Here is a 56,633-nt window from a genome sequence, read left to right as displayed (position 1 = left end):
GTCGATGCGCGAAAAACTGCTGTGCGCCAAACCCATCGAAGTGCGTCCTGTGGTGGGTGAAGATCCGTTCAACCCTGCTGTCAGCGATCCGATCAAGTACGTGTGGTTCCGCGCCGATGGCACCTTGCCCGACAACCTGGCCCTGCACAAATACCTGCTGGCCTACGCCTCGGACTTTGGCTTGTTGACCACCTCCCTGCTGCCCCATGGCAAAGGTGTGTGGCAAAAGGATATGCAGGTCGCCAGCCTGGATCACGCGCTGTGGTTCCACGGTGATCTGCGCACCGACGACTGGTTGCTTTACGCCATGGACAGTCCATGGGCCGGCAACTCTCGCGGGTTCTCCCGTGGCAGTGTCTTCAATCGCGCCGGCAAACTGGTCGCTTCGGTGACTCAGGAAGGTTTGATCCGCCATCGCAAGGACTGGGCATGACACTCAAGGACATCACTCATTGGGTATTCGACATGGATGGCACCCTGACCATCGCCGTGCATGACTTTGCCCTGATTCGCCAAGCGCTGCATATTCCGGCTGAAGACGACATTCTGACCCACCTTAACGGTTTGCCCGCTGATGAGGCGGCTGCCAAGCATGCCTGGTTACTGGAGCACGAGCGTGAGTTGGCGATGGCTTCAACGCCGGCGCCCGGTGCTGTCGAGTTGGTACGTGACCTGGCTGCCCGTGGTTATCGCTTGGGCGTATTGACCCGTAATGCCCGGGAGTTGGCCTATATCACGCTCAAGGCCATCGGATTGGATGAATGCTTTGCCCCGCAGGACGTCTTGGGCCGTGACAATGCCGCGCACAAACCAGACCCGGACGGCCTGTTGCAACTGGCACAGGCCTGGAATGTGGCCCCGGCGAACATGGTGATGGTGGGTGATTACTGCTTTGACCTGGAATGTGGCCGGGCAGCGGGCAGCAAAACTGTGCTGGTCAACGTCCCGGATAACCCGTGGCCAGAATTGACCGACTGGCACGCCAAAGATTGCCGCGAACTGCACCAGATGGTGAGCTGACACTGAGCCAACTGCAGGAGCGATCACTTACCGAACAACGCCTGCTGCCCCTCTGGCGAAGTGAACATCTGATCGCCGTTGTGCCCAACCCCAGGCACTTCAACCAAGCGCTGGTTAAGCCCTTGCAGGTGACGTTGGCTCAAGTAGTCAAAGTAGTGATGCCCGCGTATCAAGCGGTACGCGCCTTGAGCTTCGGCTTCGCAGCTTTTGTCCAATGCCGGTTGGTTGGGATCAGTGTCTTGGGCACCGAGTAAATAGGTAATGTCACGGCGCGTGTAGGCCTGCTCAAGTGAGGCGGGCTTTTGCCCTTTCGCGTAGGCAGGCAAGTCCTTAAGCCCGTATTTCCAGGTGTTGAAGCCAGGACACGTCGCCGGGTCAAAACCTGCAACCGGGCGTTGCGTATCGAAATAAGCATAGGACGAGGGGTTGGCAATCACGTAGCGCACGTTGATACCTTCGCCCTCCAGGGTTTTGTCTGCCTCAGTGGTCAAGGCGTAGCGCTGCACCACTTGGGCTCCGCCGGAATGCCCGGCAATCACCACTTCGCGCAAGTCAGGGAAACGTTTGCGCTCGCCCAGACGCTCAAGAATCTGATCCAGCGCGGCATATGAGCTCACCGGCGTCGGGCCCACGGCGGGCTCGCCTGCCATCCAGTCATTGGCGTGCCAGCGCAGCACAGTGTCAGACAGTGCATGGCGGCGGTCATCGCTCTCATTCAGAAACTGCGGCGCGATGATCAGCGTTGTGGATAACTGCCCAGCCTGAGTCGCGGCTTGCTCGGCGCTGTGCAAATAGGTCTGGGCATTGCGCAAGCGCCCGTGAATGACAATGAGCGCCCGCTGCACGTTGGGTTGTGGATGATTCCAGTCTTGGCTCAACCCAACGCTTAATTCGCCGGGGCCGATCTTCAGATGCTCGGGGCTCAGTTCTTTCATCCCGTGTTCTGCTGCCTGTAGCGCGGTGCAGGCCGCTAATAATCCCAACACTGCAATCACGCGTTTCGCCATTAGAGCCTCGTTGCCGAAAACGTGTCGCATTGGTTGATGTTGCCTCTTTCAAACCCGGTCTTGAACCAGCGCACACGTTGTTCAGATGTGCCATGGGTAAACGAGTCCGGCACGACTCGACCCTGGCTTTGCCGCTGCAAGCGGTCATCACCAATGGCGTTAGCCGCATTGAGAGCGGATTCAATGTCACCGGGTTCCAGCCAGTTCAAGCGTTTTTGTGCATTGTTCGCCCACACTCCGGCGTAACAGTCAGCTTGCAACTCTTGGCGTACCAGCAGTCCGCCATCGCCCTCCATGCGCCTGCCTTGTTGGCGTGCCATCTGCATTTTTGACGAAAGGCCCAACAGCGTCTGCACGTGATGCCCCACTTCATGGGCGATCACATAGGCTTGGGCGAACTCACCCGAGGCTCTGAAACGTTGTGCCATTTCCTGGAAAAACGACATATCCAGGTAAACCCTTTGGTCCGCGGGGCAATAGAACGGTCCGCTGGCGGACGTGGCCGTGCCGCAGGCTGAATTGACCTGGCCGCGAAACAACACCAGCGTAGGGTCTTTATAGGTGCGGCCGGACTGCTGAAAGATCTGACGCCATGTGTCTTCGGTATCGCCCAAAATCGCGCGCACAAATTCCGCTTGCTGGTCGGCCGCTGGAGGCGCATGCCCGGTTCGCTGAGTGGTCTGCTGCGCCGGTTGATCCGTGAGCTGGCTCCCGAGTTGCTCGAGGATTTGCATCGGCTCCTGCCCGGTCAACAGACCAAAGCCCACAATCACCACCACAGCCATAAGACTTAAGCCTTTGCCGCCGCCAAAGCGCATTCCACCGCCACCGCTTTGATCGCGTACGTCTTCCACGTTGTCGCTACGTCGGCCTTTTTTCCACAGCATGGAAGAATCCTCTTATAAGTCTTGTTTATAAGTGTTGCTGCTGAGCAGGCGCTGCGCCAGCCCGGCTGTCAGACGCTTATTGAATCGCGAGACAGTGTGGCAGTTAGCAGGGCGGGTTCACAGAGGCGGCCTGCACGCTGCATCGGCGTCCCGTAGGCACAAAGAGTTCAGGTTGGGGGGAGGGGGCCGTGCGTGAGCCCGTTGCTTACCTACACGGAAAGTCGCCTGGAGTCAGAGGTTTTTGCGCGCATAACACGTGGCGCCTGCAGCACTTTTTCGCAGCCTATCGTCATGATCCAAAACGCTCAACGCTGTTGAGACAATGACCGTGACCCTCTCAAGCCCCACGAAAACTTGGCCATTGGTGTTTTACTGTGTGCCATTAAAAATGATGAAGTGGTTGAATACGCGCTCAACCGCTCGTTGTCCCGGGCAAGAAGCTGCTGCTCACCCAGCGGCACGAGTGTTACCTACAAAACGTCTGCGTCGACGATGCATGACTCCCTTATTTGCCTTGGAGCTGTTACCCCCTGTGAATATCGATACCCGCATCAAATATCGCCACTTGGTGTGCTTTTTGGAAATGGCGCGCCAGGGCAGTTTGGCGCGGGCGGCGGATGTGTTGGCGGTCAGCCAGCCGGCTATGTCAAAAACCCTGAAAGAGCTTGAAGCGTTATTGACGGTCAGTCTGTTTGTGCGCAGTAAAAGCGGGGTCAGCCTGACCGAGGCCGGAGTGGCTTTCCTGCGTTATGCAACGCCTTCGGTGCAGGCGTTGCGCGAAGGGGTCAATGCGTTGCGCGGTGGCGAGTATTCAGGCGGCACGGTCCGGCTGGGGGTATTGTCCACCGTAGAAAGTCTGCTGGTGCCTGAGCTGGTGAGCCGCCTGCACGCGCGGCATTCGGCGTTGGTGGTGAGCATCGTCACGGGGCCGAGTGCGTATTTGTTGTCGCAGTTGCGTGTAGGTGACGTCGATCTGGTGGTGGGACGCATGACTGACAGCCCGGAAATTCAGGGTATGAATTTTGAACATATGTACAGCGAATCGATGACGCTGGTCGTGCGTCCGGATCATCCGTTGCTGCAAGGCCCACTCGATCGCAGCCAGCTGGAACGCTATCCGCTGGTGCTGCCGCTGGCCAACACCACCATCCGCACCTTTGCCGACAGTTTATTTGTGCAGTGTGGCATCAGTCAGTCGCGCCAACGTCTGGAAACCCTGTCGGTGACGGTGAGTCGGCGCTATGTGCTACGCAACAATGCCGTCTGGATCGCACCTCTGGATGCGGTGCGCCTTGATCTGGCCAGCGGCGAGCTGCAAGAGATCGACCTCGGCCAGCGCGAACCAGGCGGCTCGATTGGTATTTGCAGCAACGCCCACGTGCCGATGTCAGTGGCAGCCCAAGGCTGCGTTGAAGTGTTGCGTGAGTTGGGGCAAGCCTATGGCGAAGGGGTCTATCCATAACCTTTTGGTTATGTTTTAGGTCGTCCTTTTCAGTAGTGCTTGTCCTTCTGCTGTTTGAAACTGGCGCCTAGCCTTTATAAAAACAACAGGAGATCGACATGTCTGATGCAGACAGCCGGCGCTTTATCATCCGTGATCGCAACTGGCACCCTAAAGCCCTGACCCCTGACTACAAAACCTCGATTGCCCGTTCCCCGCGCCAAGCGCTGGTGAGCATCCCGCAATCGGTCAGCGAAACCAGCGGCCCTGATTTTTCTCACCTCAGATTCGGCAAGTTCGACAACGACCTGTTGCTGAACTTCAACAACGGTGGCTTGCCGGTGGGCGAGCGTATTTTGCTGTCGGGGTGCGTGTGCGATCAGTACGGCAAACCGATCCCGCACACCTTGGTCGAGATCTGGCAAGCCAACGCCGGTGGCCGTTATCGCCACAAGAATGACCGCTACCTGGCGCCGCTGGACCCCAACTTTGGTGGGGTGGGCCGCACGCTCACCGACAGCCAGGGCTATTACAGCTTCCGTACAGTCAAACCGGGCCCTTACCCGTGGCGAAACGGCCCCAATGACTGGCGCCCGGCGCATATTCACGTGTCTATCAGTGGGCCTTCGATTGCCACGCGCCTGATCACTCAGTTGTATTTCGAAGGCGATCCGTTGATTGCGATGTGCCCGATCGTCAAGTCGATTGCCAGTCCTGAGGCCGTGCAAAGCCTGATTGCGCGGTTGGACATGGGCGCTGCCAATCCGATGGATTGCCTGGCGTATCGCTTTGACATCGTGCTGCGCGGTCAGCGCAAGACTCACTTCGAAAACTGCTGAGGAGCCTCGTCATGCCTATCGAACTGCTACCGGAAACCCCATCGCAAACGGCCGGTCCTTACGTGCATATCGGGCTGGCGCTGGCCGCCGCCGGTAACCCGGCGCGCCCAGAAGAAATCTGGAGCGAGATGGCCAAGCCTGGCGCCGAGGGCGAGCACATTCTGTTGCTCGGCAATGTCTATGACGGCAATGGCCATTTGGTGCGCGACTCCTTCCTGGAGTTGTGGCAAGCCAACCATGAAGGCGTCTACGACGAAGACTTTGATAGCGAGAAAGCGTTCAACAGCTTTGGCCGTACGGCCACGACGTTTGATGCGGGCGAGTGGACACTCAACACCATCAAACCTGGCGTGGTGAAAAATGCTGCCGGCGTGCCAATGGCGCCGCACATCAACGTGTCGCTGTTTGCCCGCGGCATTAACATTCACCTGCAAACGCGTCTGTATTTCAGCGACGAGCCTGAAGCCAACGCCAAATGCCCGGTGCTCAACCTGATCGAGCAACCACAACGCCGTGAAACCCTGATCGCCCAGCGCTGCGAAGTGAATGGCAAACCGGCCTACCGGTTTGATATTTACATACAAGGTGGCAACGAAACCGTGTTCTTCGATTTCTAATGCTGCACCTGTGGGAGTCTGGCTGACCAGCTCCCACAGGCGTTTTGGCCGGCTCACTCGTACTGCGTGGCGCCTGCAATGTGCCGCCCGGCGATGTAGCCAAAGGTCAGGGCCGGCCCCAGATTTATTCCGCCTGCGGGGTAGTACCCGCCCATGATGCTGGCCATGTCGGTTCCAGCGGCATACAACCCCTTGATCGCTTGACCGGCCGTGTTCAGCACTTGTGCATGCTCGTTGGTTTTGAGCCCGGCAAAGGTGCCGAAACAGCCAGGTTCGACCTTGACTGCGTAAAACGGGCCTTTGGTGATGGGCGCCACGCAAGGGTTGGGCTGATGCAACGGGTCGCCTTGCTTGCGGTTGTATGGGGTGGAGCCGCGCCCGAATTGCGGGTCTTGGCCTGTTTGAGCATGGTGATTGTAATCGTCGACGGTCCTTCGCAAGGCAACGGCATCAATACCGCAGGCATGCGCCAGCCCTTCGAGGGTGTCTGCACTTTTCAGATAACCTGACCGGATGAACGGGCTCACAGGCATTGGAAACGGCCGTGACATTCCCAGCCCGTATCGGCGCTGGAAGGCGTGACTGCAGATCAGCCATGACGCCACCGGTTCATTGGCAGGCGCTTTTTCAACCATCGCGGTGACGTAGTCGTAATAGCCATTGGCTTCATTGACGAAGCGCTGACCATTGCTCAATACGCCAATGATCCCCGGTTTGCCACGCTCAATGATGTGCGGGAAATGCCCGATACTGCCGTCGCTGTGCGGGACGCGAGACACCGGAGCCCAGGCAACGGGCGACTGCATGTCGCTGTTGACCCAGCCACCCGCACTTTCTCCCAGTCTTAGACCATCACCGCTGGCACCCAGTGGTGGCAGGGCCAGATGCTCATGCCCGGTCGGAGTGCGCGGAAACAGCGCCTTGCGCCGTTCAATGTCATTGGCAAAGCCGCCGGCTGCCAGCACCACGGCCTTGCGCGCGCGGATCTGTATATCGCCCCGCGCAGTCTTGACCACGGCCCCGGTGACGCCCGTTGCATCCTGGGTTAACGCCGTCACCGGCGCCGATTCCCAGAGCAGCACGCCCAAGTCCTCTGCGGACTTGGCCAGTCGCGCGACCAATGCAACGCCGTTTACCAATTGCAGAGCTCGGCCGTGCAAGGCGAGGTCCATGAGGTGGCGAGTGAAACGTTTGGTCACGTGCCAGGCCGCAGGCAGCGAGCGGGTGAGATTGAGAAAGGCTGCCAGGTCAGGGCCGGCCATGATGGGCATGCCCATAAAGGAGGTTTCGCGCATCGTTTTGCGCAGACGCTTGAGCAGCTTGCCCGCCTCGCGTCCGTTGTACGGTGCAGCGATCACTGAGCGTCCCCCGGTTCCGGCTCCTGGCGTATCGCCGTGGATGTCGGCAATCGCGTTGCCATCGGCAAACTGCAAGCGGGTGTGCTGTTCGAAGAACGCCACCATGCGCGGCCCGGCCTCAAGAAAAGCATCAATCATCGCCGGCTCGTAGCGTTCGCCCAACTCATGCTTGAGGTAGGTGCGCGGCAGTTCCACGTCTTCAACAATTGCGGCACGTTTGGCCAGCGGGTTGCAGGGCACCCACGCCCAGCCGCCGGACCAGGCGGTGGCGCCACCGAATACCGGGTCTTTTTCGACCACGATGACCTTTTGCCCATGCCAGGCGGCAGTCACGGCGGCGGCCAGCCCTGCGGCTCCCGAACCGACGATCAGCACATCACAATCGAGAGTGCCGGGGTGAGAGGCAGCAGTCATTTTTGAGGCTCCGCAAGTAAAGTTGTTATTTTGGAATTGGATTCCAAAATATAAAGTCTTAGTGTTTAAACGACAACCCTTACCTTGCTTTTGAGTTCCAGATTTTGCGTTTTGAGGTTTACCTTTTAGAATTACTCACATTTTGTGAGGGCCCTGTATGGCAGGCAGTCAGATCGAACGAGTCTTCAATGTGCTCGAAAGCCTTACCCGTGAGCCCCGTGGCGTGCCGATGCAGGCGTTGGCCGAGCAGTTGAGCATCCCTAAAAGTGCGACGCACCGCTTGCTCACCGAATTGGTTCGCCTTGGCTATGTGCGGCAAAACGCCGAAAACAGTCGCTATCACCTGTCGACCAAACTGGTCGCCATGGGCTTTCAATACTTGGCCAGCAGTGGGGCTGACATCGTGCAACCGATCCTCGACCGGCTTGCTCAGGAGACCGGCGAACTGGTGCGTCTTGGGGTCGTCGATGGGGAGCGGCTGACCTGGATCGCCAAGTCTCAGGGCGCCCGTTCGGGCCTGCGTTATGACCCCGACATGGGCCGCGATGCACCGCTGTACTACACCGCTTCCGGGCATGCCTGGCTGGCGAGCATGAGCGATGCCCTTGCGCTGGCGCAGGTCGAGCGTCAAGGCATTGAAGCCCCCGATGACGTAGGCCCGAATGCCCCTCAATCCAATGCACAACTGCTGGAACTGCTGCACATCGCCCGTGAGCGCGGCTATGCCTGTGTGCAAGAAAGCTCGGCGGTCGGCACTTCGGCCATCGCGGCAGTGGTGCGCAGCCCGCTGGATCAGCACGTGATCGGTGTGCTGAGTGTGGCGGGTCCCAGTGCGCGTCTGCCGCAAGAGCGCTTGCATCAACTGGCATCGCAGTTGCTGCACTATGCGGATGAGTTGTCAGTGGCGTGTCAGGCGTCCGAGTTATTTGCGGTGTGACGAAGATTTTTAACCAGTTAGTTAAATTGTCTTGCAAGAATATGGAACTCGATTCTAAATTGTGTGAATTCTGCGATTCCACAACACTTATAACAGGATCTCTGCATTGTGAGTTCACGTCCCTTATCTCTGGCTGCCTTGACTGTGCTGGAAGTCTCGCCCGTTGAAATGGTCGAAATAGCAGCACGTACCGGCTACAGCCATGTTGGCTTGCGCTTGGAGCCAGCCACGCCTGAAGAGCATCACTTTGCGCTGGTCAGTGATGCTGATTTGCGCAGGCAAACGCAAAAGCGCCTGCGTGACACTGGCATCAAAGTGCTCGATATCGAAATTCTTCGTCTTAAGCCGCAAACCCGCGTGGCAGACTTCGAAACCATCCTGGCCTTGGGGGCTGAATGTGGCGCAACCGAATTGCTGGTCGCAGGTAACGATCCGGATGAGCAGCGCCAGGCCGATAACTTTGCTGCGCTGTGCGATTTGAGCCTGGCGTACGGCATTCATCCGCACCTCGAATTCATGCCCTGGACCGATGCACGGGATCTGTCGCAGGCGCTGCGCATTGTCGAGCGCGCCGGGCGTGAAAATGGCTGCGTGCTGGTGGATGCGTTCCATTTCAATCGTTCGGGGTCGCGTCTCGACGACCTCGCGCGCGTCGCCCCATCGCGGCTGCGGTATATGCAGTTGTGTGATGTCGCCGGGCCAAGGCCTGATGACATGCAGGAAATACTGCGTCAGGCGCGCAATGAACGGCGGTTTCCCGGAGACGGCGACTGTGACTTGCTCGGACTGCTGAAATGTATGCCCGCCGATATACCGCTTAGCCTGGAGGTGCCCTGCGTGCAGTTACAGGCTCAGGGCGTCAGCGCCGAACAGCGGGCACAATTGGCTATTGATAAAACCCGAGCGCTTTTGCGCCAGCTGTAGTGCAGGTTTAGCTCACTATCAGTTCATTGCTGCACAAGAGGTGTTCGATGACATTGCCTACGCCACTCTCGGGAGTTAACCAGCCCCTCAAGGGCATTTTGCTGATAGTGACAGCCACGGCGTTGTTCTCCAGCCACGATGCGTTGTCCAAGTACCTCAGCGGTTTGTACCCGGTAGTGATGGTGGTCTGGGCGCGTTACCTGGTTCACACGTTGCTGATGGCCGGGATTTTTCTGCCGCAATCCGGGCTTAGAGTCTTACGCAGCAAACGCCCTTTGCTCCAAGTCTTTCGGGCGATTTTTCTGTTGGGCTCTGGCCTGTTTTTTACCTTTGGCCTGTTGTTTATTCCGCTGGCTGAAAACACGGCGGTTAACTTTCTGGCGCCCTTGCTGGTCGCAGCCTTGTCCGGGCCGCTGCTGGGTGAAAAGGTCTCGCGCGGGCAGTGGCTCGCCGTGATTTGCGGGTTTATCGGCGTGGTGGTGATCATCCACCCGGGGGGCGAGTTGTTTACTCCGGCCGTGTTGTTGCCGATGGCGGCAGCGCTGTGCTTCAGTTGCTACCAAATCCTGACGCGCAAACTCAGTCTGTACGACACGCCGACCACCAGTAACTTTTTTGCGGGCCTGTTCAATGCGTTGGTAATGAGTGCGCTGGTGCCCTTCTTCTGGCAGACACCGACCCTGGTGCATGGCTTGGAAATGCTTGCGCTTGGCACCTTGGGCATGACCGCCCACCTGCTGCTGACCCAGTCTTTTCGCTTGGCAGCGCCCGCCTTGCTGGCACCTTTCAGCTACTGCCAGATTATCTTCTCCGGGATTCTGGGCTGGCTGCTGTTCCACCACACGCCCGACCCGACGACGCGAATCGGGATCGCGATTATCTGTATCAGCGGGCTGGCGGCGGCTTGGCAACAGCGCAGGCGTTCGGCAACTTAAGGCACAGCCTTTGGCGGGCACAAAAAAGGGCCAGTATTGAGGCCCTTTTTTCATGTCGCGTTTTTTATACCTGCGGGATTTTTCTCGGTGCCATGAAGTACATCCATGTCAGCGCAATGAAGTACATCGCCGGAATCATGGTGAACAGCAAGGTGTAATTGTTGTTGGTGACTGTCAGCACATAACCCACGAACTGAGTCATGAACATCCCGCCGATGGCCGCGCACATGCCGCCAAAACCAAACACCGTACCCATCATGTGTTTAGGCGTGTAGTCCATCACCATGCTCCACACGTTGGCTGTCCAGGCCTGATGCGCTCCAAGGGCCAAAGCGATGGCGCCCACGGCGACCCACAGTTGGCTGGAGCCAGCAGCCATCACCACGCCGATGATGCAGATCGCGCACAACAGCATCGACACCAGGCGCGCCTTGACTGCCGCCATGCCACGGCTGATCAGCACCGAAGACAAGATCCCGCCGCCCACGCTGCCGAAGTCGGCGGTGAGGTAAATGATGATCAGCGGGATGCCCATTTGCGTCACGCTAATGCCCAGGTTGTATTGCTGGTTCAGATAAGGCGGCAGCCAATACAGGTAGAACCAAAACACGGGAGCCGTCATCGAGTAGGACAGCGCAAAGGCCCACGTGCCGCGCATTTTCAGAATGGTGGCGAAGGACACCGGCTTTTGTTCTGGCTCCTGCTCGCTCTGGATGTACTCCAATTCCTCTTTGGTCACAGTCGGATGTTGTTCCGGGTTGTAGTATTTCAGTCCCCAGAAGACCAGCCAGAGACCGCCCAATGCTGACATGCACAAGAACGCGGCCTGCCAACCCCATACGTGCAATACCAATGGCAGCATCATGGGCGTGAACATGGCGCCCACGTTGGTCCCGGCGTTGAAGATACCGCTGGCCACAGCGCGCTCGCTGGCCGGGAACCACAGGCGCGTGGTTTTCACGCAGGCCGGGTAGTTGGCGGCTTCGGTCAGCCCGAGAATAAAACGGCAGATCATGAAGCCGACGGCGGAGGTGGCCAGGCCGTGTGCACCCGTTGCCAGGCTCCACAGTAAGACGGCGCAGAAGAACACGCGCTTGACGCCGATCCGGTCGATCAGGCGGCCTTGCAGGACGAAGCCAATCGCGTAGCCCACCTGAAACCAGAAGTTGATGTTGGCGTAGTCCATCGCCGTCCAGCTCATTTCCTTGGCCAGAATCGGTTGCATCACGCCCAGCGCAGCGCGGTCGATATAGTTCAGCGTGGTCGCGAAAAACACCAGGGCGAGCATGCCCCAGCGGGTTTTACCAATGGCCATGGCGCTGCGCATCCGGTCACCGAGACCGGCGTGCGGGGTGGCTTGGGCAGCGTTGACGCGTGCAGATTGAGAGGGGGTCATGGTTATTTACCCGTCCGTTGAAGGGGCGGGCACCACGCAAGCTGTATGGCAAAGCAGGGCTTCATATCAGTAAGTGCAAGCATGAGCGGTTACCCATTTTTGGAATTGTTATGTGGTGTTGTGCAACGTATGGAACAGATAGTACGTATTGGATGGTGGCGATTGGACAAAAAATCGTCAATTCAACAATGGGCATAGTGTTCGATAATCGCACGAAAAACTAACCGGTTCGTACATGCTGGTTGCTCAATGATAGGGTGCCCTTAATAATCAGGCTATATAAGAAATGCCATCGGTTGCCGGCCCAGGAGTTAAAAATGAAGCGTTCGATCGCCACTGTTTCTTTGAGCGGCACTTTGCCGGAGAAGCTGGATGCCATTGCGGCGGCCGGTTTTGACGGGGTCGAGATCTTTGAAAATGACCTGCTCTATTACGACGGTAGCCCGCGTGAAGTGCGTCAGATCTGTGCAGACCTGGGTTTAGAAATCAGCCTGTTCCAGCCTTTTCGCGACTTTGAAGGCTGCCGCCGTGATCGGCTGGCACGCAACCTGGACCGTGCCGAGCGCAAATTCGACTTGATGCAGGAACTCGGCACCGACCTGGTGCTGGTGTGCAGTAACGCTGCCCCCGACTCCGTGGGCGACCGGCAAATCCTGCTGGACGACTTGAGCCTGCTCGCCGAGCGTGCCGGGGCGCGTAACCTGCGCATCGGTTACGAAGCCCTGGCATGGGGCCGACATGTGAACACCTGGCAACAGGTCTGGGATCTGGTTCGCCACATTGACCATCCAAATCTCGGCGTGTTGCTCGACAGCTTTCACACGTTGTCGCTCAAGGGCGATCCCAGTGCCATTGCGCAGATTCCGGGCGACAAAATCTTTTTTGTGCAAATGGCCGACGCGCCTATTCTGGCCATGGATGTGCTGGAGTGGAGCCGCCACTTCCGCTGCTTCCCGGGGCAGGGCGAGTTCGATTTGCCGGGCTTTTTGGCGCCGATCATTCAGAGCGGCTACACCGGGCCGTTGTCGCTGGAAATATTCAATGACGGTTTCCGCGCTGCACCCACCCGCGCCAATGCCGCCGATGGCTTGCGCTCGTTGCTGTACCTCGAAGAGAAAACCCGCGAGCGCCTGGCCCAACAGGCTGCCCCCGCCGCGACGCTGGAACCGCTGTTTTCGCCGCCTGCAGCCAGCCAATACAACGGTATCGAGTTTCTTGAGTTTGCCGTCGATGACAATCAGGGCGCGCAACTGACGCATTGGCTCGAACGGCTGGGGTTCAGCAAGGCCGGGCAACATCGCTCGAAAAATGTGAGCTTGCTGCGCCAGGGCGACATCACCCTGATTCTCAACGCGGAGCCTTATTCATTCGCGCACAACTTTTTTGAGGCGCATGGCCCTTCGCTGTGCGCCACGGCGATCCGTGTGCAAGACAGCGCCAGCGCGCTGGCCCGCGCCGTGGCCTATAAAGGTCAGCCCTATCGCGGCCTGGTCGGCCCTAACGAGCTGGAACTGGCCGCCGTTCGAGCCCCCGATGGCAGCCTGATTTATCTGGTCGATCAGGATGAAGCAGGCAAGCCGCTGTACGAATCTGACTTTAACCTCGCACCCTCTGCGGCCAGCTTGGGTGGACTTAAGCGCATAGACCACATGGCCATGGCGCTGCCAGCAGACAGCCTCGACAGTTGGGTGCTGTTCTACAAGAGCCTGCTGGACTTTGAAGCAGACGACGAAGTGGTATTGCCGGACCCCTACGGCTTGGTAAAAAGCCGCGCATTACGTAGCCGATGCAGCACGATCCGTTTGCCGCTGAACATTTCTGAAAACAGAAACACTGCGATCTCACATGCGTTGTCGAGTTATCGCGGTTCAGGCGTGCATCACATTGCGTTTGAGTGTGATGACCTGTTTGCTGAGGTCAGCCGTGCCAAAGCCGCAGGCGTACCGTTGCTGGATATTCCGCTGAACTACTACGACGATCTGGCGGCGCGCTTTGATTTTGACGATGAGTTCTTGAGCGAACTGGCCTATTTCAATGTGCTTTACGACCGAGACGCGCAGGGCGGCGAGTTGTTCCATGTGTACACCGAGCCGTTTGCAGGGCGCTTCTTTTTTGAACTGTTACAGCGCAAAAATGGCTACGCCGGTTATGGTGCGGCCAACGTTGCGGTCCGTCTGGCGGCGATGGCCAAGTCACGTTCGGGCGCGGTGCGTCAGGCGAAGCTGTAGGACGGTGGGTCGAATACATTTGTCGACTTCCTTCGTTTAACCGGGCGGGCCATAATCGCGGCCATCCTCAGATGGCCGTGAGCCTTTAATGACCCAGATTCCAGAAGTCGACACCGACGCCGTGGTGCCGGTAGTTGAACCGCGTAAGAGCCGGAAAAATAACCCGGAGAAGACCCGTGAAAACATCCTGCAAGAAGCCCTTGCCGAGTTTGTGGAACAGGGGCTCACGGGGGCACGAGTGGACGCCATCGCGGAGCGCACCCGTACCTCCAAGCGCATGATCTATTACTACTTCACCAGCAAAGAGCAGCTGTATATCGAAGTGCTGGAAAAGCTCTACGGCGAGATCCGCAGCACCGAAAACCTGCTGCACCTGGATGAGCTTGAACCTCGCGAAGCGATTCATCGATTGGTCGAGTTCACCTTTGATCACCATGACCTGAACGCTGATTTCGTGCGCATGGTCAGCGTCGAAAACATTCACAAGGGCGAATACATCAAGCGTTCTGAGGGCATCAAAGCCATGAACAATACGATTGTTCATGCCCTCGAAAACATTCTGCGACGCGGCGTTGAACAGCAGATTTTTCGGCCCGGCTTGAACCCGTTGGACGTGCATCTGCTGGTCAGTTCGTTCTGTTTTTATCGCGTGTCGAATCGCTACACAGTCGGCGAAATTTTCCAGATCGACTTGTCCGACCCGCAGGTCAAACAGCGTCAACGCGAAATGATCTGCGACTCGGTGTTGCGCTACTTGCAGGTGTGAGGGTGCCGCCATCCTGCCAAGGATGGGCGGCACGCTTTCAACCGTTCATTTCCTGAAAATGCGCCAGCATGCGATCTGCGTCAGCGGTCGCACCGCTGATCAATTCAAACGCCTTGACCGCTTGAAACACTGCCATGTTGCCGCCATCAAGCGTGCGGCAACCCAGGGCGCGGGCGTGTCGCAGCAACTCTGTTTGCAGCGGAAAGTACACAATTTCGGCCACCCACAATGCGCCATGCAGCCACTGCGCGGGCACCGGCATGCCAGGCAGCTTGGCCATGCCCATCGGCGTGGTATTGACCAGCCCGTCGGCTCTGGTCAGTGCGCTTTGAAGGTCAGTTCCCGCTTTGGCCCGGGTGCCGGGGAAGTGCTGATTTAGGTTGTTTGCCAGACTGTGCGCCCGTTCGGTGTCGACATCAAAAATCTCTAACTGTTGAATGCCTTCACTGAGCAGCGCGTAGGCCACGGCTGATCCTGCACCTCCCGCGCCCATTTGGACCACCTGTTGCACGGCAACACCGTTCAGGCCGCGTCGAAAGCCTTCTGCAAAGCCCGAGCAGTCAGTGTTGTGCCCGATGCGTTTGCCGTCCTTGAGCACCACAGTGTTCACCGCGCCGATCCCGCGAGCCTGATCAGAGAGTTCGTCGAGCCACGGCATGATTGCCTGCTTGCACGGATAGGTAATGTTCAGCCCGCTCAACCCCATGCGTTCAGCGGCGCTCAGCAAGTCGGGCAGGGCATTGTTATCGAGCCCCAACACTTCTAGATCTATCAGTTGATAAACGTAACGCAGCCCTTGCGCCGCGCCCTCGCGCTCATGCATGGCAGGTGTGCGTGAGGCCTGAATACCCGCGCCGATGAGCCCGGCGACTATCGACTTTGGCGTGTGAATCGACATGTCACCTACCCCTTCAATTGGCGGCTGAGATGTTGCAGTGCCAGGCGGTAGCCGTTGCTGCCAAAGCCGCACAGCACCGCTTGGGCAATGCCCGAGACAAAAGAGTGATGACGGAAGGCTTCACGTGTGTGGACGTTGGACAGATGCACTTCGATCACCGGCAGTTCGCTGGCGACCAAGGCATCGCGAATCGCCACCGAGGTGTGGGTCCAGGCTGCCGGGTTGATCACAATGGCCGCGCAACGCTTGCGTGCTGCGTGAATCCAGTCGAGCAATTCACCTTCGTGGTTGGTCTGGCGAAATTCGACTGTCAGGCCTTCTTCACTGGCCGTACGGCCGCACAAGTCGGCAATGTCTGCCAGCGTTTCATGGCCATAAATGCCGGGTTCTCGGCTGCCAAGCAGATTCAGGTTGGGGCCATTGAGCACCAGAACGATAGGGGACATATAAGGCAACTCTACTTTGTTTTTATGAGGTCGCCTGAGCACTGCTCAGTCGGTTGGATTAAATTGTATCAACCGGTTAATAAGGTCAATTGCGCAGTAAAAGCCGGGCCTGCTTTCTTCCAATAACTGGGCGTTTATCGAACGTTGCTATATGCAAGCCACTATCAATTGAAAGTCGTTGTCGAAAAAAGTGAGATAGCCGCTCGTTTTCCGTCTAGCGCCAGGGAGCCGGTTTGTCGGGTAAGGTTTAATTTTTAGCAGGGCTGGAGAAGCCCTTCACCCCAACCCTCGCCCTCAGGAAGAGGGAAAGGGTGAGGGGCTTTGACGTAGCGCTTACCGACGAACCAGCAAGACGCCCGATTCCATGTGGTGAGTCCACGGGAACTGGTCAAACACGGCGCAACGCTCAATACGATGGGTGTCGTGCAGTTGGGCGATGTTCTCGGCCAATGTCAGCGGGTTACACGAGATATATAAGATGTTGTCAAAGCGACGCGTCAATTCGCAGGTGTCCGGGTCCATGCCCGCACGTGGTGGGTCAACAAAGACGCTGCCGAATTCGTAGCTTTTCAGGTCGATGCCCTGCAAGCGGCGGAACGGGCGGACTTCGTTCAGCGCTTCGGTCAGTTCTTCGGCTGACAAACGCACCAGCGTGACGTTATCCACAGCGTTGTCGCTGAGGTTGTTCAAGGCGGCGTACACCGACGTCTTGCTGATTTCAGTGGCCAGCACTTTGCGCACACGGGTCGCCAGCGGCAGGGTGAAGTTGCCATTGCCGCAGTAGAGCTCCAGCAAATCATCCGAACGCTCGCCCAGCGCCTCGTATGCCCAATTGAGCATCTTCTGGTTGACCGTGCCGTTTGGCTGGGTGAAAGCACCTTCTGGTTGTTGATACGTGAAGGTGCGACCCGCCACCTCAAGTTTTTCCACCACGTAGTCGCGACCAATCACCACGCGCTTGCCCTTGGAACGGCCAATCACGCTGACTTCAAGCTCTTTGGCCAACTGCTCGGCCGCGTTTTGCCAGTGCTCGTCCAGCGGGCGGTGATAGCACAGTGTGACCATTGCATCGCCCGCCAAGGTGGTCTGGAACTCCACCTGGAACAGCTTGTGGCTCAGGGCCGAGCTGGCTTGCCAGGCGGCCTTGAGCAGCGGCATCAGTTGATTGATGCGCTGGCTGGCAATCGGGAACTCTTCGATCAGGATTGGCGTGCGTTTGTCATCTTGGGCAAACATCGCGTAATGACGCTCGCCGCCTTCGCGCCACAGGCGGAATTCGGCGCGCAGACGGAAGTGCTTCAGCGGCGAGTCAAACACCTGAGGTTCAGGCGCGTCGAACGGCGCTAGCAGCTCGCGCAGACGATTGGCCTTGGCCTCAAGCTCAATGGCATAGGTAGCGGAATCAAACGGCAATGCACTCATGCGTTAAACCAACCCAGCTTGACCACAAACAGAACCGACAAAATGATCAGCGGTGCATTCAGTTCGCGAACGCGGCCCGACAGTAACTTGATGACGGTCCAGGAAATAAAGCCAAAGGCGATGCCGCTGGCGATGGAGTAAGTGAACGGCATGGCCAGTGCGGTGATGACCACCGGGGCGGCGACGGTCACGTCGTCCCACTCGATTTCGGCCAGGCCGCTCATCATCAAAACCGCCACGAACATCAGCGCAGGTGCGGTGGCAAATGCCGGAACGCTGGCGGCCAATGGCGAGAAGAACAAGGCCAGCAAGAACATGATGCCGACCACGATGGCGGTCAGACCGGTGCGGCCACCGGCGCTCACGCCAGCTGCTGACTCGATGTAGCTGGTGGTGGTCGAGGTGCCCAGCAGCGAACCGGCCATGGCCGCGGTGCTGTCGGCGATCAGGGCGCGGCCCATTTTCGGCATGTGCCCGTCTTTGCCCATCAGGCCTGCGCGCTTTGCCACGCCGATCAGGGTGCCGGAGTTGTCGAACAGGTCGACGAACAGGAAGGCGAAGATCACGCTGACCAGACCAATGTCCAGTGCGCCTTTAATGTCCAGTTGCAGGAAGGTCGGGGCCAGCGAAGGCGGCATCGACATCACGCCACCGAACTCAGTCACGCCCATTGCGATGGAAGCGATGGTCACGGCCAGAATGCCGATCAATACCGCGCCGCGCACTTTCAGGGCTTCAAGGGCCACAATCAGGGCAAAGCCCAGCGAGGCCAGGATGACTTTTGGCTGAGTCAGGTCGCCCATGCCCACCAGGGTCGCCTTGTTGGCAACCACGATACCGGCGTTACCCAGCGCGATCAGCGCCAGGAACAGGCCAATACCGGCGGCAATAGCCGAGCGCAGCGGCAGCGGGATGCTGTTGATGATCCATTCGCGGATGCGAAAGATCGACAACAGAAAGAACAGCACCGCCGAAATGAAGACCGCCCCCAGCGCCACTTGCCAGGTGTGGCCCATGTGCAGCACCACGGTGTAGGTGAAGAAGGCGTTCAAACCCATGCCCGGCGCCAGCGCGATCGGGTAGTTGGCGATGATGCCCATGATGGCCGAACCGATGGCGGCTGCCAGGCAGGTCGCGACAAATACCGCGCCTTTGTCCATGCCCGTTTCGCCGAGAATGCTCGGGTTCACGAAGAGGATGTAGGCCATCGCCAGGAAGGTGGTGATACCCGCAAGAATCTCGGTTCGCACATTGGTGTTGTGTGCGTTGAGTTGAAACAGCCTTTCCAGCATGCCAGTCCCCGTGGCGCCACTGGCGCCGTGATTAAATCGTTTTCAACAGCAAAGCACAGACTTCTAAGGCCTGAAGATTTTCTGTCTGTTGGAAAAAGCCGCGCATCATACCAGCAGCTCGGACGTCTGGCTGCTTGCAGGGCCATGTTTTGTAACGTCGTGGGGACAGGCATACTGCGTGCCAGTTATCAGGAGGATTTATGAAGCGCACCTTTAATGCTTTCTCGGCCTGTTTGAGCCTGTTTATAAGCATGGGCTTGAACGCAGCTTCGGCGCTGCCGCTGAGCCAGGTCGAAATCCTCAAGGTAGCGTCTACGTCAGGTGCTGTAGAGGATGTGTCAGATGGCCGTGAGCAAACCAAGGCTCATCATCGCGGCCCGAATATCAAGGTTTTTGTGCTGGAGCGCGGCTACGGTGGCCAGCCGACGGTGACGTTTGAGGGGCAGACCGTGGATGGCGTGCGCACGCCGGTCTGCAATAAAGGAGAGGGCCTGGTGACCTGCGACGGTGCGGGGACCACGGTGGGTTACATCTACACCTTTGATGTGGGTAACAGCGAGGGCGGCTGGTTCCAGTTCAGTAACACGTCGCTGGTCGCGCCGTTCAAGCGCCTGCAGACGCAGCTTTATATTCGGTAGCCGAATATAAAGCTGCAGCCGCTGGCGCAGGCTGCGATCGGGTCCGAAGGGGGCGCGCTTACCAGAAACGAAGGCGCTTGGGTCCTTATCGCAGTCTGCGCCAGCGACTGCACCGTTTTAATCCTCCACCAGCCGATCGCGCTTGGCCAACCCCGGGAACAGTTTTATCCACAGCCCGGCGATGAATAGTGTGCCGACCCCGCCCAGCACCACCGCAGGCACGGTGCCCATCCAGTGGGCGGTTACTCCGGACTCAAACTCGCCAAGCTGGTTGGAGGCGCCAATAAACAGGCCGTTGACCGCACTGACCCGGCCGCGCATTTCATCCGGGGTTTCCAGCTGCACAAATGAGGCCCGGATCACCATGCTGATCATGTCGGCCGCGCCCAGCACCACCAGCACCGCCATCGAAAACCAGAACGAAGTGGATAATCCGAACGCGATGGTCGCCACCCCAAACACGCCCACCGCCGTAAACATGGTGCGTCCCACCTTGCGCTCGAACGGGAACCGCGCCAGCCACAGCGACATCAACAACGCGCCCACCGCCGGTGCTGAGCGCAGCATGCCCAGACCCCAAGGCCCGGTCAGCAGAATGTCTTTGGCAAAGACCGGCAGTAACGCTGTCGCGCCGCCCAGCAGCACGGCGAACAGGTCCAGCGAGATGGCGCCGAGGATGTCCGGGCGGCTGCGGATAAAGCGAATGCCGGCCAACAGCGAGTGCAGAGTCGCTTTGCCTTTGTTCAACGCGACCTGACGGGCCGGCAGGCTGCTCATTAACAGTGCAGCAATCAGGTACAGCACCACGCTGGGGCCGTACACCCACACGCTGCCGAACGCATAGAGCAAACCGCCAAACGCCGGGGCAACGATGGTCGCTGACTGCTGGGCCGCCTGGGCCGCCGCCACGGCGCGGGGGAACAACGCCACGGGCACAATCGAGGGTAACAATGCCTGTGTCGTGGGCTGCTCGAATGAACGGGCAGCGCCGAGTAAAAACGCCAGGATAAAGATCATTTCACGGGTGATCTGGCCATTAAGGCTGCTGATCGCCAGGGTCAGGGCAATCATTGCTTGCAGCGTCTGGCAGATTGCAGCCACACGGCGCCGGTCATAGCGGTCCGCCACATGCCCGGTGTGCAGCATAAACAGCACGCGCGGGGCGAATTCGATCAACCCCACCCAGCCCAGGTCCATCACATTGCCGGTGAGCTGGTAGAGGTTCCAGCCAATGGCCACGGTCAGCATTTGAAACGCGCTGGCGGTGAAGATACGCGCAAACCAGAAGGCCACAAAGGGCCGGTGATGACGTAACAGGAGGGGCTGGCTGGTCATTTAAAGGTCGTGGCAGAGGGCAGGAGAGACCGAGACTATCATTTTTCTGTAACAAATAATGACTCGGTTGTGAGCCTTCATAAAAGTGCCGAACGGTTATCGGGAACGCCGCGTTTTTGCATTGCATAGCGTTCCTGCAACGGTCTATTTCAAGCCCTGGGACAACCTGTCACGCGACAACGAACCACATTAGCCACACGGCAAGAATGGACTACTCTCTTAACAATGTTTGATCCAGATCAAAACCCTTGCCGGTTTATCTGGAGTGGCCAGACGGCCAGATCCCCTTGAGTCATGGCTATGAGAGCGAGCGCTGATTCGCGATGGCCATTGCCGCGGGGCTGTTGGACACCGGCGTCCTGCTTGTGTCCTGAACGACCTGCTACCTGATAGAGGAAGACTTATGTTCGGTTTGGAGGCTCTGGATCTCGCCCGAATTCAGTTCGCGTTCACTGTATCGTTTCACATCCTGTTTCCGGCCATCACCATCGGTCTCGCCAGTTATCTCATGGTGCTCGAAGGTATGTGGCTGAAAACCCGTGACGATACCTACCGTGACCTGTACCACTTTTGGTCGAAGATATTTGCAGTCAACTTTGGTATGGGCGTTGTATCGGGCCTGGTCATGTCGTATCAGTTCGGCACGAACTGGTCGAGGTTCTCTGACTTCGCAGGCGCGGTCACCGGCCCCTTGCTGACCTATGAAGTGCTCACCGCATTCTTCCTCGAAGCCGGTTTTCTGGGCGTGATGCTCTTCGGCTGGAACCGTGTCGGTCGCGGCATGCACTTCTTCTCAACCGTGATGGTGGCGCTCGGCACACTGGTCTCGACCTTCTGGATCCTGTCGTCCAACAGTTGGATGCAAACCCCGCAAGGCTACGAAATCATTGATGGCCGCGTGATCCCTGTGGACTGGCTGGCTGTCATCTTCAACCCATCGTTTCCTTACCGTCTGGCGCACATGGCCACGGCAGCCTTTGTGGCTACGGCGTTCTTCGTCGGTGCTTCGGCCGCTTGGCACCTGTTACGCGGGCGTAACACTCCAGCCATTCGCCGGATGTTCTCGATGGCGATGTGGATGGCACTGATAGTCGCCCCCGTTCAAGCGTTTATCGGTGATGCCCACGGTTTGAACACGCTGGAATATCAGCCAGTGAAAATCGCGGCCATTGAAGGACACTGGGAAAACAAACCCGGCGAGCCGACACCGTTGATTCTGTTCGGCATCCCGAACATGAAAACCGAGACTACGGACTACAAAATTGAAGTGCCGTACCTGGGCAGCCTGATCCTGACCCATAGCCTGGATAAACAAATCCCGGCCATGAAGGACTATCCGGCGGCAGATCGTCCTAACTCGACCATTGTGTTCTTCACGTTCCGCATCATGGTCGCCCTGGGCATGCTGATGATCTTTATCGGTCTGTGGAGCCTTTGGCTGCGCAAACGCGGCACCTTGTACGAGAACCGCTGGTTCCTGCGTCTGGTGTTGTGGATGGGGCCGTCTGGTCTGATCGCGATTCTGGCGGGCTGGTTTACCACTGAAATAGGCCGTCAGCCGTGGGTGGTCTACGGGCTGATGCGCACCGCAGATGCTTCGTCCAACCACAGCGTGACGCAGATGAGCATCACCCTGATCCTGTTTGTACTGGTGTACTTCTCACTGTTTGGTGTCGGTCTTGGCTACATGATGCGTCTGGTGCGCAAAGGCCCGATTGCCCACGAGGGTGACGGACACACTACCGGTGGGCCAGGTCAGCAACGCACGCCTGCTCGTCCTTTGTCGGCTGCTGATGAAGGCACTGGCGATGGCCACAGCGACAGCCTGAAGAAGGGGAACTGAGTCATGGGTATTGATCTGCCACTTATCTGGGCAATCATCATCATTTTCGGGGTCATGATGTACGTGGTCATGGATGGCTTCGACCTCGGCATCGGCATCCTCTTTCCCTTTATCAAGGGCGAGAAAGACCGTGACGTGATGATGAACACCGTTGCACCTGTCTGGGACGGCAACGAAACCTGGCTGGTACTGGGCGGCGCGGCACTGTTCGGTGCCTTCCCGCTGGCTTACTCGGTGGTCTTGTCGGCGCTTTACCTGCCGCTGATCTTGATGCTGATCGGTTTGATCTTTCGTGGGGTGGCTTTTGAGTTCCGCTTCAAGGCCACGGCTGACAAACGTCACATCTGGGACAAGGCCTTCATCGGCGGTTCGATTGTCGCGACTTTCTTTCAGGGCGTGGCGCTGGGGGCCTTCATTGATGGCATCCCGGTGGTCAATCGCGAGTACGCCGGTGGCGGACTGGATTGGTTGTCACCGTTTACCGTGTTCTGCGGCGTCGCACTGATCGTGGCCTATGCCTTGCTCGGCTGCACGTGGCTGATCATGAAAACCGAAGGTCACTTGCAAGAGCGCATGCACACCCTGGGTCGGCCATTGGCCCTTGTGCTTTTGGTGGTCATGGGCATCGTCAGCCTATGGACGCCGCTGGCGCACACCGATATAGCCGCGCGCTGGTTCACCTTGCCGAACCTGTTCTGGTTCTTGCCGGTCCCGGTGCTGGTACTGGTCACGATGTACGGCTTGCTCAAAGCGATTGCGCGCAATGCTCACTACACGCCGTTCCTGCTGACCCTGGTGCTGATCTTTCTGGGCTACAGCGGCTTGGGCATCAGCCTGTGGCCGAACATCATCCCGCCGTCGATTTCGATCTGGGAGGCCGCTGCACCGCCACAAAGCCAGGGCTTTATGCTGGTCGGTACCTTGTTCATCCTTCCGTTCATCCTGGGTTATACCTACTGGAGCTACTACGTGTTCCGCGGCAAGGTGACCCACGAAGACGGTTATCACTAGTCGCAAGTGCCGCTGCGCCCTGACGGGCGCAGCCTTTTCCTCAGAGGAGTGCCTGAATATGGCTGGCAAGGATTATCTGAACGACGTGCAAGAGTGCGAGAAAAAGCCATTGTGGCAACGCATTGGCTGGTTGGTACTGATCTGGACCGCCAGCGTAGCGAGCCTCGCTGTGTTTGCCATGCTGATCCGCCTGTTCATGACCGCTGCGGGCATGAAAAACCACTAACGTCTAAACCTGTAGCCGCTGGCGAAGGGCGCGCTAAGGGCCGCAGAACTTCCAAGCGCGGGGTCGCTGCGCAACCCATCGCCGCCTGCTGCAGCGGCTACAAAGGATTTAGGCTTACTTGCGGGCTTTGAGAATGACGAACTTGGGCGTTGCGGCGACCTGTTCCACGCCTCGGAACAGCTTGGCCAGCTTGCTGTGATAGCCCAAGTGGCGATTGCCCACGATGTACAGCGCACCCCCCACCACCAATGCCTCGCGGGCTTGCTGGAACATGCGCCACGCCAGAAAGTCGCCCACCACTTGCTGCTGGTGAAACGGCGGGTTGCACAACACCACGTCCAATGAGTCCGGCGCCTGGCCGGCCAGGCCGTCTCCTGCGCGCACGATCACTTCGCGATCACCCAGCGTCGCCTGCCAGTTTTCACGCGCAGACTGCACCGCCATAAAAGACTCATCGACCAGCGTGTACTGCGCTTGCGGGTTGCTCAGGGCGCTGGCGATAGCCAACACCCCATTGCCGCAACCTACATCCGCGACCCGGGCCGAGCCGAGGTTCTTCGGTAGGTGGGGCAAAAACGCGCGCGTACCGATGTCCAACCCTTCGCGACAGAACACGTTGGCGTGGTTGAGCAGCTCGATAGCAGGCTCATCCAGCGAATAACGCGTTGGGTAGGGAGAAGTAAAAGGTGCTTTGGCTTCGGGGGTGGCGATCAGCAGGCGGGCTTTTTTTACGGCCAGCGAGGCTTGCACCGGGCCGATAAATCGCTCCAGCAAGTCACCTGCTGCGCGAGGCAGGTGCTTGACCATGGCACCTGCAATCACTTGCGCGCCGGGTGCCAACTGGCCTTGCAGACGAATAAGCTGCTCTTCCAGCAGCGCCAGCGTTTTAGGTACGCGTACCAACACGCAATCGAATGGGCCTGCCAGTGGCTGACTGGCCGGAATGATTGCGACGGCATCAAATGAATGGCCATTGCGCACCAAATTTTTTTCCAGCGCTTGGATGGCCAAGAACGAGTCACTGCTGCTGGTGACTTGCATCGTACTCACCAAGCTGATCGCCAAGGCTCCAAAACTGTCGTTGAGTACCAGTACCCGACTGTTGGCGGGTAGCGCCAATTCGGCCAAGTGGTTAAGCAAGTACTCATCCGCAGCATCGAAGGCCTGCAGCGGCTCGTTCTGCTGTTCAGGCTGGCGAATCAGGCGAAGTTGGGCAAAGGGGCTTTCAAGCACAGGCATTTATACAAACTCTGGGGAATCCAACGCTGCTGGAGTTGACGGCTAGGGTCATCTGGCAGCAATGGCGTCCGTTATATTTTCAAGTGGCCGCGATTTTACGTTTATTCGCCACAGATTGCCCGACGGTTTTGTACGCAACACAAAGCTGGCAGGACTCAAGGTCGGTTTTAGAGGAGCCCGCTCTTGGCCGCAATCACAGCCGCAGACGTTTTATTGCTGGCGCCCATTTTGCGGATGGCACTGCTAATGTGAAAATTCACCGTCCGAGGTGTCAGGCTCAGGATCATGCCAATGTCCGAAGCGGTTTTACCCTGGGCTGTCCATCTGAGGACTTCACACTCGCGTAGCGATAAGCGGCCGATGCTCTCGTTAGCCTTCTCGCACACCGCAACAGTGTCGTGCAGAGCACTGTGTAACTCATGGCATAGCCACAGCAAATCAGCAGCTTTTTCGTTGAATTCCTGCGGCGTAATCGGTGAATTGCGCCGTGACAGGCTTAGTATGCTGACCACACCATTGGCGTCGTAGATCGAGAATGACCAGCCATAGTTCACGCCATGCTCCCGCGAAGATTCCCACAGGCGGGGTGTTCGACTGAACAGTGTCTGATCCCAGATAAGAGGGTCTATAGACGTCCTACAGTGATTCTCAACAGGGTTTTCATTCACGAGACTGCTCGCTTCAAAGCTTTTTATATAGGCAGTCGGATAGTTTGTTAGAAGAATACTATCCAAGTGAATGTTCTCGTTGGGGAGAACGATTAGGTACAAAAAGTTATCGAATTCATTCAGCTCTATTCGATTGAGTGTATAGGTCAATAATCTTGATTTAAGCTCGTGTGTAAAGCTTTGTTTTGCATAAAAAGGGTCTGCGCTGCCCATGTTTAAGGTGTCCCAAAGGTGGATCCAATGTTGAATACTAGATTAGTCGGTGAAATAAAGATGTCTAGGGGATTTGTATGCGTTGTGTTTATAAGAGTAATTACTCTAGTGTGCGTGATACAGAATCCAAACGGCGTGTAGTGAAGCGCCCGGTTTTTTTTGACGTCAAATTTTAGAGTGTTGGGATTGCATTAGAAGTTGTTTAATACTTTTGTGTATTAAACGTTGTGTGTTTATAGAAAGGTAGGGTGTTCAATCGTGGGAGCCAGTGTCTGATTTTTTCAAGCCTGCTATGCCATCACAAACCGTCGGTGTTCCTGCCTGCCTATTTGCGCGACACTAGGCTCATTAGCCTAATGGAGCGCACCATGACTGCCAGCGCAGAAAAATTCACCTGCCAGACACTGCTCGATGTCCAGCCACTGACCCCCAGTCTTTTCTCCTTGCGCACCACTCGCGACCAGGGTTTTCGCTTTCGTGCGGGGCAATTCGCCCGGCTCGGCGTAACCAAGGCGGATGGCAATACGGTGTGGCGTGCGTATTCCATGGTGTCGTCTCCCCATGACGACTTTTTGGAGTTTTTCTCAATTGTGGTGCCGGGGGGGGAGTTCACCAGTGAGTTGAGCCGTCTGGAAGTCGGCGACACCTTGATGGTCGAGCGTCAGGCGTATGGATATTTGACCCTTGATCGTTTTATCGATGGTCGCGATCTGTGGCTGTTGGCAACGGGAACCGGAGTCGCCCCGTTTGTTTCGATCTTGCAAGACTTTGAAGTATGGGAAAAGTTTGAGCGTATTGTGCTGGTTTACAGTGCTCGGGAAGCACAGGAACTGGCCTATCAGGATTTAATTGCTGGACTGGAACAGCGCGACTATCTGGCGGACTATGCGCATAAACTTATTTATATTCCGATTGTCACGCGGGAGGTTATACCCGGTGTACTTAGTGGGCGTATTACTACGCTGATCGAGAACGGTGAACTTGAGCGTGTGGCGGGTGTTGCACTAACACCGGAACATTCGCGGGTCATGTTGTGCGGTAATCCGCAAATGATTGATGACACGCGTAAGTTGTTGAAGCAACGAAATCTTCAGCTGAGTTTGACTCGTCGGCCTGGTCAGGTGGCGGTTGAGAACTATTGGTAGTGATTAAACCTATTGTTGAATAAACAACGGCGCCCTTGGGCGCCGTTGTTTAACCCAAGCCTTAGGGCTGGTTATGTTGGGCTTTAAGCAGATCCCGAATCTCACCCAACAGTTCTTCTTCTTTTGATGGCAGTGGCGGAGCGCTGGGTGCCACCGCCTCTTCGCGTTTCAGGCGGTTGATGGCTTTGACACCCATAAAAATGGCAAACGCCACAATCAGGAAGTCGATCACCGTCTGAATGAACTTACCATACGCCAATACGACTGCCGGGGCCCCATCGGCCGCGGCTTTGAGGGTAATCGCCAGATCGCTGAAATCCACACCTCCGATTAATAGACCCAGCGGAGGCATGACAACATCGCCGACGAAGGATGAAACGATCTTGCCGAACGCCGCGCCGATGATGATACCGACGGCCATATCGACCACGTTCCCTTTGACCGCGAAGGCCTTGAACTCACTTATCACGCCCATTGGTTATTCCTTGTTACAGATGAGGTTGGTAGGTGCAGTGTAATTCAGCCTTGCAAATCCCGCCTGCCGGGCCATTTACAAACTAAGTGGTTGACCAGCACACACCGTAGAAGTTTAAACACGCCCGCGCATAACGCGTCTTGCCCTCTCAAGACCAGCCTTTTTTGTTAATCGGCCAATTCAGGCCTTTCAATTTAGAGAACCGCACGTGTGCCTCTAGCCTTGGTGCAACGCATTGATATGCGAACCAAAAAATCAGAGGACATATAAATGAGCATCCCCTTCGCCCTTGGGGCCCGCGCCCAGCGACGCCTGTTTTGCGTGTTGAGTATCAGCTTGCTCTCGGTGTCTGTGCACGCAGCGACCTTGACCCGTGATAACGGCGCCACTGTCGGTGACAATCAAAACTCACAAACGGCAGGGGCAAATGGCCCGGTGTTGTTGCAAGACGTGCAGTTGTTGCAAAAACTTCAGCGTTTTGATCGTGAACGCATTCCTGAGCGCGTGGTGCATGCCCGTGGCACGGGGGCACACGGTACCTTCACCGTCACCAACGACCTGAGTGACCTGACCAAAGCCCGGGTGTTTGCCGCCGGTGAAACCACTCCGGTATTTGTACGCTTCTCGGCCGTGGTGCATGGCACCCACTCGCCAGAAACCCTGCGCGACCCGCGCGGTTTTGCCACTAAGTTCTATACCTCTGAAGGTAACTGGGACCTGGTAGGCAACAACTTTCCGACGTTCTTTATTCGCGATGCCATCAAATTCCCGGACATGGTCCACGCGTTCAAACCTGATCCGCGCACCAACCTTGATGACGACGCGCGTCGCTTTGATTTCTTCTCCCATGTTCCGGAAGCCACCCGCACCCTGACCGAGCTTTACTCCGATTCGGGCACCCCGGCCAGCTACCGCGAAATGGATGGCAATGGTGTACACGCCTACAAACTGGTGAATGCCAAAGGTGAGGTGCGGTATGTGAAATTCCACTGGAAGAGTCTTCAGGGCATTCGCAACCTCGACCCTAAAGAAGTCACGCAGGTTCAGGGCCGTGACTACAGCCACATGACTCATGACTTGGTCACCCACATTGACAAGGGCGACTTCCCCAAGTGGGATTTGTACGTGCAAGTGCTCAAGCCTGAAGACCTGAAATCATTCGACTTTGACCCGCTGGACGCGACTAAAATCTGGCCAAATGTCCCCGAGCGCAAAGTGGGGCAGATGGTGCTGGACCGCAACCCGGCCAACGTCTTCCAGGAAACCGAGCAAGTCGCCATGGCCCCGGCCAACCTGGTGCCGGGCATTGAGCCCTCCGAAGATCGCTTGCTGCAAGGTCGGGTTTTTTCGTACGCCGACACGCAGATGTACCGTTTGGGTGCCAATGCCTTGCAATTGCCCATCAACGCCCCTCGGGTGACGGTCAACAATGGCAACCAGGACGGTGCGATGAACCTTGGACACACCACAACGGGTGTGAACTACCAGCCAAGCCGTCTGAACCCGCGTGAAGAGCCGCAAGCTGCGCGTTACAGTGAAATGCCACTGTCGGGCACTACCCAGCAGGCGAAGATTCAGCGTGAGCAGAACTTTAAACAGGCAGGCGACCTTTACCGTTCATACAGCAAGAAAGAGCGTCAGGACCTGATTGAAAACTTCGGTGGCTCGTTGGCCACCACCGACGACGAAAGCAAGCACATCATCCTGTCGTTCCTCTACAAGGCCGACCCTGAATACGGGGCCGGCGTGACCAAAGTCGCTAAAGGTGACCTGGTTCTGGTCAAGGCACTGGCGGCCAAGTTAATGGATTAACCCAGTAATGGCAGCCCTCAGGCTGCGATCTTTTGATCTTGAGAGTGAAACGATCGCAGCCTGCGGCAGCTCCTACGGCGATGACCATTTGATCAATGTGAGTGATCTCCATGCGTATTTTTCTTTCCCTGGCCCTGCTGTTTATCAGCGACATGGCGCACGCCGAACAACCTGATACCCAAACCCAACTCAAGGATTACTACTTCGAGGCCGCCCGCCGTGGTGAGGTGGCCATGCTCGATACCTTTATCGAGTCGCACTACACCCTCGACGTTCAAGACAGCAAAGGCTACACGGCATTGATTCTCGCGGCCTACAACGGCCAGGGCGAGGCGGTCGAGCACCTACTCAAAGCAGGTGCCAATGCTTGTGTGCAAGACCTGCGCGGCAACACGGCCCTGATGGGCGCTATTTTCAAAGGCGAGCTGAAAATCGCCCGGCGCTTGATGGCCACCGACTGTAACCCCGATCAACGTAACGGCGCCGGGCAGACGGCGGCCATGTATGCAGGGCTCTTCAAACGGGTCGAATTACTTAAGGATTTATCCAGCAAAGGTGCAGACCTGAATGCCGAAGACGCCCAGGGCAACAGCGCCGCTCGGCTGGCCAAGGGCGAAATCCGCATGCCTGTGTCGCACTGACCCTAGGGTCTGTTCCCGTTTCATTGCAGCCGCGACGAAGGCCCACGTGGTGCAGGGCAAGGCGCGAGAAGCGTAGTTTGGTTGTTCCCAATAAGCTTCGAGTAACGCCGCCCTGCGCCACGTGGGCTTTCGTCCCTAGGGGCCTCGTTTCAAATTTAGCCAGGCTGTGTTGCAGAGCTTGAGAAGGGAACAACCATTCCCTTCGCTCTGCGCCTTGCCTGGCTAAATTTGACCCAGCGACGCGACTTGCAGTGAAACGGGAACAGACCCTAGTATCATCGTGGTTTTTGCGTGGAGTTCAGATGGCCAAGCCTAAGCGCATATTCGGCTGCACCGAGTGCGGTGCAACCTTTCCCAAGTGGGCCGGGCAGTGCGCAGAATGCGGCGTCTGGAACACCCTGGTCGAAACCATTGTTGAAAGTGGCTCCGCCGCGCCACCCAGTGGCCGCACCGGCTGGACTGGGCAACAGGCCCAGATCAAAACTCTGGCCGAAGTCAGCATCGAAGAAATTCCGCGATTCTCCACCGCCTCCGGCGAGCTGGACCGGGTACTCGGTGGCGGTCTGGTCGACGGCTCCGTGGTGCTGATCGGCGGCGACCCCGGCATCGGCAAATCCACCATCCTGCTGCAAACCTTGTGTCAGATGGCCACGCGCATGCCCGCGCTGTACGTCACCGGCGAAGAATCCCAACAGCAAGTGGCTATGCGCGCCCGGCGCTTGGGCTTGCCACAAGACCAACTCAAGGTCATGACCGAAACCTGCATCGAAAACATCATTGCCACGGCCAAGCTCGAAAAGCCCAAGGTCATGGTGATCGACTCGATCCAGACCATCTTCACCGAACAACTGCAATCGGCGCCGGGCGGGGTCTCGCAAGTGCGAGAAAGCGCGGCATTGCTGGTGCGCTACGCCAAGTCGAGCGGTACGGCGATCTTCCTGGTCGGCCACGTGACCAAAGAGGGCGCACTCGCCGGCCCGCGGGTACTGGAACACATGGTCGACACCGTGCTGTATTTCGAAGGCGAGTCCGACGGACGTTTGCGCTTGCTGCGCGCGGTCAAAAACCGGTTTGGCGCGGTCAACGAATTGGGCGTGTTTGGCATGACCGACAAAGGCCTCAAAGAAGTCTCCAACCCTTCCGCGATCTTCCTGACCCGTGCCCAGGAAGAAGTCCCGGGCAGCGTCGTCATGGCCACGTGGGAAGGCACACGGCCCATGCTCGTCGAGGTGCAAGCGCTGGTCGACGACAGTCACATGTCCAACCCACGCCGCGTGACCTTGGGCCTGGACCAAAATCGACTGGCCATGCTGCTGGCGGTTTTGCATCGCCATGGCGGCATTCCGACCCACGATCAGGACGTGTTCCTGAACGTGGTGGGCGGTGTCAAAGTGCTGGAAACTGCCTCCGACCTCGCCTTGATGGCGGCTGTCATGTCCAGCTTGCGCAACCGGCCCTTGCCGCACGACCTGCTAGTGTTTGGTGAGGTTGGCCTTTCGGGCGAAGTTCGCCCGGTGCCGAGCGGTCAGGAGCGCTTGAAGGAAGCCGCCAAACATGGCTTCAAGCGCGCCATCGTCCCTAAAGGCAACGCCCCCAAAGAGTCGCCGCCGGGCCTGAAAGTGATCGGCGTGACTCGTTTGGAGCAGGCATTGGATGCGTTGTTCGAATAGCGTGTCAGGTCTGTAAAAAAATCTGCAAAAGAGCCTGGTCATGACACGCGCTGGCTTTAACCGCCTGCTGTCCCACGGATAGGGGCGGTGGTTGCGGTTTGTTTTGCGCGGCGTGTGTTTCCGGACGTACACCGGCGTTTATTTACACCACTAATCTGCAAAAGAAGGCTCTAGACCAAGGTAAGGGGGTGGTCTTTAGAGCCAACAGCGCTAAACTCCGAGAGCAGTCTTTCTTGTCCAACTGGCCGGAATATAAAAATGAATAATAAAAATAGCCTGCTACGCCACCTCCCGTGGCTGGTGCTGGCAATTGTAGGAGCCTGCGCCCTTGGCGTAGTGGCGTTACGCCGGGGTGAGGCGATCAATGCGTTGTGGATTGTGGTCGCTGCGGTGGCTATCTATCTGGTCGCTTATCGTTATTACAGTCTGTTTATTGCTAATCATGTGATGCAACTGGATCCGCGTCGGGCAACCCCTGCGGTGGTCAATAACGACGGTCTGGACTACGTGCCGACCAACAAGCACATTCTTTTCGGACACCACTTTGCCGCTATCGCTGGCGCGGGCCCTCTGGTCGGCCCGGTACTGGCTGCGCAAATGGGCTACCTGCCCGGCACACTGTGGCTGATTGCCGGTGTGGTACTGGCGGGCGCGGTTCAAGACTTCATGGTCTTGTTCATGTCCACACGTCGTAACGGTCGCTCTTTGGGCGACATGGTGCGTGAGGAAATGGGCAAGGTGCCAGGCACCATCGCGCTGTTTGGCTGCTTCCTGATCATGATCATCATCCTTGCGGTGCTGGCGTTGATCGTGGTCAAAGCCTTGGCCGAGAGCCCGTGGGGCATGTTCACGGTGATGGCGACCATCCCGATTGCGATGTTCATGGGCATTTACATGCGCTACATCCGCCCGGGTCGTATCGGTGAAATCTCGGTCATCGGTGTCCTGCTATTGCTCGGCTCGATCTGGCTGGGCGGGCAAATTGCAGCGAGCCCTGAGTGGGCACCTGTGTTTACCTTCACTGGCGTGCAAATCACCTGGATGCTGATCGGCTATGGTTTTGTGGCAGCAGTCCTGCCGGTGTGGCTGGTACTGGCACCGCGTGACTACCTGTCTACTTTCCTGAAAATCGGCACCATCATTGCGCTGGCCATTGGCATTCTGATCACTATGCCCGAGCTGAAAATGCCGGCCGTGACTCAGTTTATCGACGGCAACGGCCCGGTGTGGAAAGGCGGCTTGTTCCCGTTCCTGTTCATCACTATTGCCTGCGGCGCGGTCTCGGGTTTCCACGCCCTGATCTCCTCGGGTACTACACCTAAACTGCTGGATAACGAATGCAACTCCCGCTACATCGGCTACGGTGCGATGCTGATGGAGTCCTTCGTGGCCATCATGGCAATGGTCGCCGCTTCGGTGATCGAGCCGGGTGTGTACTTCGCCATGAACAGTCCGGCGGCAATCGTTGGCGGTGATGTGGTGACTGTTGCGCAAACCGTCTCCAGCTGGGGCTTTGCCATCACCCCGGATGCGTTGACCGCATTGGCCAAAGACATCGGTGAAACCACCGTCCTGGCCCGTGCTGGCGGCGCACCCACGCTGGCGGTGGGTATCGCACAGATCCTGCACCACGTGTTGCCGGGCGAAAACACCATGGCGTTCTGGTATCACTTCGCCATTTTGTTTGAGGCGCTGTTCATCCTGACCGCTGTCGACGCCGGTACCCGTGCCGGTCGCTTCATGCTGCAAGACCTGCTGGGCAGCTTCGTGCCAGCGCTCAAGCGCACCGAATCGTGGCCTGCCAACCTGATCGCAACCGCAGGCTGTGTGGCGATGTGGGGTTACTTGCTGTACCAAGGCGTGATCGACCCACTGGGCGGCATCAACACCTTGTGGCCGCTGTTCGGTATCTCTAACCAGATGCTGGCGGGTATCGCGCTGATGCTGGCGACCGTTGTGCTGATCAAAATGAAGCGTCAACGCTACATTTGGGTGACCATGCTGCCCGCTGTCTGGTTGCTGATCTGCACCACCACCGCAGGTTTCATCAAGCTGTTCGATGCCAACCCGGCGGTAGGCTTTCTGGCCCTGGCCAAAAAATACAGCACGGCGCTGGAGGCGGGCCAAGTGATTGCCCCGGCGAAAAACATCGACCAGATGCAACACGTGATCATCAACGCGTACACCAACGCGGGCCTGACCATACTGTTCCTGTTCGTGGTGTTCAGTATCCTGTTCTATGCGCTCAAAGTCGGCGTCGCCGCCTGGGGCAAAAAAGAGCGCACGGATAAAGAATCGCCGTACCAAGTCATGCCGGATGCTCGATAGAGGGTTGCAACCATGTTCAATGACCTGAGTCGCCTCGGTAAATACCTCGGTCAGGCCGCGCGCCTGATGGTCGGCATGCCCGACTACGACAACTACGTCGAGCATATGCAAACCAAACACCCGGACAAGCCTGTGATGAGCTACGAGGCGTTCTTTCGAGAGCGCCAAGAAGCCCGTTATGGCGGCAAGGGCGGGCCCAAGTGCTGTTAACCAGCCAAGGGTGAGGTATATCTAACTGTGGGAGCGGGCTTGCTCGCGATGGCATCGACTCGGTATGTCTGACTGAGCGGGTTGATACCATCGCGAGCAAGCCCGCTCCCACATTGGTTTTTGCGCCATGTTTCTGGAGACTTGTGCATGTCATCTCCCATCCCCGTCACCATCCTCAGTGGATTTCTCGGTGCCGGTAAAACCACCTTGCTGCGCTACCTGCTCAAGGCCGAACACGGGCTGAAAATTGCCGTGATCGAAAACGAATTCAGCGACGCCGGTATCGACACCCAATTGCTGGGCGACGAGCCGGTGCAAGTCATGACCCTGGCCAATGGTTGTGTGTGCTGCACCATTCATACCGACCTGACCAAAGCCCTGTATTTGCTGCTTGAACGGCTGGACAGCGGTGAAATCGCCTTCGACCGTCTAGTCATCGAATGCACGGGGCTGGCCGACCCGGCGCCAGTGGCACAAACCTTCTTCATTGATGAAGAACTGCGTGAGCGCTACCTGCTGGACGGCATTATCACCCTCGTCGATGCCGCCCACGCTGACGTGCATTTGAGCCAGACGATTGCCCAGGCGCAGATTGGCTTTGCTGACCGGCTGTTGGTGAGCAAGCGTGATTTGGTGGATGACACCACGTTTGATGCGCTGAGCGAGCGCCTGACGCGCATCAACCGCCGTGCACCGATTCGAGTGGTTGAACACGGCAAAATCGATCTGGCCGAATTGCTGGACGTGCGCGGGTTTAACCTGAACGCCGATCTGGGCGGTGGTTTGAGCTTGCGCCCGGTGCAGCCGGTGGCATCGATTGACCGTATCTCCAGCCTGGTGTTGCGCACCGACAAACCGCTGGATATCGACAGCCTCAGCGCGTTTATGAACGACCTGCTCGAAGAGCACGGCAAACAACTGCTGCGTTACAAAGGTGTGCTGAGCATTGCCGGTGAAGATCGGCGTTTGGTGTTTCAGGGCGTACTCAAACTGTACGGCTTTGATTGGGACACCGAATGGCGCGATGACGAAGCGCGTGAAAGCGTGATGGTGTTTATTGCCGATGATTTGCCCGAGGCCAAGATCCGTGAAGGGTTTGCTCGGCTGACCGATGAGTAATCAGCGGTGGGAGCTGCCCCAAGGTTTGGCTGAGGTTACCGGTTCGCCCACCCGCGTACAGCGGCCGCCATCTGACCTTTAGGAGCGAGCTGCTCGCGATTTTTTGAGCCCTCCCGTCAGCAGCCACAAAAAAGCCCGGCTCAAGAGCCGGGCTTTTTATTCAGCTATTTGCAATCAGTTGCCGTAAACAGGCAGTTTTTTGCAGATGGCTTTTACTTTCTCGCGAACGGCATCAATCACAGCTTCGTTGTTGATGTCGTCCAGGATGTCGCAGATCCAGGTCGCCAGTTCACGGCATTCTTCAACTTTGAAGCCGCGAGTGGTAACAGCCGGAGTACCGAAGCGCAGACCCGAGGTGACGAACGGGGAGCGTGGGTCGTTAGGCACGGAGTTTTTGTTCACGGTGATGAAGGCTTTACCCAGAGCGGCGTCAGCATCTTTACCGGAGATGTCTTGCTTGATCAGCGACAGCAGGAACAGGTGGTTTTCAGTCCCGCCCGATACCACGTCAAAACCACGCTCGATGAACACCGATGCCATGGCTTGGGCGTTTTTCACCACTTGTTGCTGGTAAGCCTTGAACTCAGGTTGCAGGGCTTCTTTGAAGCACACCGCCTTGCCGGCGATGACGTGTTCCAGCGGGCCGCCTTGCGAACCTGGGAAAACAGCCGAGTTCAGCTTTTTCTCGATCTCGGCGTTGGCTTTGGCCAGGATCAGGCCGCCACGTGGGCCGCGCAGGGTCTTGTGCGTGGTGGTGGTGACCACGTCCGCAAATGGAACCGGGTTAGGGTAAACGCCCGCCGCGACCAGACCGGCTACGTGCGCCATGTCGACGAACAGGTAAGCGCCCACTTTGTCAGCGATAGCGCGGAAACGTGGGAAGTCCAGGATTTGCGAGTAGGCAGAGAAACCGGCCACGATCATTTTTGGCTTGTGTTCAACCGCCAGGCGTTCAACTTCGTCGTAGTCGATCAGGCCGTTGGCGTCGATGCCGTATTGAATCGCGTTGTACAGTTTGCCCGAGGACGAAACGCTGGCGCCGTGGGTCAAGTGACCGCCGTGGGCCAGGCTCATGCCCAGGATGGTGTCACCCGCCGACAGCAGGGCCAGGTAAACGGCGCTGTTGGCTTGCGAACCGGCGTGTGGCTGAACGTTGGCGTAATCGGCGCCGAACAGTTCTTTTGCGCGATCGATCGCCAGTTGCTCAACCACGTCGACGTATTCACAGCCGCCGTAGTAACGCTTGCCTGGGTAGCCTTCAGCGTATTTGTTGGTCAGTACCGAACCTTGAGCTTCCATCACCGCAGGGCTGGTGTAGTTTTCCGAAGCGATCAGCTCAATGTGTTCTTCCTGGCGCTGAGCTTCTTGCTCCATGGCGGCAAAAAGGTCGGCGTCGAACTTGGCAAGGGTCAAATCACGGCTGAACATGGCGGTCCTCAAGGATCGGGGGCAGAAAAGAAGGGCATTCTAACCCAATGGGTTTTATCTGGCATATGAAAGCGATTCACGGCATTCGTGATTAAGTTGCAAGCTTGAATCCGTAAGCCTGCAATTGCTTGACCAGCAAGTGCGCAGGCATGGGGCGCCCGAACAGATAACCCTGCACTTCGTCGCAACCGTGCTCGCGCAAGAACTCAAGTTGCTCGTGGGTCTCCACGCCTTCGGCGATAACCGCCAGATTCAGGCTGTGGGCCATTGCAATAATGGCGCGAACAATTTGTGCATCTTGCTCGCCTGCAGGCAGGCCGTCGACAAACGTGCGGTCGATCTTGAGCACGTCAATCGGGAACTGTTTGAGGTAGTTAAGCGATGAGTAACCGGTGCCAAAGTCGTCGACGGCAATACTCAGGCCCAGGTTTTTCAGGCTGGCCAGAATTTGCAGCGCTTCGCTGACTTCGCGCATCAGGATGCTCTCGGTCAGTTCCAGTTCAAGGCAGGCAGGAGACAGCCCGGTTTCCTTGAGAATATTGGCAATTCGGGTACCGAGCTGGCCGTCCGAGAACTGGCGCACTGAAATGTTGACCGACACCTTAGGCACGCGCACTTTCGCCTGATGCCAGCACTTGAGCTGGCGGCAAGACTCGGCGAGCACCCAGTCGCCCACATCCACCACCAGACCCAACTCTTCCAGCACCGGAATGAAGTCGCCGGGCGGCACCAGTCCGCGACGCGGATGATTCCAGCGCAGCAGTGCTTCAACGCCGGTGAGGCGTTTGCCATCGCCACTGAATTGCGGCTGGTAATAAAGGATGAACTCTTGCTGTTCCAGGGCGTGGCGCAGGTCGCTTTCGAGCTCCAGGCGCTCCAGGGCGCTGGCGTTCATGTCTGCTTGGTAGAACTGGAAGTTGTTTTTACCGCGTTCTTTGGCGTGATACATCGCGGTGTCGGCGTTCTTCATCAGTTGGCTGAGCTCATTGCCGTCTTGCGGGCTCAGGGCGATGCCGATGCTGGCAGTGACGAAAAACTCACGATTTTCGAGGACGAACGGCTGCACCAGACTGGCGAGGATTTGTTCCGCCACGCTGACCGCCTGGTTCAGCGCCATGACGCGTGTTGCACGGGGCTGCAAGAGCAAGGTGAATTCGTCGCCGCCCATGCGCGCCACGGTGTCGTCGTCATCGACGCAGGCCAGCAGGCGTGTGGCCATGTCTTTGAGCATGCGGTCACCCGCGGCGTGGCCCAAGGAGTCGTTGATCGGCTTGAAGCGGTCAAGGTCAAGGAACATCAGCACTACCCACGACTTGTTCCGCTCACCTTGTTGCAACGCGGTGTGCAGGCGGTCCTGAAATAACGTGCGGTTAGGCAGGTGAGTCAGGGCGTCGTAGTAGGCCAGGCGGTGGATCCGCTGTTCGCTGGCCTTGCGTTCGCTGATGTCGCTGAAGAAGCACACGTAGCTGGCCAGATCGCCTTCGTCATCGAACACGGCAGTAATACCGACCCACGCCGGGTAGTGCTCGCCATTGCGCCGCTTGAGCCAGACTTCGCCTTCCCACGAGTTGTGCTGGTTGAGTTGTTTGATCACGTACTGCAAGTGCGCCTGCTGTTGCTCATCCACGGTCAGCAGGCTTGGTAACTGGTCGAGCACCTGAGACACGGCGTATCCGCTGACCCGACTAAAGGCTTCGTTGGCTTGTACGATGTAGCCGGCCGGGTCGGTGATCAAAATCGCTGAGGTGGAGTGTTCAAATACCGTCGCGGCCATGCGCAGGTCTTTCTCCGCGCTGCGTTGCTGGCTGATGTCGCGGGCAACGCCCAGAATACCTTCGAATTTATCGTGCTCATCCCACACCAGTACCAGACGCAGTTCGATCGGGATTTTGCGCCCGTCAGCGCGCAAACAGTCGAGCAGGAACAAGTGGGTTTTCACTTGGGCACGCAAGGCTGCCAGCTGTTCCGGATGCTCCAGTGCGGCACTGACTTGATCCATCAGGCTGTAGATGCCTGTCAGTTGGAGCGGGTTGGCAATGGTCGAGCGCCAACCGTTGTTGAACACCCAGGTCGGGTCGTAACCCAGAACGGTTTGCACCGAAGGGCTGACGTAATTGAGCTGCAAGTTGCTGGAGGTAGAGAAAATCACGTCGCTGATGCTTTCGGCCAGCATCCGGTAGCGGTGTTCGCTGTCGCGCAGCGATTCGCTGGCTTCGATTTGATCGGTGATGTCCTTGGCCACCCCGACAATGCGCGTGACTTGATCGCCCATGCCGCGCACCAGGGCTTGCTCGCGAATATCAAAACGCCGCCACACGCCACTCTGGTGCCGGAAACGCAGTTGGCATTCCAGGCCTTGCGCATAGCCGCTGCTGAGCTGGTGCTGGCGCAGGTGGTGATAGTGCTCGGCGTCTTCGGGGTGAAGCAGTAACTCCCAGAAATAGGGGCCCATTTGCTTCAGTTCGGCGCTGTTGTAGCCCAGGGTTTGGCCCAGATGGTGGTTGCTGAAAATCATCCGCTGGCTGCTAACATCTTGCACATAGAGGTGATCGGGCACGGTGCGCACCACATCTGACCAAAAGCGTTCGCGTTCTTGCTGCGACAGCTCGATCAGCTTGCGGCTGGTGATATCGCTGATGCTCAAAATAACCGCGTGATAGTCCTGCAGATCATCGGGCAGACGCAGCACCAGCCATAAATGCTGGTCATGACCCTGGGGATCGGTGAGCTTTATTTCCAGTTCGAGCTGTTGCTGCTGATTAAGGACGGCTTCGACCAGTTGGTAGCCAATGGCCGGGTTGTTGCTCGGGCAGCCGTTGATCAGCTTTTGCCAGGCTTCTTCACCGCTGCTGACGTCCAACAGTTGTAAGGCCACCTGATTGACTTCGGTCACACGCAGTTGCTCAAACAATGCGCGACGCTGCTCGGGGTTGTTGTCCAGCCAGTGTTTGAGCGTGTCGCTGTCTTGCAGTTTTTCGCGCTCAAGAAACCCGGGCAGGCTTGAGAGATCAAGTACACACAGCGCGACCCCGGTGCCTTCGAAAATGTCGTAATAGCGTCGACGCCCTTCGTCCAATTGACGCTGGCGTTGGCGCATGTTGAGCAGCGCCAGGATCGGCAACAGCGAGAACAACAAAACCAGCAGGCTTTTGCCAATTAACCCAGGCAACAGGTGCGCCATCGCTTTGTGACGATTAAACAGGCCGCGCAATTGCCAGTCGCTATGGCTCAAAGGCGCCAGCAGTACCGTATCGTCTTGGTCCGCAGGGCTGAGTGGGGTAACTGAAGTCGAGGGGCCATCCATGCGACTGAGCACTCTTGCGCTTTGGCTGTTTTCGATCAGCCATTGCGCACGGTTACTGCCCGACACCTGGCGCGTCAGTTTTTGCAGCGCCTCGGGGCTTAAGCGCAGCAGCCAAAACCCTTTGACGGTGCCAATAGGCGGACGCAGCAGCAGGTAGAGGGTGCTGGAGTCACTGCTATTGCCGTAGTAATAGACATCGGCACTGCCTTGCGTCGGAATGTTTTTGACCCAGTTCTTAACAAATGCGGCATCAGGGCTGATGCCGGTACTGTCCAGCAACACATCACCTGACAGATTCAACAAGGCCAAGCTTTGCAGTGCAGGCAAGGTTGGGCGCAGTTGCTCGACCAGAGCCTGTTGTTGCTGCACGTTTTCGGGTATTTCGTAGATGGGGAGCAGGTTGAGCGCCGTTTCGGCTCGCAGGGCCAAACTCAGGCTGATGTGATCAGACAGGTCGGCGCTGTAATTAATGCTGGCTTGGTGCTCTTGCTTGAGCGTTTCCTGGAACTGTTCAATCAATAACCAGAACAGCATCGCCAGCAACAATAGAACAAGTGTTGCCAGGGCGCCTTTTAACGTGCCGCGCACAGGTGTACCCAGGATTTGGCCCGGCACATGAGTGAGAGTTTGCGGGTTTAGGTTGAGCAAGCTGTGATCCTGCGTTTTGGCTGCTATGGCGCGACGCCTCAAGTGAGCTGGACACCCATAGGGCGGCTAGCATGCCTTGGGCTGTGGCAAAGTGCCAGCCCTGTGGCTTGCGCTGGTTTGCCCTGTACCGCGCATTCAGGTAGCTTTGCCGGTTACGCGAGGGCATTTTAGCTCCTACACTCAGGCTTTTTCTGCGAGCAGGCATTGATTGAAATCAATACCTGTCTTTGTGCTATTGCCTGATCCGGGCATCGCTCGCGCCTTAATCATCAGTCACTGACGCTAGGTTATCCATGGCTCAATACGTTTTCACCATGCATCGGCTGAGTAAGGTTGTTCCGCCGAAGCGGGAAATCCTGAAAAACATCTCCCTGTCGTTCTTCCCGGGCGCCAAAATTGGCGTACTGGGCCTTAACGGTTCGGGTAAATCTACTTTGCTGAAAATCATGGCGGGCGTCGACACCGAGTTCGACGGCGAAGCCCGTCCAATGCCGGACTTGAACATCGGCTACTTGCCGCAAGAGCCGCAACTGGACCCAAGCAAAACTGTTCGTGAGGTGGTCGAAGAGGCGGTGAGCGTGATCAAGGATGCGCAAGCGCGTCTGGATCAGGTTTACGCTGAATACGCGGACCCCGATGCCGACTTCGACAAGCTGGCCGCTGAACAGGCCAAGCTCGAAGCCATCCTGCAGGCTGGCGACGGTCACAACCTTGAGCGTCAACTGGAAGTGGCGGCCGACGCCCTGCGCCTGCCAGCCTGGGATGCCAAGGTTGAACACCTGTCGGGGGGTGAGAAGCGTCGTGTGGCCCTGTGCCGCCTGCTGCTGTCGGCCCCGGACATGCTGCTGCTCGACGAACCGACCAACCACTTGGACGCCGACTCGGTGGCCTGGCTTGAGCACTTCCTGCATGACTTCCCGGGTACCGTGGTTGCGATTACGCACGACCGTTACTTCCTGGACAACGTTGCAGGCTGGATTCTGGAGCTCGACCGCGGCGCTGGTATTCCTTACGAGGGCAACTACTCGGGTTGGCTGGAAGCCAAGTCCGATCGTCTGGCCCAAGAATCCAAGCAGCAGTCGGCCCATGAAAAGGCCATGAAAGACGAGTTGGAATGGGTCCGTAAAGGTGCCAAGGCGCGTCAGTCCAAGTCCAAGGCGCGTCTGCAACGCTTCGAAGAACTGCAATCGCAGGAATTCCAGAAGCGCAGCGAAACCAACGAAATCTACATCCCGGCCGGTCCGCGCCTGGGTGACAAGGTGATCGAGTTCAAGAACGTATCCAAGGGTTACGGCGATCGCGTGCTGATCGACAACCTGTCGTTCGCCATGCCTAAAGGCGCGATCGTTGGCGTGATCGGCGGTAACGGTGCCGGTAAGTCGACCCTGTTCCGCATGCTGATGGGCAAGGAGCAGCCGGATTCGGGCAGCATCGAAATCGGTGAAACCGTGCAACTGGCGTGTGTTGACCAGAGCCGTGACGACCTGGATGGCAGCAAGACGGTGTTCCAGGCCATTTCCGATGGTTCCGATGTGATCCGCATTGGTAACTACGAAATTCCGTCGCGTACCTATGTGGGCCGTTTCAACTTTAAAGGTGGCGACCAGCAGAAGTTCGTCAAGGACCTGTCCGGTGGTGAGCGTGGTCGCTTGCACCTGGCCCTGACCTTGAAAGAGGGCGCCAACGTGCTGCTGCTCGACGAACCGTCCAACGACCTTGACGTTGAGACCCTGCGTTCGCTTGAAGAGGCGCTGCTGGACTTCCCGGGCGCTGCCATTGTGATCTCTCACGATCGGTGGTTCCTTGACCGTGTTGCGACTCACATCCTGGCGTACGAAGACGATTCGCAAGCGGTCTTCTTTGAAGGCAACTACACCGAGTACGAAGCGGATCGCAAAAAGCGCCTCGGCGAAGCGGCCACCCAGCCGCACCGTGTGCGTCACAAAAAACTGGCCCAGTAAGCACGGTTTGCAAGACAAGACGGAGCCCCTCGGGGCTCCGTTTTTTTTGCGTAATCCTTGTAGCCGCGAACGAGGCACACAGGCTGCAATGGGGGGCGAAGCGGCCCTGTTTTTCAAGGTCCTTCGGCCTTTCTCACAGCATGGGTGCCTTGTCAGCGGCTACGGAATCGGTGTTTTTGTTGGTGCAAAACTGGGTACAAGAATCACTTTTTTGGTGCGCAAATAGCCTTTAAACAGGCTCTATTTATATAAAAGCACCATTTAAATTCATAACTGCGACATTTTGCGCTGTCGCGGTGCGACATGAATTGATAAAGTTCCGGCCAATCTCCGTTTAACGACAACAAATTTGCCGAGACTTTCCTATGATCGAATCTGTCGACCACTTCCTTGCCCGCCTGAAAAAACGTGACCCGGACCAGCCAGAATTCCACCAGGCAGTGGAAGAAGTCCTGCGCAGTCTGTGGCCATTTCTTGAAGCCAATCCGCATTACCTGACTTCAGGCATTCTTGAGCGCATTTGTGAACCGGAACGTGCGATTGTGTTCCGCGTGTCGTGGGTCGACGACGAAGGTAAGGTCCGGGTTAACCGTGGTTTCCGCATCCAGATGAACAGCGCCATTGGCCCATACAAAGGCGGTCTGCGCTTCCACCCGTCGGTGAACCTGGGCGTTCTGAAGTTCCTGGCGTTCGAGCAAACCTTTAAAAACTCCCTGACCTCGTTGCCGATGGGCGGCGGTAAAGGCGGCTCCGACTTCAACCCCAAGGGTAAGAGCGACGCCGAAGTCATGCGTTTCTGCCAGGCCTTTATGAGCGAACTGTATCGCCACATCGGTTCCGATGTTGACGTACCAGCAGGCGACATTGGTGTGGGAGCCCGCGAAATCGGCTTCTTGTTTGGCCAGTACAAGCGTCTGAGCAATCAGTTCACCTCTGTACTGACCGGCAAGGGCATGAGCTACGGCGGCAGCCTTATTCGCCCGGAAGCCACCGGTTTTGGTTGTGTGTATTTCGCCCAAGAGATGCTCAAGCGCAGCGGTCAGCGCATTGATGGCAAGCGTGTGGCCATTTCAGGTTCGGGCAACGTGGCGCAATACGCGGCACGTAAAGTCATGGACTTGGGCGGTAAGGTCATTTCCCTGTCTGACTCCGAAGGCACCCTGTACTGCGAAGCCGGCTTGAGCGATGAGCAGTGGGACGCGCTGATGGACCTCAAGAACGTCAAGCGTGGCCGTATCAGTGAACTGGCCAGCCAATTCGGTCTGGAGTTCCTGGCCGGTCAGCACCCGTGGAATCTGGCGTGCGACATCGCTTTGCCGTGTGCCACGCAAAATGAATTGGACGCCGACGCCGCGCGTACGCTGCTGACCAATGGCTGCGTGTGCGTCGCTGAAGGCGCGAACATGCCGACGACCCTTGAGGCCGTTGACCTGTTTATCGAGGCCGGTATTTTGTTTGCCCCGGGCAAGGCATCGAACGCGGGAGGCGTGGCTGTGAGCGGTCTGGAAATGTCGCAAAACGCCATGCGCTTGCTGTGGACAGCGGGTGAGGTGGACAGCAAGTTGCACAACATCATGCAATCCATCCACCACGCATGTGTGCACTATGGCGAAGAAAACGGCCGTATCAACTACGTCAAAGGCGCCAACATTGCAGGCTTCGTCAAAGTGGCTGACGCCATGCTGGCTCAGGGCGTGGTGTAAGCCGGTTCAATCAATAAGATTTCGACCTGCAGATCGCCTGCGGGTCGCAGCCACAACACTTCATCGCCCAGTTGCGCGCCCAACAGCGCGCGACCCAGCGGTGAGCCCCAGTTGATCAAGCCCTGCGCTGCATCGGCCTGATCTTCCCCGACTAATTGAACGCGCCGTTGCTTGCCGTGTTCGTCGACATACGTGACCCAACTGCCGATCTGTACCTTCGTCGTCGACGAGGCTGGGGCGACCACGTGGGCGCTTAGCAGGCGTTGATTGAAGTAACGCAGGTCGCGTTCCATATCAGCCAGATGCTGCGGGTCGGCCGAGTCCTTGCGGGCCGCTTCAGCGCTGTGCTGGCGTTGCAGCTCAGTGACTTTGGCGTGGAGTTGCGCATGGCCTGCTTCAGTCACGTAATTGGGTTGTTCACTGACTTGACGCTCAATCGGCACGTTGCTTTGATTGGCAGCACTGTCTTCGTTTACAAACGCACGGCTCATGGTGGTTGTCCCATTGATGGGTTCAGAAATCGCGTTTTTAAGCGTAGTTCACAGCTGATCTGCGCTTATCACCAATCCCCCGTGTGAGCGGGGACGTCCGCTCATACGGGTTGGACTAGTAGTGATACCACTTAAGTTCCAGCATCACTTCGTTGACCGGTGAGCTAAGGTGGCTGAACTCACGCTGTGCGGTCAGTCGCAGGCCCAGATTGCGGGAGACTTCCCATTGCTGATTCAGGCTCAGGCTACGGCGCACTTCGCCATTGGTGAAGTAGTCACTCTTGGCTTCCAGGCTCAGGTTACCCACCGGGTTACGCCACAGCACACCGGTGTTGTAGCCCGCCGCCGGTGACACAAACGCAGCGAAGTCGTTGTTGTGTTCCACGCGCACGGTGCCCAAGGCAAACCCCAGCAGGTTGTCGCTGAGCTGCCAGGTGCCGCCCGCGCCGCCATTGACGTGGGTGACTAGCCGTTCATCGCCATGTTTGCCCAGCACCCGCTCAAGCCCGCCACCCACTTGCCACGACCAGGGTTGCAGCAGGTCGTTGCGCGGGGTCAGCGAGCGGATGTTGGCCAGGTCCAACTGCTGAACTTGCCAATGATTGCCTTCGTATTGGCGCAGTTTGAGTTGCAGGATTTCAATCTGCGCACCCAGCGGGAAGCCCGGCGCGTTGTCGTTGAGGTCGTGATACGCCATGCGCAGGCCGTATTCGGCAAACGCCTTGTCGTCACGGCTGCCTGCGCCCAGTTGCCAGGTGCGCGATTCGTGGCCGTTTTCTGGAAGTTCGGGTTTCTCGACTTGCAACTCTGGCGCCGGGTTCTGGTTGATGGCGCGCAGCAGCTCATAGCTGCGTTGGGAGCGCTCGGTGTCGCGCTCAAGGCCATTGGCCCGGTAGCGTTCGAGGCGATAGGCCGCGTCGATAATCAGTGCCTGACGTTCTTTTGGCAGCGCCTTGAACGTGGGGTTTTGCAGTTGCGATTGATCAGCACTGACCTGCAACACCCATTGCTGCTCTTCGGGGTCGAGGACTTTGGCCCGGTCCAGCAGCTCACGCTCGCGGGAAGGGCGGTATTCGATGCTTTCTACCAGCCCGGCTTCCTTGACCGCTTTAACGGTGTCGGTCGGAATCGCGGTCAGGGGGAATTGGGTGGTCAGTTGCAATCCGGGGCGAGCCACTTGCAACAGTTCCAGCAGGCGGTACGAGCAGTTTTCATCGAAGAAGAAGTAGTCGAACTGGATTTGTTTCAGTTCCCACACATGTTCAACCATGCGCTGAGTTTCTTCGGGTGTCAGGTTGAGTCGGTATTCCCACAGGTCACGGTTTTCGAGGCTGCGGTACTCCGAGAGTTTTTCCTGGTAGGGCACCAGGGCGAACAGGCCGGGATACCCTCCGGCCAACCCTTTCCAGGCGTACAGAATGCTGTTGTCTGACCCTTCGATGTAGGCACCAAAGTTGATCGCGTAACTGAGCAGTGCAGTCTTGTTGCTCTGCACGTCCGCCTGGTCAATGCGCAGCAAGGTGTGGCCGAACATGGACGACGGGCTGTTGAGGTACGCCGCCGGGAAGATCATCACGGTGCTGTGAGGGGCGACGTCTTTGAACCATTGCGTGAACTCTGTGCACTCAGCCTTGGGCAGGTCGGTCAGGTTCAGTTGGGCCTTGAGCCAGCGGGTGCGGGCCGGGTACACGCACTGCGGGTGTTTGTCGCCCAGGTTCAAGGGCGCATACAACGCCTGGACGGTGGCACGCAGTTCGGCGTCCGGGTGGTGAGCGCCGTCGGGGGCGAGAAAGAACGTTGTGTCGCTGACATAGCTTCGCCAGCCGCCGAGCTTGCGGGCTTCGTAATGGCCCAGGGAGATCCAGAACGGATCGTTGGCTAACTGCTGCAAACGTTGATTGTCGATATTGGGCGCGGCGTACAGCGGGGCGCAGGCACAGAGCGCCAGATAGGCAAGGCGTTTGAGCATGGTGGGCAACTGTTGTCAGACGAATAGAAATGAAACAGGTAAATGCCCGCTCCGAAAGGAGCGGGCGGGTCTTATGTATTACGCAGCAGTTGCATACTTGGACAGGCGTGCGTCGCTTTTGAGAACGGCCAGTGTGTTGTTATGCACATCGTCAGCAGTAACGTCAGCCTTGCTGAAAATTTGCTGGAAGTGCTCGTGGGTGACAGCGGCAAAGTGCTCGCGGTCTTCAGGGGCAACACCCAGAACCACCGCGTAGGTGGTGAGTGCTTCGCCATTGCCTTTGGCCATGTCTTCGGACAGCTCGTTCATCATGCCATTCATGGCAATCCACGATTTGCCGCCATAAGTCAGGGCGTCTTTGGTGGTACAGCCGTTGGTGCCGGATGTCATACCGAACGTTGCGTTACCGGAGGTGCCGTTGGTGGTGGAGGCCAGGAAGTGAGCGGGTGTGCCGCGCTGACCTTCAAACAGCATGTTGCCCCAACCGCAGTTCGGGCCGCCCGGTGCTTGCGCCATGGCATTGAGGGAAACAACTGTAAAGAGAGTACCGAGAAGAATCCGTTTCATAAGCTTTGTTCTCTGTGTGTGCAACCAATGGACAAGGGGTCTGGCCCTGAAGCGCCAGTACGGGTTGGTTATTAATCCAGCCTCGTAACAGTTAGGAGTCTAGGCACGATCCACAGGTTCCGTGACTTTTTGTAAAACAATCCCGGAATGTGGAGATTTTTTGCCCGTAAACATTGGGCCTTGAGAATTCACGTGTTGCACGCCTTGCCAGTGGTGCACAGCCAGCGCCAGAATGCTGCCATCTGCCCTGCCTGATGTAAGGAAGCCCGATGCCTGATTCTGTTGCTGCCAGCTTGCGTATAGCGCCTGACGCGCTAACCCGTCCGTTCTCCGCTGAACAGTTCAGCTTCTCGACCACCAATGATTTAGAACCCTTTCGCGGCATTCTCGGCCAGGAGCGTGCGGTCGAAGCCTTGCAGTTTGGCGTGGCGATGCCACGTCCGGGTTACAACGTATTTGTGATGGGCGAACCGGGTACGGGGCGCTTTTCATTTGTGAAGCGTTACCTCAAGGCCGAGGGCAAACGCCTTAAGTCGCCCAGCGACTGGGTGTACGTCAATAACTACGACGACCCGCGTGAGCCGCGCGCGCTGGAGCTGCCTGCAAGCACTGCGGGCGCCTTTATCGCGGACATCAATGGCCTGATCGATAACCTGTTGGCGACGTTTCCGGCAGTGTTTGAACACCCAACGTATCAGCAGCGCAAAAGTGCGATCGACCGTGGCTTCAATCAGCGCTACGACCGTGCTCTGGATGTGATCGAGCGCCTGGCCCTGGAAAAAGGCGTGGCGCTGTACCGCGACAGCAGCAATGTGGCATTTACCCCGATGAGCGATGGCAAGGCGCTGGATGAGGCCGAGTTTTCGCAGTTGCCCGAAGAAGAGCGTGAGCGGTTTCACGAAGATATTTCGGGCCTGGAGGAGCGCCTCAACGAAGAGCTGGCCAGCCTGCCCCAGTGGAAGCGCGAGTCGAACAATCAACTGCGCCAACTGAACGAAGAGACCATTACCCTGGCGCTGCAACCGCTGTTGTCGCCGTTGTCACAGAAATACGCCGAAAACGGTGCGGTGTGTGGGTATTTGCAGGCCATGCAGGTGTACCTGCTCAAAACCGTGGTCGAGCAACTGGTCGACGACAGCAAAACAGACGCTCAGGCGCGCAAGTTGCTCGAAGAGCAATACCTGCCAAGCCTGGTTGTGGGGCAGCCGATGAGCGGTGGCGCGCCGGTGGTATTTGAGCCGCATCCGACCTACGACAACCTGTTCGGTCGCATCGAATACAGCACTGACCAAGGTGCGCTGTATACCACCTATCGGCAGTTGCGCCCCGGCGCGTTGCACCGTGCCAATGGCGGCTTTTTGATTCTCGAAGCCGAGAAGATGCTCAGCGAGCCCTTCGTCTGGGATGCGCTTAAGCGGGCGTTGCAATCGCGCAAGCTGAAAATGGAATCGCCGCTGGGCGAGCTGGGGCGTATGGCCACCGTGAGCCTGAGCCCGCAGGTGATTGCGCTGCAGGTCAAAGTCATCATCATTGGTGCGCGTCAGCTGTACTACACGCTGCAAGACCTCGATCCGGACTTCCAGGAGATGTTCCGGGTGCTGGTGGACTTTGACGAAGACATCCCGATGGTCGACGAGAGCCTTGAGCAGTTCGCTCAGTTGCTCACTACCCGCACCTCGGAGGAAGGCATGGCGCCGCTGACAGCGGATGCCGTGGCGCGTCTGGCGACCTACAGCGCGCGTCTGGCCGAGCATCAGGGGCGGTTATCGGCACGCATTGGCGACCTGTTCCAGTTGGTCAGCGAGGCGGACTTTATCCGTCATTTGGCCAACGATGAAATGACAGACGCAGGCCACATCGAGCGTGCGCTCAAAGCCAAGGCGACCCGTACCGGGCGCGTATCGGCGCGGATTCTTGACGACATGCTGGCGGGGATCATTCTGATCGACACCGACGGTGCGGCGGTGGGCAAGTGCAACGGGCTGACGGTGCTGGAGGTCGGTGACTCGGCGTTCGGTGTGCCGGCGCGTATCTCGGCCACGGTGTATCCAGGCGGCAGCGGCATTGTCGATATTGAGCGTGAAGTTAACCTCGGGCAGCCGATTCACTCCAAGGGTGTGATGATTCTGACGGGCTATCTGGGCAGTCGTTACGCGCAGGAGTTTCCGCTGGCGATTTCGGCGAGCATTGCGTTGGAGCAGTCGTACGGTTACGTCGATGGCGACAGCGCTTCGCTGGGTGAAGCCTGTACGTTGATTTCGGCCCTTTCGAAAACGCCGCTCAAACAGTGCTTTGCCATCACCGGTTCTATCAATCAGTTCGGTGAAGTGCAGGCGGTGGGCGGGGTAAACGAGAAGATCGAGGGCTTCTTCCGACTGTGCGAAGCACGCGGTCTGACGGGCGAGCAGGGGGCCATTATCCCTCAAGCCAACGTTGCGACCTTGATGCTCGATGAAAAAGTGCTACAGGCGGTGCGTGAGGGCAAGTTCCACGTTTACGCAGTTCGTCAGGCCGATGAAGCCTTGAGCCTGCTGGTGGGCGAGCCTGCAGGCGAGCCGGATGAAGACGGTCAGTTCCCTGAGGGCAGCGTCAACGCGCGCGTGGTCGAGCGGTTGCGGGTGATTGCAGAAATGATCAGCGACGATGACCTCAAGGAAGCTGAAAAAGAGTTGCTGGCGCAAACCCTGGCCGCGCAAACACCGGTCTGATCCACAACACGTTTGTAGCCGTTGCCGCAGGCTGTGATGGGGGGCGGAGCAGCCCTGAAGCTCCTTCGGTCCTCAACACAGCCTGGGGCAGCGGCTACAAGGTTTTGCCCTCCGTTGGTCTTGGCGGCGTCGCGGGGCAGTTTTTTCTTCTATGCTCCTGCTCAGGAACTCTACTGTCGTCACTGGAACGATGCAGCCTGTTTTGTCTGGCTGATACAGGATCTACCGAGGGGCGCCGCCATGTCGCGCAACCTTTGTCTTACTCGTCAGTGTTTGGGCCTGGAAACACGCATTGAATGCAGCATTCGCCCTCTGGCAGGCAATACAGGGATGTGGACGCTGCTGTTTGCCGCAGGGTTATCCGGTGAGCAACCGACCACCATCAAGTCTCAGGGGCCATTCCCCGGCCCGTTCGTGGCTGAAACCATTCTTGAGTCCATTGTTGAAAGCCTGACCCTGCACGGCTATCGGCTTGCCGATGCGCCGCAGATCTGGTGCCTGCATGTGCAGGCCCAGTTGCGTCAGATCAATGGTGAACGCTGCCACTCTTAAGGTAAGCGCTACGAGCGCATGTCGGGGCCGTTTTCGCATAAGTGAGCCGCATGGCGTGGCGTGTTTAGCGCGGCGGCGTCACTTCTGGCACTTTGTCCAGTTTGACGTCAAAGCCGTACTCGACAGGTTCCAGTGACGTGCGGGCATAGCTTTCGAGATGCGTCGGCTGCCCATAAAAGTAGTGCACGTCGAACAGTGCCGGGCCATTCGCTTCGGCGCTGTGGCTGACGGCGAGCACTTCTTTGAGGTAGTTGCCGGTGTCGTCCTTGGCGTAAAAGCGCCACGCCTCGGAAGGGAACAGTTTTTGATCAACGATCAGGGCGTTGCCTTTGAGCTCCAGGCCTTTGGGCAGGTGAGCAACGTCCAGAGTCTGTTTATCAATGTTGGCCAGGTACAACGGCATTGAGCCAATGGCATAGACCGGTGTTTCCGGGAACAGGTTGAGATCATAGGTGATCACCCCGGTTTTCGGATCGGCGTCGAAAGCTTCGACAGGCAGTTCCAGCGGCTCGCCGCGTTTGCCGTTCTCATCCTCGGCAAAGAAGGTCACGGGTGTGTCAGCGCTCTCAGGCAGGGCACCCAGCAGTTCGTCATTGAAAGTGGGTGGGTGGCTGAACTCAAGTGTGGCAGCGCTGGCGTCCTCTACGGACTGGCTGATCACTACGCTCTTTTTCAGTTGCTCAGGGTCAAGGGTGGCGTCTTTCAGGTAATTGGCGGCCTGGTCGTCATACACCACGACTGACAGCGGTAGCGGCTGAATATCTTTGCCGACGACATTTTTGTCGAGCCGGCGCACGGGGAGGTCGAGGGTTTTGCGGGTGACATTGGCGGTCGAGAAGTCGAGCACGCTGATGTCGAGGTTTTCAATCGTGCCGTTGAAATACACCTTGCTGTAGTGGTGCGGGTGTTTTTGCTCAAAGGCTTTTTGTTCGGTGTCCAGTTGCTGTGCGAACGCTTCGCTCCAGGCCGTTTGCTTGAGCATTTCTGCCAGTTGCTGTTGGTAAAACGCCAGTTGCTCGGCATTCTCATTGATCGAGCCTGCGCGTGACAGGAATTGCCCGGTCTTGTCGCGGGCTTGAATGATCAGCGGATTGAGTTCGGTGTCGCGCACTTCTTCGGCCAGCGGGGCGCTGTTGTTGATGTCAACTTCGGCGAAGTTTTTACCCAATGCCAGCAGCTTCACGCTGATCGTGCCGTCGGTGCGGGTCTTGCCCACGTCCTTGCTGGTCAGGGTGAGGTTGACCACGTTCCCCGGCGCGATCACTTCGGCCTCGCCGTGCAGCAGCACCGGTTGCGGTTGCTGAATGTTTTCGGTCTCGACCCCGTCGATATAGGGGTAGGTGACGGTCAGGTCGTCCGGGTTGCTCAAGTTGGCGCTGGAGGGGCTGAGCTGGATGCCGGAGTCCGTTTCTGACCATTCGGCCTGAAAGGGCACCACGTGTTTGTTACTCAGCGTCACTGACTGCCATTCCAAAGCGTGCGGGAAGGGAAAGTCGGCGGCATTGTTCTGGGAGAACGGAAAAATGGGTTCAAGGTCGGTCAGGTAATCGGAACTGGAGTTCTTGCGTACTACAAACAGGCCATTGATATAGGCATCGCTCAGCGCCTGACTGGTGGGGTAGTGCTTAAGCTGCGCGAGTTCGTCAGTGCCGTATTCGGTTTCGATGGCTTTGTCTTGCAGCTTGATGCGGGCGCGTTCCAGCAACAGCAATGAGCCTCCGAGGTCGGCTACTGCGTCTTTAAGCTGTTGATCCTGAATGGTATCGAGGTTCTTTTCGAACGCTGCGGTCCTTTCTTCAAGGCTGGCTTGCTGGTGTTTGTCGTCAGGTGAGCAGCCGCCCGCCATGAGAAAAGCCGTTGTAAGCCCGAGACACGCCAAGGGGAGTCGCAGATCCATTGTTCAGTTTTCCTGTCCGTAAACGATGCTGATAAGGACGACACTAGCAGAAAATGTTTTTACCGGGTGTGTCCGGCGCTTTATCTCTGTCGTTTTGTGGCTGATATACTCGCGCCCATTTTTGACTGCCTGTGAGATTCAATGGAACGTTTTATCGAGAACGCAATGTACGCCTCGCGCTGGATTTTGGCGCCCATTTACTTCGGCCTGTCGTTGGGGTTGTTGGCTTTGGCGTTGAAATTCTTCCAGGAAGTGTTTCACGTAATCCCCAACGTGTTCGCGCTAACTGAATCGGACTTGATCCTGGTCATCCTGTCGCTGATCGATATGGCGCTGGTTGGCGGCTTGCTGGTGATGGTGATGATCTCGGGTTACGAGAACTTCGTTTCGCAACTGGATATCGGTGGGGACAAAGAGAAGCTTAGTTGGCTGGGCACGATGGACTCAACTTCGTTGAAGATGAAAGTCGCTGCCTCGATTGTGGCCATCTCTTCGATCCACCTGCTGCGGGTCTTCATGGACGCGCGCAATATCGAAACCCAATACCTGATGTGGTACGTGATTATTCACATGACCTTCGTGGTGTCGGCGTTTGCGATGGGGTATCTCGACAAGCTGACCAAGCACTGAGGCTTGTCGTGATGTGCAGCACACGAACCCGGGCTGCGAAGGCTTTGGGGGCTGTGGTAGTCTGCTCGCCCTTTTTTGGATCTGAGCGATTGGGAAATAGCGGCCACAAAATGGCTGTTTTTGATCGCCCTACAACGGAGCAGTGTTATGTCCGAAGTAAATCTGTCGACCGACGAAACCCGCGTTAGCTACGGCATTGGCCGTCAACTGGGCGACCAACTGCGCGACAACCCGCCGCCGGGCGTGAGCCTGGATGCAATCCTGGCTGGCCTGACTGACGCTTACGCAGGCAAGGAAAGCCGTGTTGGCCAAGAAGAGCTGTCTGCCAGCTTTAAAGTGATCCGCGAGATCATGCAAGCTGAAGCCGCTGCGAAAGCAGAAGCTGCAGCAGGCGAAGGCAAGGCTTTCCTGGCTGAAAACGCCAAGAAAGACGGCATCACCACTTTGGCTTCCGGTCTGCAATTCGAAGTTGTGACCGCAGGTGAAGGCGCCAAGCCAACCCGTGAAGACACCGTTCGTGTTCACTACCACGGCACCCTGATCGACGGTTCTGTTTTTGACAGCTCCTACGATCGTGGTCAGCCAGCCGAGTTTCCGGTGGGTGGCGTGATCGCTGGCTGGACTGAAGCCCTGCAACTGATGAACGCTGGCAGCAAATGGCGCATCTATGTGCCGAGCGAACTGGCTTACGGCGCCCAAGGCGTTGGCAGCATTGCTCCGCACAGTGTGCTGGTATTCGACGTTGAGCTGCTGGACGTTCTGTAAGAACGCAGCACTTTAGCGAAGATCTACTGTAGGAGCGGGCCAGCTCGCTCCTACAGCGTTCACTTTTGTTTAGTGCCGTCGAGCCGTCATATTTCTATTTTGGCGTGATGCTCGTGAGTGTCAGCCGTGCCAATGGGGCGCAATGCCCGGGCATAGCAAAACAGAAACAGATTGCGCACCAACTCCTTGAGCACCCCAGGCTCGCTTGAGTTGAGGCCATTGAAATCCAGGTCGCCCTGATCCTGCAGCTCGTTGAGCGCTTCTTCTTCCAGTACTGCACAGACTTCTCCGGTTTCCCGGTGCAGGATTCTTAGGTAGGGGTGCAGACGGTCCAGCCAGGCATCAATTAAATAAGTCATGGTCGTCATCTCCGTGATGAATGACAATGAGAATAATTCTTATTTATTTAATAGCAAGTGCCTATTGGCAGATTTCTTATTCTTCCAGGTAAAAACTGCCCTGGGTCAAAGAGGCTGGCTTTTTGATATTGCGAGGGGGGTGTTGCGGGGGACAAGTCGCCCCTTCCTGCGCGAAACGCAGGAAGAAAGGCAGCCGAATCAGACCTTGCGCACGAACTCGGACTTGAGCTTCATTGGGCCGATACCGTCGATTTTGCAGTCGATATCGTGGTCGCCATCGCACAGACGGATGTTTTTAACCTTTGTGCCGACTTTGACTACCAGGGAAGTGCCTTTGATTTTCAGGTCTTTGATCACGGTGATGGTGTCGCCGTCGTTCAGGACCGTGCCTGCGGAGTCTTTGTAGACTTTTGCATCGCTGGCTTCTTCAGCATCGCCGCTGGCGGACCACTCATGGGCGCATTCCGGGCAGATCAGCTGAGCGCCGTCTTCGTAGGTGTACTCGGAGTTGCATTTTGGGCAGGGTGGCAACGTGCTCACTAAAGCTCCTTAAGGGTCAGGCTGGCTAAAAGGCGCGCATTATATAGGGTTTTTGCCGGGAGGGGGGGCAGTCGTTTTGAGACCGTGGGAGCTGCCGCAGGCTGCGATTTTTTGACCTTAAAATCAAACGATCGCAGCCTGCAGCAGCTCCCGCGCGAGTTAATCAGTGCGTACGGGCGACCGCAAACTCGCTCAGTTCAACCAATGCATCGCGGTATTGGCTTGGCGGCAAGGCTTCAAGGCAGGTAATGGCGCGGGCGACGAAATCGCGTGCCAGTTGTGCGGTGTAGTCCAGCGAACCCGAAGCTTCAACGGCTGCGCGGATGCTTTCGAGGTCTTCGATGCCACCTTTTTGAATGGCTGTGCGTACCAGGGCGGCTTGCTCTGGCGTGCCTTCACGCATGGTGTAGATCAGCGGCAAGGTTGGTTTGCCTTCTGCCAGGTCATCACCGACGTTTTTGCCCAGCGATTCTGCGTCGCCACGGTAGTCGAGCAGGTCGTCTACCAACTGGAACGCCACGCCCAAGTGGTCGCCAAAGGTGCGCAGCGCTTCGCTTTGCTCAGGCGTTGCACCGGCCAGCGCCGCGGCGCTGTGAGTCGAAGCCTCGAACAGCATCGCGGTCTTGCCGCGAATGACTTCCATATAGATTTCTTCGGTAGTGCTGGCGTCCCGTACTTTAGACAGTTGCAACACTTCGCCTTCAGCAATGATGCGAGTGGCTTTGGACAGGATCTTCATCACGGGCATGGAGCCCAGCTCAACCATCATTTCGAAAGAGCGCGAGTACAGGAAGTCGCCGACCAATACGCTGGGAGCGTTGCCCCACGTGGCGTTGGCGGTCTTGCGGCCACGGCGCATGCCGGACATGTCGACCACGTCGTCGTGCAGCAGGGTCGCGGTGTGCAGGAACTCAATAGTGGCGGCAAGCAGGCGCAGGTCGTCGCCTTCGCGACCCAAGGCCTTGCCACACAGCAGCACTAATAAAGGACGAAGGCGTTTGCCGCCGGCCGAAGTAATGTAGTCGCCGATTTTCGAGACCAGCGGCACACGTGAAGTCAGCTGTTTCTTGATGATGCCGTCGACGGCGCTAAAATCGTCCGCCACCGCGCGGTAGAAAGCTTGGGGTTGCATCAGCGACAGGTGCTCCAGAAGGGTTGCGCGGCATGCTAGGTCGGGGGGCTGGACCTGTCAAGGCGTGATGGGCGGCCACTTGCAACCCGAACGCACCTTGCGTACAATCGCGCACCCTGAACTTCCTGGGCAGCACCTGCCTTACGCAATTGCACTTGGGCCGTTCCAGCCCCATGCAGCCATGCCAGCCAATACCTTTACCTATAAAGCGCTGGGTGAGCAGGATTATCGGAGAAATACCATGTCGTACGCAGTAATCGTTACTGGTGGCAAGCAATACAAAGTAGCACCAGGTGAATACCTGAAGATCGAGAAACTGGAAGTCGCTACTGGCGAATCCGTAACTTTTGATCGCGTTCTGTTGGTCGCCAATGGCGATGACGTAAATATCGGCGCTCCAGTTGTTGCTGGCGCCACTGTTGTTGCTGAAGTGATTTCCCAAGGTCGTCACGACAAAATCCGCATCATCAAGTTCCGTCGTCGTAAGCACCACATGAAGCGTATGGGCCACCGCCAGTGGTACACCGAGATCAAAATCACCGGTATTCAGGCTTAATTTCAGCCTAATTCCTCAATAGG

Annotated in this window: 49 protein-coding genes and 1 pseudogene (1 of these 50 running past the window's edge); 29 read left to right on the top strand and 21 right to left on the bottom strand. The window is 57.5% G+C overall.

Annotated elements, in window-relative coordinates; translation table 11 throughout:
• Both ACIQYF_RS12675 and ACIQYF_RS12670 read left to right on the top strand, forming a co-directional pair.
• On the top strand, window positions 1-433 hold the 3' end of the coding sequence (locus ACIQYF_RS12675; RefSeq protein ID WP_402861751.1) for an acyl-CoA thioesterase domain-containing protein. The gene continues 437 nt to the left of window position 1, outside the view; 433 of the gene's 870 nt are visible here — the last part of the coding sequence; its start codon lies off the left edge, out of view; the stop codon is at window positions 431-433.
• On the top strand, window positions 430-1,020 hold the full coding sequence (locus tag ACIQYF_RS12670; protein ID WP_402861744.1) for an HAD family hydrolase: 591 nt from the start codon (window positions 430-432) through the stop codon (window positions 1,018-1,020). Before ACIQYF_RS12675 ends, ACIQYF_RS12670 begins: the two co-directional genes overlap by 4 nt.
• Before the next feature lie 23 nt (window positions 1,021-1,043).
• Here the strand turns inward: ACIQYF_RS12670 and ACIQYF_RS12665 are convergent, their stop codons facing one another.
• Window positions 1,044-2,027, bottom strand: coding sequence for an alpha/beta hydrolase (locus tag ACIQYF_RS12665; protein WP_402861741.1), 984 nt, complete (start codon window positions 2,025-2,027; stop codon window positions 1,044-1,046).
• Window positions 2,027-2,914: a neutral zinc metallopeptidase gene (locus tag ACIQYF_RS12660; protein WP_402861738.1), complete on the bottom strand. Its 888-nt coding sequence runs from the start codon at window positions 2,912-2,914 to the stop codon at window positions 2,027-2,029. The genes ACIQYF_RS12665 and ACIQYF_RS12660 overlap by 1 nt, the downstream gene beginning before the upstream one ends.
• 324 nt (window positions 2,915-3,238) lie before the next feature.
• Here ACIQYF_RS12660 and ACIQYF_RS12655 point away from each other — a divergent pair.
• The 4 genes and pseudogenes from ACIQYF_RS12655 to pcaG form a co-directional block, all read left to right on the top strand.
• A pseudogene (locus tag ACIQYF_RS12655) lies at window positions 3,239-3,349 on the top strand (DUF1016 domain-containing protein); the annotation flags it as partial.
• A 97-nt stretch (window positions 3,350-3,446) separates the two neighbouring features.
• Window positions 3,447-4,376 (top strand): pca operon transcription factor PcaQ, encoded by a 930-nt coding sequence (pcaQ, locus tag ACIQYF_RS12650; RefSeq protein WP_402861959.1) that lies wholly within the window; start codon window positions 3,447-3,449, stop codon window positions 4,374-4,376.
• 98 nt (window positions 4,377-4,474) lie between these two features.
• Window positions 4,475-5,194: a protocatechuate 3,4-dioxygenase subunit beta gene (pcaH, locus tag ACIQYF_RS12645; protein WP_402861735.1), complete on the top strand. Its 720-nt coding sequence runs from the start codon at window positions 4,475-4,477 to the stop codon at window positions 5,192-5,194.
• Between the two features lie 11 nt (window positions 5,195-5,205).
• Window positions 5,206-5,811: a protocatechuate 3,4-dioxygenase subunit alpha gene (pcaG, locus tag ACIQYF_RS12640; RefSeq protein WP_402861732.1), complete on the top strand. Its 606-nt coding sequence runs from the start codon at window positions 5,206-5,208 to the stop codon at window positions 5,809-5,811.
• A 53-nt stretch (window positions 5,812-5,864) separates the two neighbouring features.
• Here the strand turns inward: pcaG and ACIQYF_RS12635 are convergent, their stop codons facing one another.
• Window positions 5,865-7,583, bottom strand: coding sequence for an FAD-dependent oxidoreductase (locus ACIQYF_RS12635; protein WP_402861729.1), 1,719 nt, complete (start codon window positions 7,581-7,583; stop codon window positions 5,865-5,867).
• Window positions 7,584-7,740: 157 nt separating this feature from the next.
• On the opposite strand from ACIQYF_RS12635, the gene ACIQYF_RS12630 reads away from it, so the two are divergent.
• The 3 genes from ACIQYF_RS12630 (at window position 7,741) to ACIQYF_RS12620 (ending at window position 10,379) form a co-directional block, all read left to right on the top strand.
• On the top strand, window positions 7,741-8,520 hold the full coding sequence (locus ACIQYF_RS12630; RefSeq protein WP_402861726.1) for an IclR family transcriptional regulator: 780 nt from the start codon (window positions 7,741-7,743) through the stop codon (window positions 8,518-8,520).
• 108 nt (window positions 8,521-8,628) lie between these two features.
• On the top strand, window positions 8,629-9,444 hold the full coding sequence (locus tag ACIQYF_RS12625; protein ID WP_402861723.1) for a sugar phosphate isomerase/epimerase family protein: 816 nt from the start codon (window positions 8,629-8,631) through the stop codon (window positions 9,442-9,444).
• 47 nt (window positions 9,445-9,491) lie between these two features.
• On the top strand, window positions 9,492-10,379 hold the full coding sequence (locus ACIQYF_RS12620) for a DMT family transporter (protein ID WP_402861720.1): 888 nt from the start codon (window positions 9,492-9,494) through the stop codon (window positions 10,377-10,379).
• A gap of 64 nt (window positions 10,380-10,443) precedes the next feature.
• On the opposite strand, the gene ACIQYF_RS12615 is transcribed toward ACIQYF_RS12620, so the two are convergent.
• Window positions 10,444-11,775: an MFS transporter gene (locus ACIQYF_RS12615; protein WP_402861717.1), complete on the bottom strand. Its 1,332-nt coding sequence runs from the start codon at window positions 11,773-11,775 to the stop codon at window positions 10,444-10,446.
• Window positions 11,776-12,092: 317 nt separating this feature from the next.
• Here ACIQYF_RS12615 and quiC point away from each other — a divergent pair, with 317 nt between their 5' ends.
• Window positions 12,093-14,003 (top strand): 3-dehydroshikimate dehydratase QuiC, encoded by a 1,911-nt coding sequence (gene quiC, locus ACIQYF_RS12610; protein WP_402861714.1) that lies wholly within the window; start codon window positions 12,093-12,095, stop codon window positions 14,001-14,003.
• An 88-nt stretch (window positions 14,004-14,091) separates the two neighbouring features.
• Window positions 14,092-14,769 carry a TetR/AcrR family transcriptional regulator gene (locus tag ACIQYF_RS12605; protein ID WP_402861711.1) on the top strand — a complete coding sequence of 226 codons (678 nt, stop codon included), beginning with the start codon at window positions 14,092-14,094 and terminating at the stop codon, window positions 14,767-14,769.
• Window positions 14,770-14,806: 37 nt separating this feature from the next.
• Here ACIQYF_RS12605 and ACIQYF_RS12600 read toward each other — a convergent pair whose 3' ends face one another.
• The 4 genes from ACIQYF_RS12600 to ACIQYF_RS12585 form a co-directional block, all read right to left on the bottom strand.
• A complete protein-coding gene (locus tag ACIQYF_RS12600) occupies window positions 14,807-15,667 on the bottom strand; it encodes a shikimate dehydrogenase (protein WP_402861708.1) in 861 nt (286 codons plus the stop codon).
• A gap of 5 nt (window positions 15,668-15,672) precedes the next feature.
• The gene (gene aroQ, locus ACIQYF_RS12595) at window positions 15,673-16,113 is read right to left on the bottom strand and encodes a type II 3-dehydroquinate dehydratase (protein WP_402861705.1); all 441 of its coding nucleotides are present in this window, start codon (window positions 16,111-16,113) and stop codon (window positions 15,673-15,675) included.
• 333 nt (window positions 16,114-16,446) lie between these two features.
• Window positions 16,447-17,535: a tRNA (uridine(54)-C5)-methyltransferase TrmA gene (gene trmA / locus ACIQYF_RS12590; RefSeq protein WP_402861702.1), complete on the bottom strand. Its 1,089-nt coding sequence runs from the start codon at window positions 17,533-17,535 to the stop codon at window positions 16,447-16,449.
• Entirely contained in the window at window positions 17,532-18,827 is a 1,296-nt protein-coding gene (locus tag ACIQYF_RS12585; protein ID WP_402861699.1) for an NCS2 family permease, read from the bottom strand. Before ACIQYF_RS12585 ends, trmA begins: the two co-directional genes overlap by 4 nt.
• A 200-nt stretch (window positions 18,828-19,027) precedes the next feature.
• Between ACIQYF_RS12585 and ACIQYF_RS12580 the strand changes: the two genes are divergently transcribed.
• Window positions 19,028-19,465, top strand: a complete 438-nt coding sequence (locus ACIQYF_RS12580; protein WP_402861696.1) for a DUF4879 domain-containing protein — start codon at window positions 19,028-19,030, stop codon at window positions 19,463-19,465.
• A gap of 117 nt (window positions 19,466-19,582) precedes the next feature.
• On the opposite strand, the gene ACIQYF_RS12575 is transcribed toward ACIQYF_RS12580, so the two are convergent.
• On the bottom strand, window positions 19,583-20,800 hold the full coding sequence (locus ACIQYF_RS12575; RefSeq protein ID WP_402861693.1) for an MFS transporter: 1,218 nt from the start codon (window positions 20,798-20,800) through the stop codon (window positions 19,583-19,585).
• A gap of 403 nt (window positions 20,801-21,203) precedes the next feature.
• Here ACIQYF_RS12575 and ACIQYF_RS12570 point away from each other — a divergent pair, with 403 nt between their 5' ends.
• The 3 genes from ACIQYF_RS12570 to ACIQYF_RS12560 are packed head-to-tail and all read left to right on the top strand — an operon-like array spanning window position 21,204 to window position 23,880.
• Window positions 21,204-22,643 (top strand): cytochrome ubiquinol oxidase subunit I, encoded by a 1,440-nt coding sequence (locus ACIQYF_RS12570; protein ID WP_402861691.1) that lies wholly within the window; start codon window positions 21,204-21,206, stop codon window positions 22,641-22,643.
• 3 nt (window positions 22,644-22,646) lie between these two features.
• Window positions 22,647-23,654, top strand: coding sequence for a cytochrome d ubiquinol oxidase subunit II (gene cydB, locus ACIQYF_RS12565; RefSeq protein WP_402861688.1), 1,008 nt, complete (start codon window positions 22,647-22,649; stop codon window positions 23,652-23,654).
• Window positions 23,655-23,712: 58 nt separating this feature from the next.
• Window positions 23,713-23,880 (top strand): DUF2474 domain-containing protein, encoded by a 168-nt coding sequence (locus tag ACIQYF_RS12560; protein ID WP_402861685.1) that lies wholly within the window; start codon window positions 23,713-23,715, stop codon window positions 23,878-23,880.
• Between the two features lie 114 nt (window positions 23,881-23,994).
• Here ACIQYF_RS12560 and ACIQYF_RS12555 read toward each other — a convergent pair whose 3' ends face one another.
• Window positions 23,995-25,119 carry a methyltransferase gene (locus tag ACIQYF_RS12555; protein WP_402861682.1) on the bottom strand — a complete coding sequence of 375 codons (1,125 nt, stop codon included), beginning with the start codon at window positions 25,117-25,119 and terminating at the stop codon, window positions 23,995-23,997.
• A gap of 167 nt (window positions 25,120-25,286) precedes the next feature.
• The gene (locus tag ACIQYF_RS12550) at window positions 25,287-26,000 is read right to left on the bottom strand and encodes an autoinducer binding domain-containing protein (protein ID WP_402861679.1); all 714 of its coding nucleotides are present in this window, start codon (window positions 25,998-26,000) and stop codon (window positions 25,287-25,289) included.
• A gap of 368 nt (window positions 26,001-26,368) precedes the next feature.
• Here ACIQYF_RS12550 and ACIQYF_RS12545 point away from each other — a divergent pair, with 368 nt between their 5' ends.
• Window positions 26,369-27,145 carry a ferredoxin--NADP reductase gene (locus ACIQYF_RS12545; protein WP_402861676.1) on the top strand — a complete coding sequence of 259 codons (777 nt, stop codon included), beginning with the start codon at window positions 26,369-26,371 and terminating at the stop codon, window positions 27,143-27,145.
• 61 nt (window positions 27,146-27,206) lie between these two features.
• On the opposite strand, the gene mscL is transcribed toward ACIQYF_RS12545, so the two are convergent.
• Window positions 27,207-27,620 (bottom strand): large-conductance mechanosensitive channel protein MscL, encoded by a 414-nt coding sequence (gene mscL / locus ACIQYF_RS12540; RefSeq protein WP_402861673.1) that lies wholly within the window; start codon window positions 27,618-27,620, stop codon window positions 27,207-27,209.
• 270 nt (window positions 27,621-27,890) lie between these two features.
• Between mscL and ACIQYF_RS12535 the strand changes: the two genes are divergently transcribed.
• From ACIQYF_RS12535 to yjiA, 6 genes are all read left to right on the top strand, one after another.
• Window positions 27,891-29,432 (top strand): catalase, encoded by a 1,542-nt coding sequence (locus tag ACIQYF_RS12535; protein WP_402861670.1) that lies wholly within the window; start codon window positions 27,891-27,893, stop codon window positions 29,430-29,432.
• Window positions 29,433-29,542: 110 nt separating this feature from the next.
• A complete protein-coding gene (locus tag ACIQYF_RS12530; RefSeq protein ID WP_402861667.1) occupies window positions 29,543-30,073 on the top strand; it encodes an ankyrin repeat domain-containing protein in 531 nt (176 codons plus the stop codon).
• 302 nt (window positions 30,074-30,375) lie between these two features.
• Window positions 30,376-31,743, top strand: coding sequence for a DNA repair protein RadA (gene radA / locus ACIQYF_RS12525; RefSeq protein WP_019411903.1), 1,368 nt, complete (start codon window positions 30,376-30,378; stop codon window positions 31,741-31,743).
• A 258-nt stretch (window positions 31,744-32,001) separates the two neighbouring features.
• Window positions 32,002-34,071, top strand: coding sequence for a carbon starvation CstA family protein (locus ACIQYF_RS12520; protein ID WP_402861663.1), 2,070 nt, complete (start codon window positions 32,002-32,004; stop codon window positions 34,069-34,071).
• A gap of 12 nt (window positions 34,072-34,083) precedes the next feature.
• Window positions 34,084-34,281, top strand: a complete 198-nt coding sequence (locus ACIQYF_RS12515) for a YbdD/YjiX family protein (RefSeq protein WP_007937254.1) — start codon at window positions 34,084-34,086, stop codon at window positions 34,279-34,281.
• A 147-nt stretch (window positions 34,282-34,428) separates the two neighbouring features.
• Window positions 34,429-35,400, top strand: coding sequence for a GTPase (gene yjiA / locus ACIQYF_RS12510; protein WP_402861659.1), 972 nt, complete (start codon window positions 34,429-34,431; stop codon window positions 35,398-35,400).
• A 174-nt stretch (window positions 35,401-35,574) separates the two neighbouring features.
• Here yjiA and glyA read toward each other — a convergent pair whose 3' ends face one another.
• Entirely contained in the window at window positions 35,575-36,828 is a 1,254-nt protein-coding gene (glyA, locus tag ACIQYF_RS12505; RefSeq protein WP_402861656.1) for a serine hydroxymethyltransferase, read from the bottom strand.
• 91 nt (window positions 36,829-36,919) lie between these two features.
• Window positions 36,920-40,666 (bottom strand): EAL domain-containing protein, encoded by a 3,747-nt coding sequence (locus ACIQYF_RS12500; protein WP_402861956.1) that lies wholly within the window; start codon window positions 40,664-40,666, stop codon window positions 36,920-36,922.
• Window positions 40,667-41,073: 407 nt separating this feature from the next.
• Here ACIQYF_RS12500 and ettA point away from each other — a divergent pair, with 407 nt between their 5' ends.
• Both ettA and gdhA read left to right on the top strand, forming a co-directional pair.
• Complete coding sequence (ettA, locus tag ACIQYF_RS12495; protein WP_047273569.1) at window positions 41,074-42,741, top strand: energy-dependent translational throttle protein EttA; 1,668 nt, start codon at window positions 41,074-41,076, stop codon at window positions 42,739-42,741.
• Window positions 42,742-43,106: 365 nt separating this feature from the next.
• The gene (gene gdhA, locus ACIQYF_RS12490) at window positions 43,107-44,444 is read left to right on the top strand and encodes an NADP-specific glutamate dehydrogenase (protein WP_402861653.1); all 1,338 of its coding nucleotides are present in this window, start codon (window positions 43,107-43,109) and stop codon (window positions 44,442-44,444) included.
• Here the strand turns inward: gdhA and ACIQYF_RS12485 are convergent.
• The 3 genes from ACIQYF_RS12485 to ACIQYF_RS12475 form a co-directional block, all read right to left on the bottom strand.
• Complete coding sequence (locus ACIQYF_RS12485) at window positions 44,429-44,935, bottom strand: GreA/GreB family elongation factor (RefSeq protein ID WP_402861650.1); 507 nt, start codon at window positions 44,933-44,935, stop codon at window positions 44,429-44,431. The two genes, gdhA and ACIQYF_RS12485, sit on opposite strands and share 16 nt — an antisense overlap.
• Before the next feature lie 115 nt (window positions 44,936-45,050).
• Window positions 45,051-46,904: a DUF4105 domain-containing protein gene (locus ACIQYF_RS12480; RefSeq protein ID WP_402861647.1), complete on the bottom strand. Its 1,854-nt coding sequence runs from the start codon at window positions 46,902-46,904 to the stop codon at window positions 45,051-45,053.
• Window positions 46,905-46,982: 78 nt separating this feature from the next.
• A complete protein-coding gene (locus ACIQYF_RS12475) occupies window positions 46,983-47,471 on the bottom strand; it encodes a DUF3015 domain-containing protein (protein WP_019411892.1) in 489 nt (162 codons plus the stop codon).
• Window positions 47,472-47,740: 269 nt separating this feature from the next.
• On the opposite strand from ACIQYF_RS12475, the gene ACIQYF_RS12470 reads away from it, so the two are divergent.
• A complete protein-coding gene (locus ACIQYF_RS12470; RefSeq protein ID WP_402861643.1) occupies window positions 47,741-50,179 on the top strand; it encodes a Lon protease family protein in 2,439 nt (812 codons plus the stop codon).
• A 240-nt stretch (window positions 50,180-50,419) separates the two neighbouring features.
• The gene (locus ACIQYF_RS12465) at window positions 50,420-50,731 is read left to right on the top strand and encodes a hypothetical protein (protein WP_402861640.1); all 312 of its coding nucleotides are present in this window, start codon (window positions 50,420-50,422) and stop codon (window positions 50,729-50,731) included.
• Between the two features lie 64 nt (window positions 50,732-50,795).
• Here the strand turns inward: ACIQYF_RS12465 and ACIQYF_RS12460 are convergent, their stop codons facing one another.
• Window positions 50,796-52,628 carry a hypothetical protein gene (locus tag ACIQYF_RS12460; protein WP_402861637.1) on the bottom strand — a complete coding sequence of 611 codons (1,833 nt, stop codon included), beginning with the start codon at window positions 52,626-52,628 and terminating at the stop codon, window positions 50,796-50,798.
• Window positions 52,629-52,769: 141 nt separating this feature from the next.
• Between ACIQYF_RS12460 and ACIQYF_RS12455 the strand changes: the two genes are divergently transcribed.
• Window positions 52,770-53,258 (top strand): TIGR00645 family protein, encoded by a 489-nt coding sequence (locus tag ACIQYF_RS12455; protein ID WP_019411888.1) that lies wholly within the window; start codon window positions 52,770-52,772, stop codon window positions 53,256-53,258.
• A gap of 147 nt (window positions 53,259-53,405) precedes the next feature.
• A complete protein-coding gene (locus ACIQYF_RS12450) occupies window positions 53,406-54,023 on the top strand; it encodes an FKBP-type peptidyl-prolyl cis-trans isomerase (RefSeq protein WP_402861633.1) in 618 nt (205 codons plus the stop codon).
• A gap of 86 nt (window positions 54,024-54,109) precedes the next feature.
• On the opposite strand, the gene ACIQYF_RS12445 is transcribed toward ACIQYF_RS12450, so the two are convergent.
• The 3 genes from ACIQYF_RS12445 to ACIQYF_RS12435 all read right to left on the bottom strand — a co-directional run bounded on the left by ACIQYF_RS12445 (window position 54,110) and on the right by ACIQYF_RS12435 (window position 56,054).
• Entirely contained in the window at window positions 54,110-54,382 is a 273-nt protein-coding gene (locus ACIQYF_RS12445) for a hypothetical protein (RefSeq protein WP_402861630.1), read from the bottom strand.
• 198 nt (window positions 54,383-54,580) lie between these two features.
• Window positions 54,581-54,922 carry a zinc ribbon domain-containing protein YjdM gene (locus ACIQYF_RS12440; RefSeq protein ID WP_322237857.1) on the bottom strand — a complete coding sequence of 114 codons (342 nt, stop codon included), beginning with the start codon at window positions 54,920-54,922 and terminating at the stop codon, window positions 54,581-54,583.
• Window positions 54,923-55,085: 163 nt separating this feature from the next.
• The gene (locus tag ACIQYF_RS12435) at window positions 55,086-56,054 is read right to left on the bottom strand and encodes a polyprenyl synthetase family protein (protein WP_402861624.1); all 969 of its coding nucleotides are present in this window, start codon (window positions 56,052-56,054) and stop codon (window positions 55,086-55,088) included.
• Between the two features lie 241 nt (window positions 56,055-56,295).
• On the opposite strand from ACIQYF_RS12435, the gene rplU reads away from it, so the two are divergent.
• On the top strand, window positions 56,296-56,610 hold the full coding sequence (gene rplU, locus ACIQYF_RS12430) for a 50S ribosomal protein L21 (protein WP_026014348.1): 315 nt from the start codon (window positions 56,296-56,298) through the stop codon (window positions 56,608-56,610).
• The last annotated feature ends 23 nt before the right edge of the window (window positions 56,611-56,633 follow it).

This window comes from Pseudomonas sp. NPDC096917, assembly GCF_044762555.1.
Classification (GTDB): Bacteria; Pseudomonadota; Gammaproteobacteria; order Pseudomonadales; family Pseudomonadaceae; genus Aquipseudomonas.
This window is presented reverse-complemented; position numbering and strand designations above follow the sequence as displayed.

What these genes read in the sequence shown, in the direction of transcription:
- ACIQYF_RS12670 (WP_402861744.1), top strand. Translation starts at nt 430, where the DNA reads ATGACACTCAAGGACATCACTCATTGGGTATTCGACATGGATGGCACC.
- ACIQYF_RS12665 (WP_402861741.1), bottom strand. Translation starts at nt 2,027, where the DNA reads ATGGCGAAACGCGTGATTGCAGTGTTGGGATTATTAGCGGCCTGCACC.
- ACIQYF_RS12660 (WP_402861738.1), bottom strand. Translation starts at nt 2,914, where the DNA reads ATGCTGTGGAAAAAAGGCCGACGTAGCGACAACGTGGAAGACGTACGC.
- pcaH (WP_402861735.1), top strand. Translation starts at nt 4,475, where the DNA reads ATGTCTGATGCAGACAGCCGGCGCTTTATCATCCGTGATCGCAACTGG.
- pcaG (WP_402861732.1), top strand. Translation starts at nt 5,206, where the DNA reads ATGCCTATCGAACTGCTACCGGAAACCCCATCGCAAACGGCCGGTCCT.
- ACIQYF_RS12635 (WP_402861729.1), bottom strand. Translation starts at nt 7,583, where the DNA reads ATGACTGCTGCCTCTCACCCCGGCACTCTCGATTGTGATGTGCTGATC.
- ACIQYF_RS12630 (WP_402861726.1), top strand. Translation starts at nt 7,741, where the DNA reads ATGGCAGGCAGTCAGATCGAACGAGTCTTCAATGTGCTCGAAAGCCTT.
- ACIQYF_RS12620 (WP_402861720.1), top strand. Translation starts at nt 9,492, where the DNA reads ATGACATTGCCTACGCCACTCTCGGGAGTTAACCAGCCCCTCAAGGGC.
- ACIQYF_RS12615 (WP_402861717.1), bottom strand. Translation starts at nt 11,775, where the DNA reads ATGACCCCCTCTCAATCTGCACGCGTCAACGCTGCCCAAGCCACCCCG.
- quiC (WP_402861714.1), top strand. Translation starts at nt 12,093, where the DNA reads ATGAAGCGTTCGATCGCCACTGTTTCTTTGAGCGGCACTTTGCCGGAG.
- ACIQYF_RS12605 (WP_402861711.1), top strand. Translation starts at nt 14,092, where the DNA reads ATGACCCAGATTCCAGAAGTCGACACCGACGCCGTGGTGCCGGTAGTT.
- ACIQYF_RS12600 (WP_402861708.1), bottom strand. Translation starts at nt 15,667, where the DNA reads ATGTCGATTCACACGCCAAAGTCGATAGTCGCCGGGCTCATCGGCGCG.
- aroQ (WP_402861705.1), bottom strand. Translation starts at nt 16,113, where the DNA reads ATGTCCCCTATCGTTCTGGTGCTCAATGGCCCCAACCTGAATCTGCTT.
- trmA (WP_402861702.1), bottom strand. Translation starts at nt 17,535, where the DNA reads ATGAGTGCATTGCCGTTTGATTCCGCTACCTATGCCATTGAGCTTGAG.
- ACIQYF_RS12585 (WP_402861699.1), bottom strand. Translation starts at nt 18,827, where the DNA reads ATGCTGGAAAGGCTGTTTCAACTCAACGCACACAACACCAATGTGCGA.
- ACIQYF_RS12580 (WP_402861696.1), top strand. Translation starts at nt 19,028, where the DNA reads ATGAAGCGCACCTTTAATGCTTTCTCGGCCTGTTTGAGCCTGTTTATA.
- ACIQYF_RS12575 (WP_402861693.1), bottom strand. Translation starts at nt 20,800, where the DNA reads ATGACCAGCCAGCCCCTCCTGTTACGTCATCACCGGCCCTTTGTGGCC.
- ACIQYF_RS12570 (WP_402861691.1), top strand. Translation starts at nt 21,204, where the DNA reads ATGTTCGGTTTGGAGGCTCTGGATCTCGCCCGAATTCAGTTCGCGTTC.
- cydB (WP_402861688.1), top strand. Translation starts at nt 22,647, where the DNA reads ATGGGTATTGATCTGCCACTTATCTGGGCAATCATCATCATTTTCGGG.
- ACIQYF_RS12560 (WP_402861685.1), top strand. Translation starts at nt 23,713, where the DNA reads ATGGCTGGCAAGGATTATCTGAACGACGTGCAAGAGTGCGAGAAAAAG.
- ACIQYF_RS12555 (WP_402861682.1), bottom strand. Translation starts at nt 25,119, where the DNA reads ATGCCTGTGCTTGAAAGCCCCTTTGCCCAACTTCGCCTGATTCGCCAG.
- ACIQYF_RS12550 (WP_402861679.1), bottom strand. Translation starts at nt 26,000, where the DNA reads ATGGGCAGCGCAGACCCTTTTTATGCAAAACAAAGCTTTACACACGAG.
- ACIQYF_RS12545 (WP_402861676.1), top strand. Translation starts at nt 26,369, where the DNA reads ATGACTGCCAGCGCAGAAAAATTCACCTGCCAGACACTGCTCGATGTC.
- mscL (WP_402861673.1), bottom strand. Translation starts at nt 27,620, where the DNA reads ATGGGCGTGATAAGTGAGTTCAAGGCCTTCGCGGTCAAAGGGAACGTG.
- ACIQYF_RS12535 (WP_402861670.1), top strand. Translation starts at nt 27,891, where the DNA reads ATGAGCATCCCCTTCGCCCTTGGGGCCCGCGCCCAGCGACGCCTGTTT.
- ACIQYF_RS12530 (WP_402861667.1), top strand. Translation starts at nt 29,543, where the DNA reads ATGCGTATTTTTCTTTCCCTGGCCCTGCTGTTTATCAGCGACATGGCG.
- radA (WP_019411903.1), top strand. Translation starts at nt 30,376, where the DNA reads ATGGCCAAGCCTAAGCGCATATTCGGCTGCACCGAGTGCGGTGCAACC.
- ACIQYF_RS12520 (WP_402861663.1), top strand. Translation starts at nt 32,002, where the DNA reads ATGAATAATAAAAATAGCCTGCTACGCCACCTCCCGTGGCTGGTGCTG.
- ACIQYF_RS12515 (WP_007937254.1), top strand. Translation starts at nt 34,084, where the DNA reads ATGTTCAATGACCTGAGTCGCCTCGGTAAATACCTCGGTCAGGCCGCG.
- yjiA (WP_402861659.1), top strand. Translation starts at nt 34,429, where the DNA reads ATGTCATCTCCCATCCCCGTCACCATCCTCAGTGGATTTCTCGGTGCC.
- glyA (WP_402861656.1), bottom strand. Translation starts at nt 36,828, where the DNA reads ATGTTCAGCCGTGATTTGACCCTTGCCAAGTTCGACGCCGACCTTTTT.
- ACIQYF_RS12500 (WP_402861956.1), bottom strand. Translation starts at nt 40,666, where the DNA reads ATGCTGTTCTGGTTATTGATTGAACAGTTCCAGGAAACGCTCAAGCAA.
- ettA (WP_047273569.1), top strand. Translation starts at nt 41,074, where the DNA reads ATGGCTCAATACGTTTTCACCATGCATCGGCTGAGTAAGGTTGTTCCG.
- gdhA (WP_402861653.1), top strand. Translation starts at nt 43,107, where the DNA reads ATGATCGAATCTGTCGACCACTTCCTTGCCCGCCTGAAAAAACGTGAC.
- ACIQYF_RS12485 (WP_402861650.1), bottom strand. Translation starts at nt 44,935, where the DNA reads ATGAGCCGTGCGTTTGTAAACGAAGACAGTGCTGCCAATCAAAGCAAC.
- ACIQYF_RS12480 (WP_402861647.1), bottom strand. Translation starts at nt 46,904, where the DNA reads ATGCTCAAACGCCTTGCCTATCTGGCGCTCTGTGCCTGCGCCCCGCTG.
- ACIQYF_RS12475 (WP_019411892.1), bottom strand. Translation starts at nt 47,471, where the DNA reads ATGAAACGGATTCTTCTCGGTACTCTCTTTACAGTTGTTTCCCTCAAT.
- ACIQYF_RS12470 (WP_402861643.1), top strand. Translation starts at nt 47,741, where the DNA reads ATGCCTGATTCTGTTGCTGCCAGCTTGCGTATAGCGCCTGACGCGCTA.
- ACIQYF_RS12465 (WP_402861640.1), top strand. Translation starts at nt 50,420, where the DNA reads ATGTCGCGCAACCTTTGTCTTACTCGTCAGTGTTTGGGCCTGGAAACA.
- ACIQYF_RS12460 (WP_402861637.1), bottom strand. Translation starts at nt 52,628, where the DNA reads ATGGATCTGCGACTCCCCTTGGCGTGTCTCGGGCTTACAACGGCTTTT.
- ACIQYF_RS12455 (WP_019411888.1), top strand. Translation starts at nt 52,770, where the DNA reads ATGGAACGTTTTATCGAGAACGCAATGTACGCCTCGCGCTGGATTTTG.
- ACIQYF_RS12450 (WP_402861633.1), top strand. Translation starts at nt 53,406, where the DNA reads ATGTCCGAAGTAAATCTGTCGACCGACGAAACCCGCGTTAGCTACGGC.
- ACIQYF_RS12445 (WP_402861630.1), bottom strand. Translation starts at nt 54,382, where the DNA reads ATGACTTATTTAATTGATGCCTGGCTGGACCGTCTGCACCCCTACCTA.
- ACIQYF_RS12435 (WP_402861624.1), bottom strand. Translation starts at nt 56,054, where the DNA reads ATGCAACCCCAAGCTTTCTACCGCGCGGTGGCGGACGATTTTAGCGCC.
- rplU (WP_026014348.1), top strand. Translation starts at nt 56,296, where the DNA reads ATGTCGTACGCAGTAATCGTTACTGGTGGCAAGCAATACAAAGTAGCA.